The following is a 46,203-nucleotide window of genomic DNA, read 5'->3' on the forward strand; positions in this document are numbered from 1 at the left end:
GAGTTCCTGATGGGTGGCGAAGAGGTAGGCTTCGTCCTCGACCTCGCGTCCCAGATCGCGCAGCACCTCCATCGCGCGCTGGTTGGTGATATGGGCGCGGGGGGTGTTGGCCAGCCAGCGGTAGCGGTTGATCGCCATGTTCTGGATGCCATAGGTCGAAAGCAGTGCCGCGGTCGCCGAGCCCGAAGGTCCGGTGCCGATGATGAGCACCTCGGTCGTGATGTCTGCCATGTTGTCCTCTTCCCTGAATCGAATGTGCCACAGGGTCATGTGGCGGGCGCGTCCTGGGCCGGTCGGGCCTGTCCGTGACGGTTGCAGGGCCAGAGTATCCGCACAAATGCGGGATATTGATCGGATCGCGCTTTGCTAATATTGCTTTGCGTTATGAAGATAGACAGCGAACATCTGGAAATTCTGGCGATGATCGTCGAGCGCGGCGGGCTGACCGAGGGCGCGGAGGCGTTGGGCAAATCGCAACCTTCGGTCTCGCGGACGATGGCGCTGCTGGAGGACCGTGTCGGCGCGCCGTTGTTCGAGGCGGGCAAGCGGCCGCTGCGGCCGACCGAGCTGGGCGAGAACCTTGCCCGGATCGGGGCGCGCATCCATGCGCTGAACGCCGAGGCAAGCAGGCTGGTGCAAAGCTACCGCAAGGGGCATACGGGGCGGCTGCGCATCGCGGGGACGCCGATCTTCATGGACGGGGTGGTTTCGACCTTTATCGCTGATTTCCAGACGCGGCGGCCCGAGGTGCAGATCGCGCAATCCTATGGCTATTTCGACCAGCTGACGGCGAGCCTGCGCAACGGGTCGCTCGATATGGCCATCGTGCCGCTGCATCCGTCGGGGGTGCCTGCGGATATGAGTTTCGTGCCGCTTTTGCCGGGGCGCAATGTCATCGCCGCGCGGGCGGGGCATCCGCTGATGCGGCGCGGGGCGATCACGCTGGCCGATATAGAGCCCTATCCGTGGATCGCGCCGCCCGCCGACAGCCCGCTGTTCCGCGATTTGCAGCGGGCGCTGAAATCCATCGGGAAAGAGGAGTTCCGCGTCAGCTTCTCGGGGGGGACGCTGGCGTCGATCATCTCGATTCTGGCGGGATCGGATGCGCTGACGGTCTTGCCCTATTCGGTGGTGTTCCTGTCGCGCAAGACGGCGGGGCTGGATGCGCTGCGGCTGAAGATCGAGCATCCCGACAGGCAGCTCGGGATGCTGAGCTTAGACGGCGCGACCCCGCCGCCCGCGCTGCGCCAGTTTGCAGGCTTCCTTGCGGACGAGTTCGCCTTGCTTCAGGCGCGCATCCAGCACGAGGGGCAGGTCACGCAGCGGCGCGGCTAGGCGGGGCTATTTCAGCGCGATGTAGGTTGCGGGGTCGAGCGAGGTGACCCGCACGGCGACATGGGTCTTGGTCGCCTCTTCGACCATGCCGCGCAATTTGGCGCAGACCGAGAGGATCAGCTCGCGCGTGCGTTCGGGGCGCGGCAGGATTGCCATTTCGACGTTCACGCGCGGCAGATCGGGCAGGGCTGCGACCGGCATGACCGCGAATTGGCAGGCGGGGATGTCGACCTGAAGGTCGGCGCAGAGCATGTCGCGGATCGGCCCCAGTGCTGCCACCAGCATGGGGCGGCAGGCGGGATAGAGCGTATCATCGACGAAGATCTTGAGGTTCGGCATGGCCCCGCCCTTTCCTTATGCCGGCGTCAGGACGAAATCGAAGGGCGAGCGCCAGAGCGTATCAGCCCCGTCGAGCCGCTCGAAGGGGGCGATGAGGGTTTGCTTCACGCCAAAGACCGCATCGCTTTCGAGGTAGAAGTCGTCGCCGACGAAGGTGTGGGTGACAAGGCGCTGGAAGCCGGGTGCGGTGACAAGGAAGTGCATATGCGCCGGGCGGTAGGGGTGGCGGCCAAGCTGGGCCAGCATCTTGCCCACGGGGCCGTCATCGGGGATGGGGTAGGAGGTGGGCTTGATGCCGCGGAAGGCATAGGCGCCGTCGGCTCCGGTGATGAAGCGGCCGCGGTTGTTCCATTTCGGCTGGATGCCCGGTTGCTGCACGTCGTAGAAGCCGTCGGCATTGTCGGACCAGACATCGACGCAGGCCCCCGCGACGGGGTTGCCGTGAAGGTCGATCACCTTGCCCTCGAACAGGCAGGGGTCGCCCTTGCCGTCGAGGCTGATGTTGTCACCCTTCGCGCGGATCGGCGCGTCCTCGACGTGGAAGGGGCCGAAGACGGTGTTTTCGGTCGCGCCTGCGGGGCGGCGGTTGTTGATGGCGTCGACCAGCATGGAAAAGCCCAGCACGTCCGACAGCAGGATGAATTCCTGACGCTCGCCCGAGCAGATCTGGCCCGTCTTTGTCAGGAATTCGATGCCGGTTTCCCATTCGGCCTGCGTCAGGTGGATTTCCTTGGCAAAGGCGTGGAGGTGCTTGACGAGGGCCGACATCACCTCGGCCATGCGGGGGGTGACGTTTGCGCCCATGCGGGCGTTGACGGTTTCGACCGAGAGGTCTTCGCTGAAATACTGCATCGTCGATCTGTCCTTTGGGGCCGCGTCAGGCGGCGCGGCGGGAAGGTTTGGGCCGGGGAAGGCTGCCTTGCGGCGGGCGGTGGGTGAGAGGCATGAGGTCGATGCCGGTGCGGTCGGTGAACATGTCCCAGAGGCCACGGCGGGCGAAGAGCATGACCACGATGCCAAGGCAGCCCAGAACGATCAGGTAGATCGTGCCATAGTCGGCCAAGGCGCGTTGGAGGATGTAAAAGACGATCACGCCGACGATGGGGCCGGGAAGGGTGCCGATGCCGCCGATCACGGTGATGAAGATGACGAAGGCGGTCCAGTCGATCACCGAGAAGGCGGCGTCGGGGGTGACGCGGGTGATCTGGATGAAGGCGAGCGCGCCGCAAAGGCCGGTGCCGAAGGCCGCAAGCAGGAAAACCAGCGCCTTGAGCTTGACCGGATCGACCCCGACCGAACGGGCCGCGTTCTCGTTGTCGCGGATGGCTTGCAGGCCAAGCCCCATGCGCGAGCGCAGAAAGACGTAGCTGGCGACCAGCATCGCCACGGCCAGCGAGAGCATCAGCCAATAGGTCAGCGCGTCGGCGGCGGCGGCCGAGGAGACGTCGAGCATGTCCTTGATCTGGCCGACGAAGGCCATGTCCTTGGCGGTGCCCTTGGGCAGCGAGGTGCCGGTGCCGCCGCCCAGGGCCTTCCACTGGCTGATGCCGAGGCGGGCGATATCGGCCACGACCCATGTGCCGATGGCGAAATAGGCGCCGTTCAGGCGGAAGGCGAAGAAGGCCATCGGGACGGCGAAGGCGGCGGCGGCAAGACCGCCGATCAGCACACCGACCAGCGGGTCGAGACCCATCAGGATGATGGCGGCGAACATGGCATAGGCGCCGATGCCGACAAAGGCCTGCTGACCGACCGAGACGAGGCCCGCGAAACCGGCAAGCATGTTCCAGTTCATCGCAAGGACGAGCAGCGTCAGGATGCCGAAGAGGTCTTGCACCACGGCGCGGGGGGCGATGGCGGGCAGGGCATAGAGCAGCGCCAGCGCAAGGGCGGCTGCGGCCAGACCGAAGGGGCGGGTAAGGGTCATCGCGGCACCTTTAGTCATTGGCCCGCGGGAACAGCCCGCGCGGACGGATCAGAAGGACGAGAACGAAGGCGATATGGCCCGACAGGATCTGCCATTCGGGATTGACCGAGGCCCCGAGGGCCTGTGCCATGCCGATGACGATGCCGCCCGCCAATGTGCCCCAGAGGCTGCCGAGACCGCCGATGATGACCGCCTCGAAGGCGTAGAGCAGGCGGGCGGGGCCGATGGAGGGGTCGAAGTTCGCGCGCGTGCCGAGAAAGAGCGCGGCGATGGTGGCGACGACGAGGGCAAGCCCCGTGGCGATGGCAAAGATGCTTTGCGGGCGGATGCCCATGAGCTGCGCCGTAACCGCATCGTCCGAGGTGGCACGGAAGGCGCGGCCAAGGGCGGTGCGGTAGAAAAGCTGGTTCAGCGCAAAGACCACCGCCACCGCCGAGGCGAAGGTCAGCACCGGCATGACGCCCAGGGTGACGACGCCGAGGTTGACGGATGCCGCCTCGATCGGGCCTGCGGTGAGCTTCTGGCTGTCGGCGGTGAAACCGGCAAGCAGGCCGTTCTGGATCACCACCGAAAGGCCGAAGGTGACAAGGAGGGGCGGCAGGATATCGGTTCCCAGCACGCGGTTGAGGATGTGGGTCTGCAACAGCCAGCCAAGGCCGAACATCAGGGGGGCGGCAAGCAGCACGGCAAGGAAGGGGTGCAGGCCCGTGACGGTGCTGATGGTCAGGATGAGATAGGCGCCAAGGATGATGAGGTCACCATGCGCGAGGTTCACGAGGCGCATGATCCCGAAGACGAGCGACAGACCCGCCGCGAAGAGCGCGTAGAGGCCGCCGAGAAGGAGGCCTTGCGCAAGGGTGTCGACGAGGATCATGCGTGGGTCACTCCGAAATAGGCGTCGTGGATGGCATCGCGCGAGAGGTCGGCGGGACGGCCCGACAGGGTGATGCGCCCTTCCATCATGCAATGGACATGGTCGGCCACGCGCAGGGCTTGGCCGATGTCCTGTTCCACCACGATGATCGAGGTGCCGCTGGCCTTGATCTGGGGGAAGGCGGCGTAGATTTCCTTGATGACCACCGGGGCGAGGCCGAGCGAAAGCTCGTCGCAGAGAAGGACGCGGGGGTTGGACATCAGGGCGCGCCCGATGGCGACCATCTGCTGCTGCCCGCCCGAGAGGGCCGTGCCGGGGGACTGGCGGCGTTCCCTGAGGATCGGGAACATGGCTTGCACGCGGTCGAGCGTCCAGTAGCCGTTGCCGCTGCGGGCGTGGGCGCCGATGAGCAGGTTTTCCTCGACCGTGAGCGAGGGGAAGAGTTTGCGCCCCTCGGGCACCATCGCGATGCCGCGGGTCAGGATTTGCGGGGCGGGAAGGCGGGTCAGGTTTTCATCGGCAAGGCTGACCGAGCCGGCGGTGACCTTGGCGACGCCGGTGATGGCGCGCATCAGCGTGGTCTTGCCCGCGCCGTTCGCGCCGATGATGGCGACGGTTTCCCCTTCGTTCAGCGTGAGGTCGACGCCGAAGAGGGCTTGGAAGTCGCCGTAATGGGCGGTGAGGCCGGAAATTCGGAGAAGGGCGGTCATGCTTCGATCCCCAGATAGATTTCGCGCACCTCGGGCGAGGCCATGACCTGATCGGGCGCGCCGATCATCAGCATCCGCCCGAAGTTCAGCACCATAAGCCGTTCGACGACCGAGTTCAGCGCGTGCAGCACATGTTCGATCCAGATGATCGCGGTGCCGTTCGCATGGATCGCGCGGATCGTGGCGACGAGTTCGACGCATTCGGCATCGGTCAGGCCGCCCGCGATTTCGTCGAGCAGGATCACGCGGGGTTTGGTTGCCATCGCGCGGGCAAGTTCGAGGCGTTTGCGCTGGAGAAGCGACAGCCCGCCCGAGGGCTTTTCCGCGACGGCGGCAAGGCCGGTGCGCGACAGGATGTCCATGCAGAAGGCGGGGGCCTCGCCCGCGCCGAGTTCGCCGCCGAAACGGGCCGCGACGAGCAGGTTTTCGTAGACCGACAGATTGCCGAAGGGCTGGGGGATCTGGAAGGACCGGCCGATGCCCGCGCGGACGCGCTCCATCGGGGGCAGGCGGGTCACGTCACGCCCGTCGAGGAACACGCGGCCCGCATCGGGGGCGATGTTGCCGGTGATGAGGTTGAAGAGCGTGGACTTGCCCGCCCCGTTCGGCCCGATGATGCCCAAAGCCTCGCCCGCGTTCAACTCGAAGCTGACGTCGTCGGTCACCTTGAGGGCGCCGAAGGATCTGGAAACGGAGTGTAGGGACAGGATCGCCATGTGCCGCGCCTTGTCGGGAGGGGAAGGGGATGCCCCGGCGCCGTGACGCCGGGGCGGGAGGATCAGCCGAGGGTTTCGAGCGTGCCGCCCAGCGGGATTTCGGGCGCGCCTGCATTCTCGACGATCACCAGATCGAAGGTGCCGTCGTCCTTGCGCCGCCACTGGCCACCGACCAGCGGGGTTTTGGAGATGTTCTTGCGGGCGAATTCCGGAACGTTGTCGCGGCCCCACTGGACCTTGCCCACCACGGTATCGAGGTTGGTGGAGCCTATGGCTTCGGCAAGCGCGTCGCCGTCGGTCGGGTCTTCGGTGCGCTTGATCGCGTCGGCGGCGACTTCGAACAGCGCGTGGACGAAGCCCACGGGCATGGTCCACTGCCGCTTGGCCGCCGTCTCGAAGGCGGTCGCAAGCTCGGCTGCGCTTTCGCCGGTGAGCGAGGATTTGAACGGGTGGTTCGGGGACCACCAGACCTCGGCCGTCAGGTTATGGCCAAGCTCGCCCAAGGCGGCGACGCTTTCGGGGAAGAGAAGGGCCTTGGCGACCGAGACCAGCTTGGGGTTGAAGCCCTGCTGCTTGGCCTGGGTCCAGAAGGTGGTGAAATCGGGCGGGATCGGGATGCCGGTCATGATTTCGCAGCCGGCCTGTTTGAAGGCGTTGATCTGGGCCGAGAAATCGTCGGTCAGGTTCTGGTAGCGGCCCGGATCGGTGAGTTCGTAACCTTGGGCGGCAAGGGCGGGCGGCATGCCGACATCGGGCGAGGCCCAGGCGTTGCCGTCACCGTCGTTCGGCCAGAGCGCGCCGACCTTCTTGTTGGTCGAGGCCGTGTTCCACATGTTCATGAAGGTGGCGATGTTGTCTTCGAGACCCCAGAAGAAGTGGTAGACGTAATCGAAGGACTGCCAGCTTGCCGGATCGCCGGGGTTGCCCTGCTGGCCGATGAACCACGGCTGCCACGGGGCGACGGTCGAGATGACGGGGATTTCCTCTTGCTCGGCGATGGAGCAGACGGGGTTCGTGGTTTCCGGCGTCGAGGCGACGAGGATCAGGTTCACCTCGTCACGGCTGATGAGTTCCTTGGCCACTTCGGCGGCGCGGTTCGGGTTGGACTGGCTGTCCTTGACGATCACCTCGACATCGAGACCCATTCCGGGGGCCGCGGCGAGGAATTTCTCGACCATGAAGCTGTCGGCGGCCGAAAAGGCCGACAGCGGGCCGGTCTGCGGGCTGACATAGCCGATTTTCAGCTTTTTGGCTTGGGCATAGGCGGGCAGCGCCAGCCCCGACGATGCGGCCGCGCCGAATGCGGCGCCGGTCTTGAGCAATGTACGACGAGTGATCATTCCAGTCCTCCCTTGGGTTGTTCAGTCTCTTGCCGGCGGGATTGTCCCGTCGGGCCCGCCCCGTCTCCTCTACGGGGCGGACTTTTGGCATGATGCCGGGATGCTACGATGCGATTGCGGCAGGTTTGATCGCATGAACCTGCCGAAATATGCTTTTCGGTTATGTAGCCCGCCGCTTATTCGGCGGCCATAGCAGGCTGTTCGGCAAGGTGCAGGCGGCGCATGACCTTGGCGAAGCGGGTTTGCAGCGCCTCGGGGGTGTCGGCGGTCAAGGCCACGTAGAAATCGGGGCGGATCAGCACGTAGCGTGCGCCGATGCGGGTGAACCAGTCGCCGATGGTGCCTTCGACATCGACAGCGCCGCCTGTCGCCGCTTGGGCCGAGAGTTCGACGCTGACGCCTTCGAGGGCCGCGAGCTGGTGGCGCTGGGCTTCGGTCAGGGCTGCGGCAGGGTCGACCCCGTGGCCGAGCAGGACCCAGCCCTGGCCTACGACCTGATCGAAGCGGCCTTGCTTGCCGGCGGCTTCGACCACGCCCTGCACCGAGAGTTCGCCGGCATGGGCGCTTTCATCGCACCACGCGCCCTTGCCGAGTTGGCAGATGTCGGTCGGAACCGGCTTGCCCGCGCTGGCGGCAAGACCGGCGATCATCTTGGCGTCGCGTTCGGCTGCGGCGGCTTCGTCGGCGATGCAGATGATCTGGCCGAGTTCCTGACTGAAGTTGATGTAATGCTTGGCGTGTTCGATCCGCTCGGAGGTGTAGCTGTCCAGCACGTCGAGGCCGAATTTGCCTTCGAGGATGCCGTTGAGCCGCCATGCCATCGCCACCGCGTCGCGGACACCGGCGCACATGCCCTCGCCTGCAAAGGGCGGCATGAGGTGGGCTGCGTCGCCGCCGATCAGGCAGCGGCCCTTGTTCCATTCCTTGGCCCAGCGGGCCTGGAAGCGGTAGACGGCGCTGCGTTCGAGTTCGGCGTTTTCGGGGGTGAGGCCCCAGGGTTGCAGCAGCTCCCAGGCGCGGTCGGGCTTTTGCAGCTCGTGCGGGTTCTCGCCGGGAAGCACCATGAACTCCCACCGCCGCCGCGCCGGGCCGCCCGCGACGGGGCCGGGACCGCCGGGAACGATGGTGGTGGGGCGCTTGGGGTCGCAGAGTTGCCATTGCGCCGGTTCGTCGCCACGGCTGGCGACATAGTCGAAATGCGGGATCATATCGAGGATGAGCCAGTCGAAGAAATAGCCCTTGTCCTCGTTCTCGATGCCGAGCGCCTCGCGCACGAAGCTGTTGGCGCCATCGGTTCCGGCGACGAATTTCGCGCGCAGGGTCCGCGAGTCGCCGTTGGGGCCGGCCTCTTCGGGGTTGCGCTGGAGCGAGAGGTTGACGCCCTGCGCATCCTGTTCGAGGCCGATGCCCTGCCAGCCGCGCAGAAGGGTGATGTTGGGCAAGGTGGCCGCAATGGCGAGCAGGCGCTTTTCCATCATGGGCTGGTTGAACCAGTAGCGCACGCGCCAGCCGCTGGCCGACTGGCTTTGCCAATCGACGATCTGGAGGTTCTCGCGGTCCTTGTTTTTCCAGTAATACAGCTCGTCATGGTAGCTGATCGCGGGGTCGTTTTCAGAGTCGATCCCGAGGGTTGCGAAGATGCGCGCGATTTCGTGGTCATAGGTGACGGCGCGGGGCAGGGCGTAGTGCTGCGACCAGCGTTCGATCAGGGTCACGCGCTTGCCGCGCTGGCCAAGCAGGATCGCGAGAAGCGTGCCGACGGGTCCGGCGCCGACGATGGCGACATCGGCGTCGAAGCTTTCGGCGCTTGCGGAAAGGGTCATGGTTCTTCCTCCCAAAGCCGGTCCGGTCTGGCCGGTCGGTCACGTTGTGCGGCGGCCCCTCCACAGGCTGACGCTTGATCTGTGGTGACTGTTAGCCATAAATGAATGATCGTCAAGTTTGATGTTGCGCCAGAGTCGGCTTGGGCTAAGCCTCTGAAATGGGGGCATTTCCATAGGGGGGCGCGGGGCGGTGACCATCGGGTTGAGCCTTTGCGCAAAAGTGAATATGATTCGGGAATGACGAATTCGGACCTGCATTTGCCCGCCGAAGGCCGTGTTGCCCGTCGGCAAAGACGCAACCGCGATGCGCTGGTTGCGGCGGCGCGTGACATCATGACGGAAAAGGGCGTCGAGGCGGCGACGATGCTCGAAATCGCCGAGCGCGCCGATGTTGGTGCGGGAACGGTCTATAACTACTTCAAATCAAAGGACGATCTGGCAATCGCGGTGCTTGAGGCGCTGATGTATGATCTGGGATTGCGGATCCAGGAAGTCACCGACACCTTCGACGATCCGGCACAGGTCTATGCCTACGGTATCCGCACGGTGCTTGACACGGCCACGAGCGACGTGCGCTGGGCGCAGATGCTGAACCGTTCGGAAGTGATCGCGGATGCGATGTTCCGCATGATGGGCCCCTTTGCCATCCGTGATTTGCGGCTTGCCTCGCAGGCGGGGCGGTTCGAGGTTTCCAACGCCGAGCTGGTCTGGCGGCTTACGACGCATGCGCTGATCGGGGCGAGCCTTGCGATCACCACGGGGCAACTGCCTGCCAGTGCTTCGGACCAGATCATCGTGCGTTTGCTGTGCATGACGGGGATCGGGGCGAATGCGGCGGTCGAGCTTGCCAGCCGCCCGCGCCCGTCGCTTAAGCCGGAAGGGCGGGGCTGACGCCGCTTTCGGGGTGGCGGCTGATGCAGATCAGGGCTTTCGCCGCAAGTCCGCGCTAAATCTGTGTTAAGCTCAATTTCGGGCATGACGCGAGGAGCGCAGATGAACAAGGACGACGGCAAGGCGGATCGGGCCGAGGCGGTGCCGGATATCGAGCAGCAGATCCGGCAATTGCGCGAGGATGTGGCGGCGCTTGCAAAGTCGCTACAGGGCTATGGCGCGCGGGTGGCCGACGGGGTGAAGGCGCGGGCGCAGGATGCATCGGGCGATGCGGTGGCGGAATCGCTGAAGGCTGTCAGAGAGTTGCGCGGCGAAGTCGAGGCGATGCAGGCGCGGCTGGAAGGCGATGTGCGTGCCCACCCTTTGGCATGGCTGGTCGGGGCGCTGGGGATCGGGGTGCTGCTGGGCCTGATCTTTTCGCACCGCGACCACGGGAGCAACCGGGGCTGATGGAACGGGTCGGTCAGGGACTGGTCCTGTCGCTGCTGATCGTGCTTGCGGTGCTGGGTGGCGGGGGGCTGGCGGTGGCGGCTGCGGTGGCGTGGCTGCAACCCGTCGCAGGCTTGGGCGGTGCGCTGGCGCTGACGGCGGGCGGGCTGTTCGCGGTGGCGCTGGTCCTTGCGCTGGTGTTGCGGTCGGTCCTGCGCAAGGCGCGCAGGCGGCGGAATGCGCTGGCCCCGATGATCGGGATGGTCGAAGTGATCCTTGCGGTGATGCCGCGCAGGCGGGTGATGCAGCTTGAGGCGACGCTTGCCGCCGGCATGGCGATCGGGACGGTCCTGTTGCATCTGCTGAAGGCCGAGGAAAAGACGTGACAGAGCCGAAGGGCGCGGCAGGGCTGCCCGAGGCGTGGTGGTCGGCGGACCTCGACCGGATGTTCGCGGCCACGGGATCGTCGGCGCGGGGCCTTAGCGAGGCCGAGGCGATCCGGCGTCTGGCTTTGGCGGCAAAGCGGCGGGGTCGGCGGCGGGGGCATGGCGTCGCGGCGCTGCTGTGGCGGCAGTATGAAAGCCCGCTTGTCCTGATCCTTGTTCTGGCGGCGGTGGTGTCGGTGATCGTCGGGGAATGGACGGAGGCCGCGATCATCCTTGCCATCGTGGCGGGCAGCACGCTTTTGGGATTTGCGCAGGAATACAAGGCCGCGCGCGCTGTGGCGCAGTTGCAGGAGCGGCTGGCGCTGACCGTTGCGGTCTTGCGCGACGGGGCGGTGGCGACGGTGCCCGCCGAGGCGGTGGTCGCGGGCGACGTGGTGGTGCTGTCGGCCGGAAATCTGGTGCCTGCGGACGGCGTGCTGTGCGAGGCGCGGGACTTTCTGGTCAGTCAGGCGGCGCTGACGGGCGAATCCTTTCCGGTGGAAAAGCGGGTCGGTGTGTCTGCGCCCGATGCGCCATTGGCCGGGCGCGACAATGCGGTGTTTCTGGGAACCTCGGTCCGCAGCGGGACGGCGCGGATGCTGGTGGCGGTGACGGGGGCAGGCACCGCCTATGGCAAGATCGAGGAGCGTATCGGCGAGAGCGATCCCGAGACGGATTTCGAGCGCGGCATCCGGCGGTTCGGCAGCCTGCTGATGCGGGTGATGATGGTGATCGTGACCGTGGTGCTGAGCGCCAACCTGGTGCTGGGGCGGCCCGTGATCGACAGCCTGCTGTTTTCGGTCGCGCTGGCGGTGGGGCTGACGCCGGAACTGCTGCCGGCCATCGTCAGCGTCACCATGGCCGAAGGCGCGCGGCGCATGGCGCGGGGCGGGGTGCTGGTGCGGCGGTCCTCGGCGATCGAGAACCTTGGCACGGTGGATATCCTTTGCACCGACAAGACCGGAACGCTGACGAGCGGGCAGATGGCGTTGCAGGCGGCGACCGATCCTTCGGGTGCCGAGTCGGCCGAGGTTTTCGGCCATGCGCTGGTGAACGCCCATTTCGAGACGGGGATCGAGAACCCGCTGGATATGGCCATCGTCGCCGCTGCGGCGGCGCGGGGGGTTCCGTTGCCCGAGCGCGGGAAGATCGACGAGATTCCCTATGACTTCCAGCGCAAGCGCTTGACCGTGGTGGTCGACCTGCCCGAGAGCGACGACCATCTGGTCGTCACCAAGGGGGCTTTCGATACGGTTCTGTCCTGTTGTGACCGGATCGGCGCGGGTGCCGGGACTTTGCCGCTGGGCGGGGACGAGCGCGCGCGTCTGGCCGATTTCGTCGCCCGCAAGGGGGCCGAGGGAATTCGCGTTCTGGCCGTGGCGACGCGCGTCCTGCCCCCCAGAGCGCGCTATGACGTGGCCGACGAGACGGCGATGACTTTCGCGGGTTTCCTGCTTTTTGCCGATCCTCTCAAAGAGGGGATCGGCGAGACGCTGGATGCCTTGCGCAAGCTGGGGATCGGCGTGAAGATCATCACGGGCGACAACCGGCATGTGGCCGAACATGTCGCCCGCGCGGTCGGGCTGGAGCCGAGGATGATCGCGGGGGCCGATCTGCAACGGGCGGGGGACGAGGCCCTGTGGCATCTGGCCAAGGAATGCAACGTCTTTGCCGAGGCCGATCCGCAGCAGAAGGAGCGGATCGTGCGCGCCCTGCAAAAGCGCGGGCATTCGGTGGCCTATATGGGGGACGGCATCAACGACGCCCCGGCCTTGCAGCATGCCGATGTGGGGATTTCGGTGCAGGAGGCGGTCGATGTCGCACGGGAAAGCGCCGATATCGTGTTGTTGCAGCGCGATCTCGATGTGCTGCGGCAGGGGATCGTGGACGGGCGGCAGACATTCGCCAATACGCTGAAATACATCTCGATCACCACGAGCGCGAATTTCGGCAACATGATCAGCATGGCGGTGGGCACGTTGTTCCTGCCCTTCCTGCCGCTGACGGCGGCGCAGATCCTGCTCAACAACTTCCTGTCGGACATTCCCTCGCTGTCGCTGGCGGGTGACCGCGTCGACCCCGAGGCGGTGGAACATGCCCCGCGCTGGGATATCGCGGCGATCCGGAACTACATGGTCATTTTCGGGATGGTCAGCACGCTGTTCGATCTGCTGACCTTTGCGGTGCTGTTGCGGGTGTTCCATGCCGATGCGGGGATGTTCCAGACCGCGTGGTTCACGATCTCGCTTCTGACCGAGCTTGTGGTGGTCTTTGTGCTGCGCACGCGGCGGGCCTTGTGGAACAGCCGTCCGGCGCGGGTGCTGGTGCTGGCATCGCTTGCGATGTTCGCGGTGGCGCTGGTGCTGCCCTCGCTTGGTCCGGTGGCGCGGGCGGTCGGTCTGTCGCCGCTGCCGCTGCCGGTGCTGGCGTCGGGGATCGGGATCGTGCTGTGCTATGCGCTTGCGACCGAGGCGGTGAAGCGGCGTCTCTTGCGCTGAGCGGGCGGGGCCTAGGGCCGCCGCGCGGCGAGGTGCCGGCCCAGACGCAAGGCCAGTGCCGCGACGGTGAGCGAGGGGTTCACCGCAGCCGAGGTGGGCAGGACCGAGGCATCGGCGATGTAGAGGTTGTCGAGATCATGCGCCTTGAGGTCGCTGTCGACGACCGAGGTCGACGGCTCGGCCCCCATGCGGGCGGTGCCGCACTGGTGGCTTGGCTTCGATTTCGGAAAGCCCTTGGACAGCACGAGGGGCCAGCCCGCACGCCGCATCGCCTGACGCAGGCGGCTGACCAGAAGGTCATGCGCCTCGACGTTGGTGCGCCGCCAGTCGAGGACCACGCCGCCGTTCTTCCACAAGACGCGGCTTTGCGGGTCGGGCAGGTCTTCGGACATGGCCATGATGTGGATAGAGCGTTCGGCCAGATAGGTCGAGAGCCAGAGCGGAAGGCCGCTTTCGCCCGCGAGGATCGGCCCGGTGATGCGGCCGAGCATCTGGATATTGCCCAAGGGTTCGCCCCTTGGCCCGCCTGTCAGGTAGAAGTCGTTGAACTGGATCGTCTTTTCATAGACCGACCGGTTCCGCCGCAAGGGGTTGAAGGCGATCATCGCGGTCAGGTTGTGGTTCATGAAGTTGCGCCCGACCTGATCGGAGCGGTTGGCGAGGCCTGCGGGATGTTCGTCACTCGCCGAGGCGAGCAGCAGCGCCGAGGACATGACGGCCCCCGCGCAAAGGCAGAGGGTCGGCGCGCGCAGGGTGCGCGGGCCTTGGGGGCCGTGGACCTGCACCCCCGTCGCGCGGCGGCCTTCGGCCAGAATGCGGCTGACGCGGGTTCCGGTGACAAGCGTCACGTTGGGGTGCTTCAGCGCCGCTGCCAGACCGCAGCTTTCGGCATCGGATTTGGCGCCTGTGGTGTCGGGGAAGGCGTCCCATGTGGTCGGCGCGCGGGCAAGCCAGCGGTCGATATCGACGCCGAGCGGGAGCGACGAGGGATGCAGGCCCTGTGCCGCGAAGGCGGCGCGCAGGGCTGCGATGTCGGGTTCGTCTGGGATCGCCGGAAAGGGGAAGGGGGCCGAGCGGGGCGGTTCGGTCGGGTCGCCCGCCGTATCGCCGCGCACGCGGTAAAGCTGCTCGGCCTGCGTGTAGAAGGGTTCGAGGTCGTCATAGCCGATGGGCCAGCCCGGTGTTGTGCCGCCCATATGGGCCAGAGGGCGGAAATCCTCGGCGCGGTAGCGCAACAGGACGGCGCCGTAGAATTTGGTATTGCCGCCGACGAAGGCGTAGTTGCCGGGGTTGAACGGCGCGCCCGCCGCGTCGTGCCAGATTTCGGCAGGGCGGAAGTGGCCGCGCTGGAAGATCGCCGCCGGATCGCGGGCTTCGGGGCTGTCGGGCAGGCGTTCGCCGCGCTCGACGATCAGGATGCGCTGGCCCGACGGGGCAAGGGCCGCGGCGAGGGTCGCGCCGCCCATGCCCGAGCCGATGATGATGACATCGGCATCCATCCGGTCGGCCGACCCCTGTTCCGACAGCGGTGCCATGCTCACTTGAGCTTGATGCAGAAATGCTTGCGCACGGCCTGTTCGATCTTCCACGTGCCCTTGAAGCCCGGCTCGACGGTGAAGGCATCGCCCGCCTGCATCGTCACGGGGGCGCCGCCATCGGGGGTGATGGTGATGCGCCCCTCGATCAGGTGGACGAATTCGTAGAATTTGTAGCTGGCGTGCCATGTGCCGGTCGTGGCTTCCCATGTGCCGCTGATCACGCTGCCGTCGATGGCGGTGTGCTGGACCCATGTTTTCATGGTCGGGTTGCCCTCGACCTTGGTCCAGCCTTCGAGATCGGTGAGAAGCGGCTCGGGGCCGGGGGCGGGAAAGCGGAACACCATGTCGGTCATGCGGTCGGTCCTTGATTTCGCTTTGGTCAGGCCCTGTTGGTATGGCCCCACCGCCAAGCTGACAAGGGCAATCGACGCTGATAAGGATCGCGGCAGGGGCAGGACGGCCGCCGTCGGGCCCGCGCCGGGCAGGGAACGGGGCAGGGAACGGGGCAGGGAAGGAGACGGGAATGGGACTGGTGATACGCGAGGCGAGGGCAGCGGATGCAGGACATCTGGCACGCTTCATCAACATGGCGGCGGATGACCTGCCGCTGCATTTCTGGCGCAAGTCGGTGGGCGAAGGCGGGGATCCCTGGGCCTATGGCCGCGAGCGGGCGGCGCGGGACACGGGGAATTTCTCGTATCGCAATGCATGGTTCGCCGAGGAGGGGGGCGCGGTTGCGGCCTGTCTTTTGGGCTATCCCGCCGAGGAGGAGCCGGAGGCCATCGATCCCGATACGCCCGCGATCTTCGTGCCCTTGCTGGAGCTAGAGGCGCTTGCGCCGGGGTCGTGGTATCTGAATGTGCTGGCAACCTATGATGCCTTTCGCGGCAAGGGCTGTGGCAGCGCGCTGCTGGCCCATGCCGAGGGCGTGGCGCGGCAGGCGGGGCGGCGCGTGATCAGCCTGATTGCGGCCGATACGCACGGGGCGGCGCTGCGGCTTTACCGGGCAAAGGGCTATGCCGAGGTGGCGCGCCGTGCGGTGGTCAAAGGCGATTGGCAGGTCGATGCGGCCGAGTGGATCCTGTTCACCAAGGCGCTCTAGGCGCGCGGTGATCGGCAGGGCCTTGCCGCGCCTTGGCACAGGCGTTCAGCGCGGCGCGGCCCTGCGGCCTGACTGTCCCTGTGCGTTCCTGTGCGCGTTCCTGTCCGATTTGGACCGATACTGTCCGCTTCGCCACTCGTATCCGAACCGGTTGGCGGCATTCTGGGTGGGGCGATCAAAGGGCGGATCACGGGGAGGGGCAGATGGAAGATCTTGTCGGCACGGGGACGACGGAAGGCATCGGCCCGCGTCTTTTGCAGCGGGGCGATGCGGGATACGACGCGGCGCGGGTCGTCTGGAACGGGATGATCGACCGCCATCCGGCGGCCATCCTGCGCTGCGGCAGCCTGGCCGACATTGTCGCGGGGGTGCGATGGGCGGCGGGCAAGGGGCTGGCCGTTTCGGTCAAGGCGGGCGGGCATAATGTGGCGGGTCACGCGGTGGGCGAGGGGGCGCTGATGCTGGACCTTGCCGGGCTGCGGGGGGTAAGCGTCGATCCGGTGGCGCGTTTGGCATGGGTCGAGGGCGGGGCGCTTTGGGCGGATGTGGATGCCGCGACGCAGGTGCATGGTCTGGCCGTGCCGGGCGGGCTGATTTCGGAAACGGGCGTGGCGGGCCTTACGCTGTCGGGTGGTGTGGGGTGGTTGCGGTCGCGCTACGGCTTGACCATTGACAGTCTGGTGGCGGCCGATGTGGTCCTTGCTTCGGGGCAGGTGGTGCGGGCAGAGGCGGGGGCGCATGACGACCTGTTCTGGGCGCTGCGCGGGGGTGGCGGGAATTTCGGCGTGGTCGCGCGGTTCTGCTTTGCGCTGCATCCGGCCGGCCCCGAGGTGATGTTCTGCGCGCCGGTCTATCCCGCTTCGGCCGGTGCGGGGCCGATCCGCTTCTGGCGCGATTTCCTTGCCGACAAATGCGACGATGTCGGCTCGCTCGTCGAGTTTTCGACCGTGCCGGAAGGCCCGGACTATGCGCAGGAGTATTGGGGCCAGCGCTGTTATACGCTTGGCGCCGTCTATGCCGGAGATGCCGCCGAGGGCGAGCGCCTGCTTGCGCCTTTGCGCGGGCTAGGGCCGCTGGTGGCGGATTTCTCGGGGATCATGCCCTATGTCGAGGTGCAAAAGCTGTTCGACCCGCTGTTCCCGACCGGAGCATACCGTTGCTACTGGAAGAGCCATCTGCTGGCGGAGTTGACCGATGCGGCCATCGACGAGGGGCTTGCCAATGCCATCGCCTCGCCCTCGGACCGGTCGATCAGTTCGTTCTGGAATTTCGGCGGGGCGACCGCGCGGGTCGCGGCCGATGCGACGGCCTTTGGCGACCGGTCTTTCGGCTGGATGTATTCGCTGGATTCGGTCTGGGAGCGGGCCGACGAGGATGCCACCGTGATCGGCTGGACACGGGCTGCATGGCAGGCGTTTCGGCGGCATGCGCAGCCGGGGCGGGTTTACCTGAACTTCACGGGGCTGGACGAGGACGGGCCTGCGCTGACGCGCGATGCCTTTGGCCGGAATTTCGGCCGACTGGCCGCGATCAAGCGCAGATACGATCCGGACAACATGTTCCGCTTCAACCAGAACATCCGCCCCGACGCGTGACGCCGCGCGCGGCGGCCTAGGCTGCACCCGACGGGGTGGCCGTGCCGAGTGTCTGGCGGGTTTCCGCGGCCTCGGCGCGCAGCCAGTCGGCGAAGCGGGCGAATTGCGGGCGATGCGTTGCATGGGGCGCGATGGTCAGGACATAGGGCAGCGGTGCGGCAAGGTTCTGGTCCACGGGATAGGGCAGGACGATCCGGCCCTGCGCCAGATCATCCGCGACCAGCGACAGGCCGCAGACAAGAAAGCCCACGTTCAGCCGCACGGCTTCGAGTGCGAGGCGGGCGTGGCGGTAATGCACGCCGCGCCCCGTGCCCTGCCGGCGATGGCCGAAGCGGTCGATCCATTCGGGCCATCCGGGGCAGTCGGGGTTGTCGCGCTGGGCTTCGAGATGCAGGAGCGGCATCCCCTCGAGCGGCATCTGCGCGTCCCAGTCGGCCATGCGGCGCAGGTTGTCGGGGCCGGTCACGGGAAGCAGGCGGTCGCGGTAAAGCTCTTCCCCGCTGCCGGTGGCGGGGCCGTAGGTGATGCGGCAGTCGGGCGCACCGAGGCGCATCGGCACATCGCCCGCGCCGTTGATGCAGAAACGGATGTTGGGATGGGCCGCGCGGAAGCGGGCAAGGCGCGGCATGAGCCAAAGCTCGGTCCAGTCGGGGTCGGCCACGATGTGGATTTCGGTGACGCGCTGGAAGTCGAGCGTTTCGGTCACGCGGTCCAGCGCCGCGAAGGCCGAGGCGAGGTCGCCGAGTGCCATGCTGAGTTCCGGCGTCGGTTGCAGGCCCGAGCGGCCGCGCAGCAGAAGATCGGTGCCAAGGTAGAGTTCGAGCGCGCGGACGCGCTGGCCCACGGCGGCGGGCGTGATGCCGAGCCGCCCTGCCGCCGCCGACAGCGAGCCGAGGCGCAGGGCCATTTCGAGCGCCTGAAGCGACTTGAGGTGCGAGGCGGCGTTCATCGCGAAAGATTTTCCTTAAGGTGGGAAAGATTTCACACGATACTAAAGGTTTTCTTTCCAATCATAAAGAACATTGAATTTTGCGCTGCCGACAGTCTGCCGCATGATCGCGGCACGGAGCAACCTATCGGGGGAAAAGCGATGGCCGTCTGGAAGCGTTACATGATCGAGCGGGACATTCCCGGAATCGGCGAATTTTCGGTGACAGAGCTGTGCGGGGCGGCGCGTGCGTCGAATCAGGCGCTTAGCACGATCGGATCGGGGATCCAGTGGCAGCACAGCTATGTCGCCAACGACAAGACGTTCTGCGTCTATCTGGCCGAAAGCGAGGATGCGATCCGCCGCCATTCGGACCTGAGCGGCATTCCCTTTGGCAAGATCACCGAAGTGGCGCAGATCATCGATCCGCTGACGGCCAACAACTGACGCCAACCACCTGACGGACCACATCTTTCGTGCGCAAACGGGGGTGGAAACGCCTTTGGTATGTTGGCGCGGGGCCAGAGGGATGCCGGATGCCGGGAGGTGTTTACGTCCGGCGGGAAACCCTTCAATACCCTTCCACGGCCTTCGGTTAAGCGGTGTCCGATTGTGTGTTCAGGCCGGAACCATAGGGGTCTGCAAGCTGCCGCAGATTCGTGTGACGTATGGGCGGCGGGGATGGTGCGACGTGATCGATGCCGCCCGACGCCCGTGCGAAACCTTTCCCCCGACCAATGGGCTGCATCTGCCAAAGGTCGGGGGATACCCGATGCCCTAGCTGCCGGTCAGGCGCAGGGGAACGAGGAGCTGGTAGCCGAAATTCCGCACCGAGACGATGCAGCGCCCGCCGAGACCGGCAGAGGCCAGTTTCTTGCGGATTCGCACCACCTTGAGTTCGATCGCCACCTTGGACAGGGTTTCGCCGTCGCGCAGGAAGCCGCGGATCTGGTCGAGACTGACGCGGCCTTCGGGCGCCGTGGCGCAATGGGTGAGGAATTCGGCCTCGTCCGCGCCGAGCGAGACGGTGCCGGACGGGCCGGACAGTTCAAGCCTGCGGCGGTTCAGGACGAGGTCGGCGTCGTCGGCCGCGCCCTGCTGGGCCGCGCCGAGCGGAAGGCGGCGCGAAAGGGCGTTCAGCGCGCCGAGGATCTCGTCGACCGAGCTTGGTTTGGTCAGGTAGATGTCGGCCCCGCTGTCATAGCCACGGCGGCGCTGGTCCATCTCGTCACGCGCGGTCAGCATGATGATTCCGCTTTGCGGGCGGTCGGCGCGGAGGCGGCGCGCGAAGCTCAGCCCGTCTTCGCCCGGAAGGTTGAGGTCGAGCAGGAAGATCAGCGGGGCGGGGCCGTCATGGGCCTCGAACCCTTCGACACTGGTGTGGCCCGAGGCGTCGAACCCCGCCGTGCGCAGGGCGTTCACGAGCAGACCGTTGAGATCGGAGTTGTCTTCGATGATGGCGACAGAGGCGCGGGGCAGGTTCATTCGGGTATTCCTGAGGGGGCGGCGACGAGAAGGAGGTCAAGGCGCAGCAGATCGGGTGCGGGGCAGGACAGGGTGAGCGTGCCGCCCATCTGGCGCAGCAGAAGCGTGCCGAGGGCGACTTGGGGCGGCAGGGCCGGATCGTCGGACAGCGGCGCCGCGAGGAGGGTTTCGCAGACCACCTTGCAGGGGGTTTCCTCCCCGCCTTGCGACAGGGTCAGGCGGATGGCGGCATCGGGGCGGGCAAGGGCGGACATGCCGTTCAGCGCCGCCGAAAGGGCGGCGGCCAGCATTTCGGGGTCGGCGATGACCATCGCGTCGGCGTCTTCGCCATCGAGCTGGATGCGGTCGGCGGCATCAAGACCGTCAAGCACGCCGTCGAGGATTTCGACAAGCACAAGCGGGCGGGGCTGGTTCGGCCCGTTTCCTTCGGTCAGCCATGTGCTGTGGCGCGCCTCGGCAAGCGAGCGGTTCAGATCGCGGATCGTTGCGGCCAGCGCCTCGCGTTGCCGGGGATCGGTGATCTCGGGCAGGCTGATCTGGAGGACGGTGAGGTTGTTGCGCAATTCATGCACGAGCATATGGGTGAAGCCATCCTGTTCGGCGGCGTTGCGGGCGCGGGCTTCCTGAACGGCGCGCGCCGAGGCGAGCGAGAGGCGCGTGGCGCGTTCGCGGCGCAGGTGGGCGGTGCGGTCGAAGGCCATGACGCAGAGCGCGATGAACAGGCTGTTCAGGCCGAACACCTCGACATAGGGGCGCGATACGGCGGTGGGGCCGAAGAGGCCGAGGCGCGTGCAAAGCCAGACCGTGGTGACGCCGAACCATGTGCCATAGGCCAGATGCAGCGTGCGGCGGGCCATCGCATCCCCGATGCGCAGCGTCAGCAGCAGCCCCATGACGAGGAACAGGGCCACGACCGAGAGCGCGACACCGGGCAGGCCGATCGCGCCATCGTCGCCCGCGAGCAGCGGCACGAGGAGCAGCGCCTGCGCGCAGATGACCGCATCGGTCGCGCGCAGGATGATCGGGTTCGGGCGGTGCTGGCCGAGGAAGTTGCGATGGAACAGCATCGAGGTGAGCGAGGTCAGCAGCGCCGCCGCATTGGTCAGGCGGCTGTGGGCCGTGGGATCGGCCAGCGGAAACAGGATTTGCGCGTAGCCCAGAGCCTCGGCCGAGTAGAGGAAATAGACGGCCATGAGCGCGAAGAGCGACAGGGACAGAAGGTTCGGCATGAGACGCAGGCGCAATCCGGCCAGCAGCACCCCCATGCCGAGAAGCGGAAAGTAGATCACATGCATCGCTATCCGGCGGGACAGGTTTCCTTGCGCCTCGGCAAGGCTGGTCGCCCAGATCTGGAAGCCCAGCGACGAGGTGCTTTGGACGCGCAGGAAGAGCGTGCGGCCAAGCGCGCTGTCGGGCAGGTGGAACCCGAGCGGCAGCAGTTTCGCCCCGCGTTTTGCGATGGGAACCGTGTCGCCGTTCTCGAGCGCGGTCCAGCCGCGCGAGGCGGGCAGGTAAAGCGTCACATGGTCGAGCTGGTTCAGCGAGAGTTGAAGGACGGTGTCGTCGGCATCCTTGCCCTTGGTCGCGGGCGGGGCGACGGTCAGCCGGAACCATTGCGCCGCGCGGTCGTAGCCGCCCAGAAAATCCGGCCCCGTCGGGGTGAAGCGGCGCTTGGCCACATCGGCGATGCCGAGCGTGGCCGAGCTGTCGCGGAAATAGCCGATCTGGCCGATGCGGTCGCTTGAGGGGGGGGCTGCCAGAAGGGCTTGCAGCATGGATCCGAGCAGCAGCGCGAACCAGAGGGCCAGAATGCCCAAGGCGATGTTGCGGGAGAGTTTCATGGCTTTTCGGGCAGCCAGAGGATCAGCCGCACCGTCGCGCCATGCGGGGCGGGTGCCGTTTCGAGTGTGACCTGCCCCGACAGGGCTGTGACCACCTCGCGCGTGATGAACAGCCCGAGGCCCGTGCCGCTTTGCCCCTGTGCCGAGGGGCCGCGGTAGAATTTCTCGAACACGGCCGCCGGGTCGAAGGGGGCTGCGGGGGCGGCGTTGCTGACCCAGAGCGCAAGGCCGGCGCGGCCCTGCCGTGTTTCGGGGACAAGGCGGATGCGGACGGGATGGCCGGGCAGGCCGTAGCGCAGGGCATTGGACAGAAGGTTCTCGACAGCCAGTTCGAACAGGTCGCGGTCGGTCGTCAGGCGGCGGCCTTCGGCGTCGGCGATGTCGAGGCGAAAGGCGTCGGGCGGGGCCAGCGTCCGGACAAGCGCCCGCAACGCGGGGGCGGGGGCGAAGCTGGCGGGGCGCAGGTTCCACGGGTTTCCCGTCGCCTCGTGCGCGAAGATGCAGCGGTCGACGACACGGCCCAGCGTGGTGACGGCGCGCTGGGCGCGGGCCGGTGCCGCGCCGAAGCCACCCGAGGCGAGGCAATCAAGCGTGATCGCGGAGACGCGGGCGACCTGTGTGTCGATGCGGCGCAAGAGGGCCAGACGTGCGGCGACGAACTGGCGGTCGACCGCGAGATCGACGGAAAGGGATTGCAGGGCGAGTTCGCGGGCGAGAGTCCTTTCCTGCGCGCTGCGGTTTTGCAGCCAGAGCAGGGTCAGCATGAGGGTGGAGGTGACGACGGTGATCGCCTCGATGCTGTGGCGATACAGGACTTCGGCGTCGATCAGGCCGAAGCGGGCGGTGATGTTGAACAGAAGGAAGGCGATGTAGACGGCATAGACGTATCGCACCTGCCTGCGGGTGATCGGCCCATCCTGACGCAGGCTGACAAGCAGGGCGACGAGCAAGGGGACAAGCAGGACATAGGTGACAAGCGAGATCCTGAGCGCGATATCCCCGTTGCCGAGCAGGCGCGCAAGCGGGCCGAGCGCCGAGAAGGCGAGCAGCCCGAGGCTGGCGCGGCCGAGGGCCAGCGAGGGCCGGAAGTCGCGCAGGAACAGGTGGTGGAATGCGGCCAGCGAGGTGACGGTGAAGCAGGCCAGATATTCCTGCGCCGCCTCGGCCCGTATCGGGGTCAGGCCGAAAAGCACCTTGCCGTAGCCGTTGATCATGTAAAGGTAGGCGCTGAAGCTGGTGATCATCACGAGAAAGCCGAAGTTCGGCACCGAGCGCAAAGGGCTGAGCGTGCCGATCAGCACCGCCCCCGCAAGGCAGAGCAGCGCGTGGTTGATGACCAGCCATCCGGCGGTGGTGACGTCTTCGGACAGGGCGAGGTTGGCCGAAACGGCGGTGACGACGATCGCACCCGGAGAGCGGGTCGAGATGCGGACATACCACGGCCCGCGCTCGGCCTGCGGGTGGATGGAAAAGGCATACCAGTTGATCGAGGGCACGGCGTCATTGTCGGGCGACAGGCGTTCGCCGTTCTTGCTGATCCGCCAGCGGCCATCGGGCAAGGGGGTGAAAAGTTCGATCTCGTCGGTCGTGCTGGGGCGGAAGCGCAGCAGCAGGGGGCCGGGGGCGGGGTTTTCGATGCTGACGCGCAGCCAGTAGACCGACGAGGTGAATCCGCCACCGAAGGTCGAGGCGATGGGCGTGAAACGGGCGGATTGCACATCGGTCAGGGACATGGCGCGGGTGGGATCGACCAGAACCGCGTAGGAGATGCGCTGTTCGGCCCGAAGGGGGGCGGCGAACAGGAAAAGGCCAAACACCGCAAGGCAGGCACAGGCAAGCCGCCGCAGCAGCGGGGCAGGCCGGAGCATCCGCGATGAAGGGAAGGGCGTGGTCGTCACCCGCACCGTATAGGCCAATCGGCGGGCTGGCAAAATCCTGCAAAAGGCGGGTCGGCGCCTGTCTTTTGCAGGCTGGCGGCCTAGGGTCGGGTATAGTCGATGCGGTAGATCGCGCCCGACTGGTCGTCCGAGACCAGCAGCGCGCCGTCGGGCATTTGCGCCACATCGACGGGGCGACCGAGGTAGCTGCCATCGGGGGCGAGCCAGCCGGAGGCAAAGGGCCGGTGGTCGGGTTTGCCCGCCGCGTCGAAGGTGGTGACCATGACGCGCGCGCCCACCGGTTCGTCACGGTCCCACGATCCGTGCTGGGCCGAGAAGATCGCGTTGCGGTATGCGGAGGGGAAGCGGTTGCCCGTGTAGAAGGCAAGCCCGAGGTCGGCGGCATGGGCCACGGTTTCCACCACCGGAAAGACGGCATCGGCGGGGGGCGTGTCGGCGGCGTAGTCTTCAGTGCGGATATGGCCGCCGCCGAACCACGGGAAGCCGAAATGCTGCGCGGGCGCGGTCTGGCGGTTGATCTCGCCCGGGGGGATGTCGTTGCCCATGCGGTCCACCTGATTGTCGGTGAACCAGAGCGCGCCCGTTTCGGGGTGGAAGGCGATGCCCACGGAATTGCGCAGGCCGCGCGTGTAGACCTGTCGCCCGCTGCCATCGGGGTTCAGTGCGATGATGCCGCCGATGCCCGTCTTGTCATAGAGCGCCAGCTTTTCGGGGGGCGGCACGTTGTAGGGCTGGCCGAGCGAGACATAGAGGCGGCCATCGGGGCCGAAGGTGCAGACGCGGAACGCGTGGTTGGTGGCTTCCTCGGACGGGGGGATGAGCGTGCCGAGGGCGACGATCTCGTCGGCGGCGGGCGAGGGGTTTTCGACGGCGGCTTCGGCATCGGGGTAGAGGGTGATGCGGTTCTGTTCGACCGAGAAAAGCCCGCCCTTGCCGTCGAAGCAGACGCCGTTGGGCATGGTTTTCGCAAGGCCGGGGGCAAAGGTGGTGACGCGGTCGGCGCGGTTGTCGCCGTTCGTGTCGGTGACGGCCCAGAGATCGGCGTCGCGGGTGCCGACAAAGACGGTGCCCTTGGGGCCGACGGCCATCTGCCGCGCGCCGGGGACGATGGCGTAAAGGCTGATCGAAAAGCCCTGCGGCAGGGTGATGCCGCCGAGCGTGGCGCGGATCGCCGCAGCCTCGGGGCCGGATTGCGGGGCCGAAAGAACGGGGGCCTGCCCCGTATCGAGCGGGGCGGCTTGCAGCGGGCGGGCTGCCGGTTGCATGGCGAGCAGCAACAGGGCAGCGAGGGCGGGGCGCGGGATCGTTCGGGTCTGCATCTTGAAAAGATAGCGCGCCGCGCGCAGTTCCAAGAGGGGAACGCGGCTTTGTTCGATGCGTTGCGCCCCTGAACGAAGGGAAGTGCCGCCGAATGCCGATTGATCCAGCGACGATCTGTGTGATGGCCAATGCGGCCTCGGGCGGGAATGCCCGCGATGCGATGGCGCTGGGGCGGGTGATGCAGGTTTTCGGGCCTGCCGCCACCTTGCGCTATTGGGACAAGGGCGAGGCGCTGGGCGATGCCGTGGCGCGCGCCCTGACAGAGGGGTTTACCACCATCGTCGCCGCAGGGGGCGACGGCACGGTGAATGGCGTGGCGCAGGCGCTGCTGGGAAAGGATGCGGCCCTGGCCGTGTTGCCGCTGGGCACGTTCAACTTCTTTGCGCGCGGTCTTGGTTTGCCCGACGATCCCGAGGCGGCGGCGCGCGCCATTCTGGGCGGGTATCCGCGCAACATCGCCATCGGCACGGTGAACGGGCGGGTGTTCCTGAACAATGCGAGCCTTGGCGTCTATCCGCTGATCCTGCAGGCGCGGGAACGGGTTTACGCGCGGTTCGGGCGGTCGCGGCTTTTGGCCTATTGGACGGTGTTCCTGACGCTGGTGCGGGTGCAGGCGACCAAGCGGATGGTGATCCGCGCGGACGGGCAGAGCCATGACCTGCGCTCGCCCTTGATGTTCGTGGCGCGATCGGCGTTCCAGCTGGACCATTACGGCTTGCAGGGGGCCGATGCGATCAGCGCCGACCGTTTTGCCGTCTTTCTTCTGCGCGAGGGGAGCCGCTGGCACATGCTGAAAGCCGTGGCCAAGCTGGGCCTGCGGCGGGCGAGGGCCGGAGCCGAGATCGACATGCTTTATGCGGGGGACATGACGGTCTTTCCGGCGAGCCGCCGCCCCTTGGTGGCGCTGGACGGAGAGCGGCTGCATCTGCGCGCACCGCTTGAATTCCGGGTGGTCGAGGGGCTGACCGTGGTGCTGCCCGGGGCGAAGGTCGCGGACATCGCCACCGGAGGCATCGGGGCATGAGCGTGATCGTGCATCTGTCGGACCCGCATTTCGGGGCCGAGCGGCCCGATCTGGTCGAGCCCTTGCTGGCGGCGGTCGCGCGGTTGGCGCCCGATCTGGTGGTGCTGTCGGGTGATCTGACGCAGCGGGCGCGGTCCGGGCAATATGCGGCGGCGATGCGGCTGCTGGCGGGATGCCGCGCGCCCGTTCTGGTGGTGCCGGGAAACCATGACGTGCCGCTGTGGAACATCGGCCTGCGGCTGGTCGATCCGTGGCGGCGCTGGCGGCGGGCGGTCGGGCCGGAGCTTGGACCGCTGTTCGTGAATGACGCGATGCTGGTGCTGGGGCTGAACACGGCGGACCCGATGGCGTGGAAGAACGGGCGGATCGGGGCGGTGCAGTTGCAGCGGGTGGCCGAGGTCTGCGCGACGGCGGGTGCGCGGCGGCGGGTGCTGGTGTTGCACCACCCCTTGCAAGGCCCGCCCTCGGAGCCGCCCGCGTTGCGCGGGGCGGCGGCGGCGATCCCTGCGCTGGTCGATGCGGGGGTGGACATGGTGCTTTCGGGGCATCTGCATTCGACCTATGCCACACCGCTTGCGGCGGCGCCGGGTATCCTGTCGGTGCAGGCGGGGACCTGCCTGTCGCATCGCGTGCGGGGGGATGGCAATGCGTTCAACAGCCTGCGCCTTGTGCCCGGAGGGGTGGTGCTGACGCATTACCGCGCGCAGGCGGACAGGACCTTTCGCGCCGATGCCGATCTTGTCCTGATGCGGGGGGCTGCGGGATGGGAGGAAGGGCGGGGTGCCGCCGCATCACCGGATGGTGTTTAGGGCAAAGGGCCGCAATGGCGTAGGCTTCCCGCTTCCCTTGGAATGCGAGGCGCATCGAATGACACCCCCGACAGAACCCGAGCCTTCGGTGCCCGCGACGACCGAGGCGGAACGGCAAGAGCGGTCGGACCGCGTCTATGCCCAATACAGTTCCGCCATGCGGTTCTTTGGCGAGGTTCCGGCCCCGCAGGCGCCCGTCATCAAGGATGGGAACGCCAAGGATCAGGTCTGACAGGATCAGGCAGGATCGGCGAAAGCGCGGGTCAGGGCCGGATAGTCGGGTTTTCCTGACGCGAGCATCGGCAGTTTGTGCATCACCTCGAGCCGTGCGGGAAGCATGATCTCGGCCAGTCCTTCGGTTCTGGCCTGTGCTTTCAGCTGCGCCATTTCGGGGGTCTTGCCGCTGTTTCCGGTCGCGAGGGCCAGAAGGATGCGGTTGCCCTTGCGCGGATCGGGCAGGGCGATGGCCGCGGCAGAGAGGTCGGGCCAAGTGCGTTCGGCCAAGGCCTCGACCGCGGCGAGCGAGACCATTTCGCCGCCGATCTTGGCAAAGCGTTTGATGCGGCCCTTGATCGTCAGGAAACCTTCGGCGTCGAGGGTCACGGCATCGCCCGTGTCATACCAGCCGCCTTCGGGCGGTTCGATCACGCCGGGGGCGGTGGCGCGGATGTAGCCTTGCATGATGTTCGGGCCACGGACCGAGAGGCGGAAGGCCTCGACCCCCGGGATCGGGTCGAGGTGGGCTTCGATGGCGGGAAGCAGGCGGCCGACGCTGCCGTTGCGCGAGGAAATCGGTGTGTTCAGCGCAAGGACGGGGGCGGTTTCGGTGGCGCCGTAGCCTTCGAGGATGCGCACGCCGAAACGGCGCGACCAGAGTTCGCGCGTGCTGTCCCGGATCGGCTCGGCCCCGGCGATGGCGGCGCGGAGGCTGGCGAAATCGTAGTCATGCGCGCGGCGGCCCCAGCCCGACAGGAAGCTGTCGGTGCCGAAGATGATGGTCGGCATGTGGTAATAGGCGGTTTCGGGGATGATGCGGTAATGCAGCGGCGAGGGATAGGCGACCACGGGTGCGCCCACCACGAGCGGCAGCAGGATGCCCGCCGTCAGGCCGAAGGAGTGGAACACCGGCAGGGCGGTGAAGATGCTGTCGCCCGCGTTGATGTCGGTCCGGGCGCGCAACTGGGCGATATTGGCGAGGATGTTGCCATGCGACAGGACAACGCCTTTGGGTGCGCCCTCGGTCCCCGAGGTGAAGAGGATCACGGCGGGGGTGTCGCGGGTCAGCGGCGCGCCGAAGGGCGTGCCGTGCCGCGCCGGACCGAAGCGGGACGAGAGCAGGGCGCGGAGTTTCATCTCGCGCGTCACGCCGGCGCGGATGTCCTCGGTGCGCAGGACGCGGGTGCCTGCGGCTTCGAGGTCGGCGATCACGGGGTGCAGCTTGATCTGGTCGATCATGGCCGTGCTGGTCAGCACCGTGGTCGCCCCTGCGGTGGCGAGGCAGGTCTTCATCGGGCCGGGGCCGAGCGTGGGGTTCAGCATGGCAGGCGTCACGCCAAGCCGCCAGAGCGCCAGCAGCACGGCCGGCACGCCGGCGGCGGTGGGCAGCAGAACGCCCACGGTCTTTTGCCCCGCGAGCAGCGGTTGCAGCCTGCGGGCCAGCACATCGGCGGCAAGGTGCAGGCGGCCGAGCGTCAGGCTTGCCCCCGTGGGGTCGGTCAGCGCGAGGCGCGAGGCGCCATAGGTCGCAAGCGTGTCGGCCAGCGCCTGCGGCAGGGTGTCGTAGCGGTTCAGCGCCACGAACCGCTGGGTTTCGAGAATGTCGCCCACCATTTGCGCCGCCCTTTCGCGGCGGAGCTTGCCCTTGAGCGACCCGTCCAGAACCAGCCGCTGCGGCGCGCCGACATGGACGCGCAGGCGGGGGAACCAGCGGCGGGGATAGCCGCGCTTGAGCCGGCTTTGGCGCGAGAATTCCAGCCCTTCGAAATGGATCGGGATGACGGGCACATCGGCCTGATCCACCAGCCATGCGGTGCCGGGATAGACCTTCATCAGCGCGCCCGTGGCGGTGATGCGGCCTTCGGGGAAGATCACGCAGGATTGGCCTGCGGTGATGCGGCGGGCCAGCGTCTTGACGGTCATCGGCTTGGTCGGGTCGATGGCAAGGATCGGCACGAGGCGCGCGACGCGGCGCATGAAGGGGCGGTCGGCCCATTGGCTTGTCATCGCGAAGGCGGCGGTGGGGCCGAGAATGGAGAACAGCAGCGGGCCGTCGAGCAGGCTTTGATGGTTGGCGGCAAAGATCACCGGGCCGGGGGTGCGCAGGTTTTCAAGCCCCGTGATGCGCGGGCGCAGGAGCGTGGCGAAGATCAGGCGCAGGGTGCCTTGCAGCAGACGGGCGGCAAGAGAGGGGCGGGGCTGCTGGGTCATGCGGGGCCTTCGGGTTCGGTTTCGGGGCCGGGTCTGGGGCTGGGTCTGGAACTGGGTCTGGAACTGGGGCGGGGCTGACGGATCGGAGCGGCAGTCACAAGGTGCGCCGCGCCGCCGCCACCCGCAAGGGCGGGTGTCGCAACGTCATGCCGTGGCAAGGGGCGGGCGGCGGGCAGCCCAGGGCATGGCCTGTTCGAGATCGCGCGCAAGGCGGAGGAGCAGGGCCTCGCCCGCGAAGGGGCCGACGATCTGGATGCCGATGGGCATGCCCGCCGCGCTTTGCCCCAAGGGCAGGCTGACCGAGGGTTGGCCCGTGACGTTGAAGGGGCCGAGATAGGTGAAAAGGCTGGTGTCGCCCTGTCCGTAACCAGCGGCCGTAAGGTCGGGGCGGGTGGTGGCAAACAGGCCGTGTTCGGGGGCGGTGACAGGCAGGGTCGGTGTAAGGAGAACGTCGTAACCTGCTGTTCGGGTTGCAATTTCCAGACGGACGCGGCGCAGGGTTTCAAAGACCTGCATGATGTCGGCGGGTGTCATCGCAAGGGTCTGCTCCAAAAGGCGCAGCGTGACGGGTTCGAGCGTGCTGTCGTCGAGCGGGCGGCCCAGTTTGCGCGCCAGCGCGGGCAGGGTGGCAAGGCCGAGGTTGAAGGCGCCCATGACGCCGGTCGCGATGTCTTCGGGGTCGACGGGCGAGGCGATTTCCTCGATGCCGTGACCGAGGGCGGACAGGGTGGCGGCGGTGGCGTCAAGGGTGGCAAGCACTTCGGGGTCCAGCGCAATCGCCCCCCATGCGCTGCGGGCGATGCCGATGCGCAGGCGCGGCGCGGGTTGGGCGAGTTCGGCAAGGAAGGGGCGGGCCGGAGGCGGGATCAGGAAGGGGTCGCCCGCTTCGGGGCCGGAAAACACGTCGAGCGCCAAGGCCATGTCGCGCACCGTCCGGCACAGGACGAAGGCGCGGGCAAGGCCGAAAAGCGCGTCTTGCCCGTCAGGCCCGCCCGAGACGCGCCCGCGCGAGGGGTTCAGCCCGACAAGACCGCAGCAGGCGGCGGGAATGCGGATCGAGCCGCCGCCGTCGGAGGCATGGGCGATGGGCACGATGCCTGCCGCCACGGCAGAGGCCGCTCCGCCCGACGATCCGCCCGCCGTGCGGTCGGGCGCCCACGGGTTGCGGGTGATGCCGTGCAGCAGGGTTTCGGTGAAGCCGGAAAAGGCGAATTCCGGCACGGCGCTGCGGCCCACGATCTTTAGCCCGGCGCTGCGGGCGCGGGTGATGAAATGGCCGTCATGGTCGGACCGGTTGCCGCGCAGAAGGCGGCTGCCGCATTCCTGAAGGCGTCCGGCCTCGGTCGCGCCGATGTCCTTGCGCAGGAAGGGCACAGCGCCGAAGGGGCCGGTGCCATCGGGCAGGGTTTCGGCGTCGTCGTAGAATTCGATCACCGCGTTGAGGGCGGGATTGACCGCGTCATGCCGCGCCCTTGCGGCGGCGGTCAGCTCGTGCGGTGCGATCTCGCCCTTGCGGACGAGGGCGGCGAGGCCGGTTGCATCGTGGGAAAGGTAGTCGCTCTGGTCCATCATCGTCCCCCTGATCCTGCCGCAGGCTAGGGGGGCGGGGCGGCGCTGCCAAGCGGCAATGCCGCCCCCCGCACCGGTTCCGGCCAAGGGGGCGGTATTGCGCCTAGGCGTGAAGCAGCGGTTGGCCGAGCGAGACGACCTCGGGCGGGTTTTCGATGCCCTTGAGGTTTTCGAGCTGTCGCGTCTGCGCGGGAACGGGGCGGCCCGCGCCCTGATAGGTGGCGGCCGAAACCAGCACCTCGCCCGGGCGGGCGGCGCCTGCCATGCGGGCCAGAAGGTTGACGTCATAGCCAAAGGCGCTGATGCCCGACATGTTGCCTGCCACATCGGCAACCGTGCCGATGTAGACGGTGCCGGTATGGACGGCCATGCCCACGTCGGCCATCTGGTGGCTGCGTCTGGCCGTCATGCGCGCGGCGAGTTCGGCGGCCTGGATCGCCTTTTCGCAATGCTTGCCGTTGACGAAGCCGGGGGGCCAGACGGCAAAGACGCTGTCGCCCTGATATTCGAGGACGAAGCCGTCCGTCTTGTCGAGCAGTTCGTGAACATCCGAGCGCATCGCCATGACAAGGCGGGCAAAATCCTTGGGGCTGGTCTTGGCGGACAGTTCCACCGAATTGCGGATGTCGATCATCATCATGGCCATCGGCACCTCGGCCCCGCCGGGGAAGGCGCCAAGGAACCCGTCGCATTTGTTGCAGTAATGCGGGTTCCGGTTCGACTGGTGCAGCCCCGTCATCCGCATCACGAAACCGCCCGCGCCGCCGAAGGGCGCCTCGCACAGTTTGCAGCGCGGCGCGCCGGGAAGCATGGAATAGCGGCGCTGTTTCGAGGCGAGGACGGGGTGGCCTTGGGCAAAGACGGTGTACCAGAGTTCGGTGTTGCCATCCTGTTTTGCGAGTTCGGTCATGTGGTCCTCGTTACGGTTTCTTCAAAAGGGAGTCGGGGGTGACCGAAACATCCAGCGCCGACTGGTCGGGGCGCAGGGTTTCGGGGCTGGAGGAGACGGCGGTGCCGAAGAGGTAGCTTTCGCCCGCGATCACGGTGAAGGCGGGAAGCATGCCGCGATAGAGCATGGTCAGATGCGCGCCGGGCTTGAAGGGCCAGTGGCCGGGCACGCAGTTTTCGGGGCCGATGCGTTCCACCCCGTCATGCGAGGCGGGGCGGAGACGGAGTGCCGGAAGCGAGGCGACGATGCCCGCCTCGATCTGCGATTCCGAAAAGCCCTTGGGGCGCTCGCGCAAGCTCAGCACATGGTCGTAGTCGGGGCCGAAGGCGGGGGCGTCGAAGCGGGTTCCGGCAAGGCGTCCGGTTTGCAGGTTGGTCATATGCGCCTCGTCGCCCTTGCCGAAGATCAGGTAGGTGGCGTGGTCGGGCTGGATGGCGTTATGGGCAAAGGGGCGGAACATCACCACGCGCTTCACCACGGCGTCGAAATTCTCGATCAGCGGGATGCAGCGGTCGCTGCTCCACGGGTAGAAATGGGGGTTGTCCTCGTCGCGTTCGGTAAAGGGGGGCAGTCCCTGAAAGATCTGCCCGCGATAGGTGGGTTTGCGGCCCGAGGCGATGTCGGGGATGGCGAATTCGTCGCTTTCCTCGTTCGAGAGGATGAACCAGTCCTTCGGGTTCTGGCGGCGGGCCTTGCGCAGGCGGGTCAGGACATCGTCGGGCAGGCCCAGTTCGAAGACGAGCTGATACTTGTGCTCTTCCATATAATACTGGGTCATGTGGACGGCGAAGATCGTCTCGTGGCCCACAAGGGTAAAGGCATGCTGGTGCGGCATGTTGTGGATGCGCGGCTCGAGCATGTCCTCTTTGGTCATGGAGTGGCCATGATGGCCGTGGTGGCCTTCGCCCTTGGGGTTGCAATGGTCGCAGGCGCAGTCTTTGGGGTGGTTCATGGGGCGTGCCTTATGCGTCTGGAGGGGTCAGGCCGTGGCGGGCCATGACGAATTGCGCGGCTTCGGTCGCGGTGTCGAAAAGCGCGTTCATCAGCGTGGTCAGGTGGCCGCCGTCGGCCTCGCCGAGCCAGGGGTTCTGCACGGTCGAGATCAGGAAGCTGATGGGCAGGCCCGCTGCCGGGGTGACGCCTGCGCGGGTTGCGAAGGTGTCGACGAAGCCCTGACCGTAGCCCGAGGGCGTGAACTGGCTTGAGGTCACGAACATCGGCGCGGTGGGGATGGTGCCGCCGTTGAAGGATTGCAGCGACAGCTTGCGATAGATGCGGTCGTTCATCTCGTTCATCAGCGCGAGGTCACGGTTGGGACCGTTCGCGGTGACGAGGTTGAAGGCATAGGTGGTGATGGTGAGGTCCGGCCCGATATCGCGGAACAGCGCGAAAAGGTTGGGGTCGTCCAGCATCGCCCCGGCCAGATCGGCGCTGGTCAGGGGGGCGATGTGGTTGGCGATATAGGCGCGCTGTTCGGCGACGTCGGCAGGGGTGCAGCCTGCGGTCTTTTCGACCGGAAGGCGCTGGAAGGGTGTCACGGTGAAGCAGGGGCCGGACAGGCCGACGAGCGAGGCGTAGAAGCGTTTCGAGTTGAAGATGCAGCGCGAGAGCAGGTCGCCATAGCCCGAACGGTCGGGCCGGATCACGAGATGAGACATGTAGACGGCGGCGGCGGCGGCACCGGGTTTGGAGCCTTCGATGCCGTAGACGCCGACGGTCGGGTCGATGCCGCCGTGGTAGACGACGGGGGCGGTGAAGGCCACGACATCGCGCATCGCGCCGTTGCGGTAGCACAGGGCCCCCGCCGGATAGGGGATGAAGCCCGCCTTGTGGGGATCGACGGTGATCGTATCGGCCTGCGGCAGGGCGAGGAACTGGCGCAGCACGTATTCCGACATCATCATGCCCGGCGATTTCGGGTCGGGTCCGGCGAGAAGAACGCTCCACGGATCGGACTCGAGCGCCGAGGCGTCGGTGGGGGTGGCGGCAAGGGGTTTGTGCCTGTCGCCCGCGGCGGCGGCCGAGGCCGAGGCCGAGGCGGCGGCTGCGGCTTCGGCGGCGGGGGCCGTGATGGCGTTGGGTGTCACCTCGGTCTCGCGCAGGAGCGATGCGAAGTAGCCGCCCCATGCGCAATCGGCGTGGACCGAGAATTCGAGGCCCTGAGCGCGGTATTCCTCGCGCAGGGCGATGATGTCGGCGAGGGGATCGACGGCGCTTTCCTCGGTCGTGCCCATGACGGCGGTGACCTGCATGACGGGAACCTGATCGTCGAGGCAGCGGTCGAGGATCGCCCGCAGGGCCACGGTGTCCATGCGGCCGTCAAGGTCGACAGGCACGGGGTGGAGCTGTTCACGGCCAAGGCCGACAAGCGCCATGCCCTTGGGAAAGGAGTAATGCGCGGTGGCGGGGGTGATCAGAAGCGGTGGCGATGTGTCGGGCAGGTAGCGGCGGTGGAAGGTGACGAGGCCGAGGCTTTGCACCGAATGCAGGGCAAGGGCGGCTTCGACATCGGCGGGGCTGATGCCGCCCACCTTGGAGATGCGGGGGGCGAGGGCGATCACCTCGTCGATGGGCAGGTTGAGCAGTTGCCACGGGCCGAGTTCGAGCAGGCGGTGGCGCTGGCCGTTCAGGGTGCGGACGGTGATGTTCTTCGCGGCGGCAAGGGGCGCTTCCTGCCGGATCGCCTGTGCGAGGGCGAGGGCGAGGTATTTCAGGTTGCGCGCGGCCCAGATGCTTTCGGCATTGGCGACCGATCCGCCGCAGGTGATATGGCCCCAGGGCTTTACCGCGCCGCCCGTGATCTGGTCGTTCGATGGCAGGCTGTAGCCGAGCATCCGGCACAGGTCGTTGCCGACCTCGATTTCAAAGAGCGTCGTCGTGGGCGAGGCTTCGGCGGCGACGTTGTTCTGGTTGTAGAGCAGCCCCGCGATATAGCCCGTGATCGCGGGAAGGGACTGGTCCCAATACATATGCGACAGGTTGCGATGGCTTGACAGCGGCACCGAGCCGCGCAGGTAAAGCAGCACATCGTCGAGGCGCTTGGTGATGAATTCCTCGGAGAAGCGCAGGCCCGGGCGGCGGCTTTCGGGGTAGATCGGCGGGTCATGCGGCATGTATTGCTTGCGCGAGTCGATCGCATGGTCGATGGCGCGGGCGACGAGGGATTTCAGGAAATCGCCATTCTCGCCCTTGGGGCCGAGGAACCATGTTTCCGGCGTGCCGTCGCCGGGGCGGCGGTCGAGCGCCAGCCTGCGTTCCTGTTGGGTGTAGGTCAGCGCGCTGAGCAGACGCCGGTGGTGACCGTGCGTGCCGGTCAGTGCGGTTGCCATCGGCGCAACAGATTTCGGGGCAGTGCTGCCCGCAGTATCATCGCTTTGCAAATTCAGTGTCCCCGAAGCCGATCACACGCCCGCGCACCTGTACGAAGGGGTGTATGGTAAAACCCACTTTGGTATGGTTGCGCGAGACTTTGCCGCAAAGCAAGAAAATTTGACCGGATGGCAAATTGCGCTAGCGGCCCGTTGCCGCGCCTGTCTCGGCGCGAGGCCGGATCAGAGCCAGTCGTGCGGCAGGCGGGCCATCAGCCCCGATGCGATGCGCCGGAAAAGCGAGGCTTCGGGTTCGGCCTTTTCGCGGCCCGGCCGGCCGTCCTTGGCGATGTTCCAGTGCAGGCGGTTGTTTTCCAGCGTGACCGAAAAGGCGTTGATCGGGCCTGTCTGGTGTTCGAACAGCGCGCGCAGTTCGGCGACGAGGACCGGTTCGCGAAAGAGCAGGCCGAGTTCGATGTTGATATAGGCCGAGCGCAGGTCGAAGTTGTGCGACCCGACGAGGGCCTGTTCGCCATCGACCACGAAGATCTTGGAGTGCAGGAGCGCGCGTTTGCGTCTGGCCCCGCGTGGCGGCGCGAATTCGTAGAGCGCGGCCCCCGAGGCCAGCAGCGGCACGCGGTAACTGCGATAGGCGGCGTGGACGGTGAAAAGATCGGTCGCGGCAAGGGAATTGGTCAGCACCCGCACCGCGACGCCGCGCGCGGCAAGGTCGGTCAGGATGGCAAGGCCGGGGCGTCCGGGCACGAAATAGGGCGTGGTCAGAAGGACTTCGGACTTTGCCGTCGACAGCAGGGTTTCGATGCTGTCGAGAAGCCACGGCCCCTTGCGGCGGCCAAAGGCCTTTTCGGGCGGGTCGGCCAGAAGCGTGACATCGGGCGTGAAGCGCAGCGGCGTGACCAGAAGGCTTTCGGCCGTATGACCCGAAAGCGCCTCGGTCCGGTATTGCTGCGAGAGGGGCGCGTTCACGTGCCGCGCCACGCGGCGGCGGTAGCGGGCCATGCTGATGCGGAACGAGCGCCAGAGCGTCAGGATGGGCAGGGAAAGACCCATGTTCCAGTAGGTGTCGAAGACCTGTTCCACCGATTGCACCAAGGGGCCTGCCAGCACCATGTCGGCGTCATGCGACAGGCGCGCGTCCGAACCCGGCGCGCCGAAGTAGGTGTCGCCGATGTTGCGCCCGCCGAGAAGGGCGAGGCGGCCGTCGGTGATCCAGACCTTGCCGTGCATCCGGCGGTTGAAGCGCGAGAGGCCGAGGCCGAATTCGACCGAACGCCGCAGCCAGTGGCCGCGGTTCAGCACGGGGTTGAACAGCCGCACCTCGACGTTGGGGTGCTGGTTGAGGCCGAGGAAGGCGAGGTCGAAGCCTTGCACGTTCACATCGTCGAGCAGCAGGCGCACGCGCACGCCGCGGTCGGCGGCGTCGAGCAATTCGCCCAGCAGCAGCCAGCCCGAGGTATCGGTTGCCCAGATGTAATAGATGAGGTCGAGGCTGCGCCCCGCGATGCGGGCGGCGTGAACGCGGGCGGCAAAGGCCTGCCGGTGCCCGAGGATGTTGGCAAGGCCGTTCTGCCCTGCCCGTGCTGCAAGAAGCGGATCGAGCATGTCGTCGAGCGGCAGCTTTGGCCCCGTGCGTGGCAGCGCCTTGCTGACAGGGCCGCGCGCCTTTTTGGCAAAGCGCGTGTAGGAGCGCAGGGCCAGAAGCGAGGCGACGAAGAGGCCAAGCGCCAGAAGCCCGAAGCCAAGCGCGACCTGTGTCAGCATTGCGGGTCGGGCAAGGTGAGCGTGGCGGTGATCGGCAGATGGTCGGAGGCGCGGCGGGCGAGCGGCGTGTCATGGACGCGCGCTTCGGTCAGATAGGCGTCGTGGCTTACCATGATGCGGTCGAGCGGCAGGACGGGCAGGCGGGCGGGAAAGCTGCGGACGGGGGATGGCGCGTGGAAGTGCGGCGACAGGGCCGCGATCGAGGCGTTGGGGCCGGTGCGCCATTCGTTCATGTCGCCCATCAGCAGCGTCGGGCGCGGGGGCAGGCGCGACAGATGGTCGAGCAGCGCATGGGCCTGCGCGCGGCGCGAGGCGGGCAGAAGGCCGAGGTGGACGCCGATCACCCTGAGCGCGATGCCCCCGACGGTCAGGTCGGCAAAGAGCGCCCCGCGCGGTTCGAGGCCGGGCAGGTTCAGCGGGTGGATCCGCTCGATCCGGCCTTCGCGCAGGAAGAGCAGGTTGCCATGCCAGCCGTGCGACGGTCCCGGGGTCTCGGGCAGGACGGGGACAAGGCCGCATTGGCTGCGGACATGTTCGAGGTCGAGAAGCCCCGCGCGGTCTCCGAAGCGGCGGTCGGCCTCTTGCAGGGCGAGGATGTCGGGGCAGAGTTCCTGCATCACCTCGGCCGTGCGGAAAATATCGCGGCGGCGGTCCGCGCCTACGCCTTTGTGGATGTTCCATGAGGCGACGCGAAGGGGCGGGGGCATGACGGGTCCGGTTGCGGTCGGGAAATCGGGCTAAGGGCTTCAGCCTAGTGCGGGTCGCGCACGGGGCCAAGGCCGGATGGTGCGGGGCGCCTGCCTGCCTCTATGCCGCATTCGGTAACGACAAGGTCGAGCGCGCGGTCATGGGGCAGGGGGTGGATCGTCGACAGCCGCGCCGATTGAAGGCCGAAGCCGATGGCATAGACCTGCGGACTTCGGGCAAGGGTGCGGTCGACATAGCCGGTGCCGAAGCCGAGGCGGTGGCCGTCGCCGTCCCAGCCGAGGAGAGGAACGAGCACGAGGTTCGGGCGTATCTCGCCTGACGGGGCGGGGGGAACCGGCAGGTTCCAGAGGCCGGGCTCCAAAGGGGTGCCAGCGGTCCAGAGGCGGTAGCGCATCGCTTCGGGCGGGTCGACGCAGACCGAAAGGCCAAGGGTCGCGCCTTGGCTGCGCAGATGGGCCAGCAGGGGCAGCGGATCGGGTTCGCCCCTGACGGGCCAGGACGCGCCGATGGTCAGGGTTGCGGGATCGAAGGGGGCGAGAAGGTCTTGCAGTGTTGCGATGATGCGTTCGGAGATGTTTTGCAGCATCGAAGGGGTCAGTCCGGCGCGTTCCTGCCGCAGGCGGCGCCTTTCGGCCTGTCGCCATGCGCTTACGTCGGCGGCGGATGTCGCATCGCCTGCGAAGGGGCGTTCGCCGATGTGGTCGGCCTGGCACGGGTCGGAGGAGAGGGTCATGGCACTGTCCGTTCGGGGGACGGGAAAGGGTTTGCCCTGCGGTCCGGTTCGGGCCTGCGGGCGGTATCGGGGCGCGGGGGCGTCGGGGTCTGTGTTGCAGGCTATGGCCGATGGCGGCTTTCGGCAAGGTTGTCGGCGTGCCTGTGCCGGTGCCGGTGCCGGTGCGGGCGGGGCAGGGGTGTTCGGGGGGTGGCGGTTCACCGTCCTTGGTCTGCCGACCTGACCACGGGACGCAGACCACGGGACCGGGGGCCAGCCCCCGGACCCCCGGAGTATTTGGCCAAGGCTGAAAGACCAAGCGCGCGCGGGCGATGCCGTCTTGGCGCAGGGCGGGGGGGCTTGTATGGGTTCAGCCTGCTTCGAGTCGCAAGAGGTGCCCCAGATGTCCGCAGACAGCCTTCGCCGTATTCCCCATGTCATCGCCGCCGAGATCGGGGCGCAGCCGGGGCAGGTGGTGGCCGCGATCGGGCTGCTGGACGAGGGGGCGACGGTGCCCTTCATCTCGCGCTATCGCAAGGAGGTGACGGGGGGGCTGGACGACACGCAACTGCGCACCTTGGCCGAACGTCTGGCCTATCTGCGCGAGCTCGAGGCGCGGCGGGCGGCGATCCTGTCGTCGATCCGCGAACAGGGCAAGCTGACCGAGGCGCTGGAAGGGCAGATCGTCAAGGCCGGAACCAAGGCCGAGCTGGAGGACATCTACCTGCCCTACAAGCCCAAGCGGCGGACCAAGGCGATGATTGCGCGGGAGAACGGCTTGCAGCCGCTGGTCGATGCGATTCTGGCCGACCGGATGGCCGAGCCTGCGGTGCTTGCGGCAGGATATCTTTGCGACGCCGTGCCGGATGCGAAGGCGGCGCTTGAAGGTGCGCGGGATATCGTGGCCGAGGGTCTGGCCGAGGATGCGAACCTGCTGGGGCGCTTGCGTGCGCATATGAAGCAGGTGGCAAAGCTGGTGTCCAAGGGGATCGAGGGGAAAGAGACCGAGGGGGCGAAGTTCTCGGATTACTTTGCACATTCCGAGGCCTGGGCGACGGCGCCGTCGCACCGCGTTCTGGCCATGCTGCGGGGTCGGAACGAGGGGTTCCTGTCGCTTGATCTTGACGTCGAGCCCGAGGCCGCGCGGGGCGAGAGCGTGGCGGAACGGGCCTGCGGGGCGGCGCTGGCGGCGGGCGGGCGCGGGGCAGGGGATGTCTGGTTGCGCGATGCGGCGGCATGGGCGTGGCGGGTGAAGATACGCACCTCGCTGACGCTGGACCTGATGGCCGAGATGCGCGAGCGGTCGGAGGAAGAGGCGATCCGCGTCTTTGCGATGAACCTGAAGGCGTTGCTTTTGGCCGCGCCGGCGGGGGGCAAGGCCACGATGGGGCTGGACCCCGGCATCCGCACGGGGGTGAAGGTCGCGGTGGTGGATGGCACCGGAAAGGTGCTGGCGACCGATACGGTCTATCCGTTCCAGCCCAAGAACGATCTGCGCGGGGCGCAGGTCGCGCTGGCGCAGCTGATCGCCAAGCACGGGGTGAAACTGATCGCCATCGGCAATGGCACGGCGAGCCGCGAGACCGAGAAGATGGTGGCGGACCTGCTGGCGGTGCTGCCGGGGGCGGAGAAGCCGGTGAAGGTGATCGTAAGCGAGGCGGGCGCGTCGGTCTATTCGGCCTCGGAGCTTGCGGCGAAGGAGTTTCCAGACCTTGACGTGTCGATCCGCGGGGCGGTGAGCATCGCGCGGCGCTTGCAGGACCCGCTGGCGGAACTGGTGAAGATCGAGCCGAAGTCGATCGGCGTGGGGCAATACCAGCATGACGTGGATCAGGGCCGGCTCGGGCGGTCGCTGGAGGCGGTGGTGGAAGATGCGGTGAACGCCGTGGGGGTGGATCTGAACACGGCCTCGGCGCCGCTTCTGGCGCGGGTGTCCGGGGTGGGCCCGTCGCTGGCCGAGGCCATCGTGGGGCACCGCGACGCGAACGGGCCGTTCAGGACGCGGAAGGATCTTCTCAAGGTGGCGCGGCTGGGGCCGAAGGCATTCGAGCAGGCGGCGGGTTTCCTGCGCATCGCGGGCGGGGCGGAGCCGCTCGATGCCTCGTCGGTGCATCCCGAGGCCTATGATGTGGCGCGCAAGATCGTGGCCGCTTGCGGGCGGGATATCCGCAGCCTCATGGGCGATGCGGCAGCGTTGAAGGCGGTCGACCCGCGGGCCTTTGTCGATGTGCGTTTCGGCCTGCCGACGGTGCGGGACATTCTGGCCGAACTGGAAAAGCCCGGCCGCGACCCGCGACCCACGTTCAAGACCGCGACCTTTACCGAAGGGGTGAACGAGATCCGCGATCTGAAACCGGGGATGCTGCTGGAAGGCACGGTGACCAACGTGGCGGCCTTTGGTGCCTTTGTCGATATCGGGGTGCATCAGGACGGGCTGGTGCATGTGAGCCAGTTGGCCGACAGCTTCGTCAAGGACCCCCATGCCGTGGTGAAGGCCGGGGATGTGGTCAAGGTGCGCGTGGTCGAGGTGGATGCCGCGCGCAAGCGCATCGGTCTGACCATGAAAAGCGACAGCGGCGCTGCCCGCGAGGCGGTGCGCGAACGCGGGCCGGTGCAGAAGGCGCAACCCGTCAAGGCGGGGAGCGGGTCGGTCGGGCCAAAGGGGGGCGCGGCGGGGGGCAATGCCTTTGCCGATGCGCTGAAGGGCAAGTTCGGGAAGTAAAGCGAAGTCTGGCGCAGACTTCGCGACGGAATTTGACGCAAATTCCGGCGGCTGGCGGCAGCGCCGGAAAATGCGTCATTTTCCGTTGCGGAATGTGCGTCACATTCCGCTTACGCCCAGTCGGGTTTGCGTTTTTCGAGGAAGGCCGCGATCCCTTCGGCGGTGTCGCGGTAGAGCGTGTTTTCCACCATAGCGGCCCCCGCCTGCGCATAGGCCTGATCAAGCGGCAGGCCAATCTGGTCGTAGAAGGTGCGCTTGCCGATCTTGACCGCCGCGGTCAGCTTGCCCGCGATCTGGAGGGCGAGGGCGCGGGTCTCTGCGTCCAGCGTTTCGGGGGGGAAGACGCGGTTGACAAGACCTGCGTCGCGCGCCCGTTCGGCTGTCAGGAAATCGCCTGTCGTCAGCATCTCGAAGGCCACGGCGGGGGGAACCTTGCGGGTGAGGGCGACCATCGGGGTCGAGCAGAAAAGGCCGATGTTGACCCCGTTCACGCCGAAGCGCGTGCCGGTGGCTGCGGTGACAAGATCGCAGGAGGCGGCAAGCTGGCAGCCTGCCGCGGTGGCGATGCCGTGGGTCTGGGCGATGACGGGCTGTGGCAGGGCGGGGATCATCTGCATCATGGCCGCGCAGCGGTCGAAGAGCGATTTGAAATGGGCGGCTCCCTTGTCGGGGGCGGCGCGGGCGGCCTGCATCTCTTTCAGGTCGTGGCCCGCGCAGAAGGCCCGCCCTTCGCCGCGCAGGATGACGACGCGGGTCCGGCGGTCGCTGGCGAGGGCGGTGAATTGCGCGGTGAGGGCCGCGATCATCGCGTCGGACAGCGCGTTGAGGCTGGCCGGGGTGTTCAGCGTCAGGATGGCGACGCCGTCCTCGTCTTGGCGGGTCAGGATCGGATCGGTCATTGCGCTCTCCTTCGGCTTTGGCGAAGCATAGGCGGGCGGGCCGAGGGAGGAAAGATTGGCGTTGGTGATGGACAAGGCGGCGTTGGCGGCATTCCTGCGCCGCGATTTCGCGCAGGTGGCAGACGATTTCCGTGTCGAACGGGCAGACGAGACGGGTGTTTGCCTGCGGCTTGTCGCGCAGGAGCGGCATCTGCGGCCCGGTGGCACGGTGTCGGGGCCTGCGCTCTTTGCCCTTGCGGATGTGGCGATGTATCTGGCGATTCTGTCGCGCCTTGGGCCGGTGGCGCTTGCGGTGACCACGAATTGCAGCATCGACTTCATGCGCAAGCCCGAGGCGGGGCGCGATGTTCTGGCCGAGGCGCGGCTGCTGAAACTGGGCCGCACGCTCGCCGTCGGGGATGTGCTGGTCTATTCGGAGGGCAAGCCCGAGCCCGTGGCGCGGGCCGGACTGACCTATTCCATCCCGCCGCGCTGAGCCGCGCCGCGCGGGTCAGGCCTTTTTGGCCAGGGTGAAACGGCCCTGGATGACGGCGCCGCTTTCGATGCTGGTCGCGGCATAGGTGATGTCTGCCTGCACCACGGCCGAGGCGCGCAGCGTGAGGTTTTCGGTCGAGACACGACCGTCGAGCTTGCCCTTGACCTCGAGTGTTTCGGCACTGACCGTGCCGTTGACGACACCTTCGTTCCCGATGACGAGGCCGCGGGCGTTGAGATTGCCGTCAAGCTGGCCGTGGATTTCCACCGAACCGGTCGAGGTCACGTCTCCGGTGATGACGAGGTCCGAGCCGAGCACCGATTTCGCCGCGTTCGGGCTGGTCGGGCGCGGGGTGGGGGCGGGGGTATCGGTCTTGCTGAACATGGAACTGCCTTTCGCGTTGCGCCCGATAAGGCGGCAAGGGGGGCGACGGGTCAAGGGGCGGGTGGGCCGCAGGCGGCCGTCTGCCCGAGAATTGCGGCAGGCCTGTCGCGGGATGCCCGCCGCCGCGGGTCGTTTCTGGGCCTGACAAGGGGGGGCGGGCAGGGTTTGATGGCGCCGAGAATCAGCGCAAGGCAGGGACGACGCATGACAGGTGGTTTGGGGAACGACTTTTTCCGTCCGGTATCGGGGTTCGACCTGCCGCGATTCGCGGGCATACCCACCTTTATGCGGCTGCCCCATGTCGGTCTGAATGATCCGCGGCTGGCCGAGGTGCAGATCGGGCTGATCGGCGCGCCCTGGGATGGCGGCACGACCAACCGTCCCGGCCCGCGCCACGGGCCACGGCAATTGCGCGACCTGTCGACCATGATCCGTGCGCAGAACGGGGCGACATGGGTGGCCCCCTTCGAATTGGCGCGCTGCGCCGATCTGGGGGATGTCTCGCCCAACCCCGGCGACCTGATGGACAGCATGGCGCGGATGACCGCGTTTTACGACCGCGTGGTGGCGGCGGGCATCCTGCCGCTGACGGGGGGCGGGGACCATCTTTGCAGCCTGCCGATCCTGCGGTCGGTCGCCAAGGCGCGCCCCGTGGGTATGATCCAGTTCGACAGCCATACCGACCTGAACGACATCTATTTCGGAACCAGCCGCTACAACCACGGCACGCCCTTCCGCCGCGCGGTCGAGGAGGGGCTGATCGACCCGAGGCGCTATGTGCTGATCGGCATCCGTGGCACGGCCTACGGGCGCGAGGATTGGGATTTCGCCGCTGCGAACGGCATCACCATCATTCCCATCGGCGATTTCCATCGCCGCGGGGTCGAGGATGTGATGGCCGAGGCGCGCGCCATCGTCGGCAGCGGGCCGACCTATGTCACCTATGACATCGATTTCGTCGACCCGACCTTTGCCCCCGGCACCGGCACGCCCGAGGTGGGCGGCCCGAATTCGTGGCAGGCGCTGGAAGTGGTGCGGGCCTTGCGCGGGCTTGATATCGTCGGGGCCGATCTGGTCGAGGTCTCGCCCCCGTTCGACGCCTCGGGGGGGACGGCATGGCTGGGGGTGTCCATCATGTTCGAGCTTTTGTGCGTGATGGCCGAGCGGTTGGCGGCGGGGCGATAGGGGGGCTGGCCCCCCTGCGCCTTGCGGCGCACCCCCCAGAGTATTTGGACAAAGATGAACACGGGTGCAGGAATGGATGTCGATCTGGTGATAACGAATGCGCGGGTGCTGACGATGGACGCGGGGCGGCCCAGAGCCGAGGCCGTGGCCCTGCGTGGCGGGCGCATCGCGGCGGTCGGCGGGGCCGAGGTTGCGGCACTTGCGGGGCCGAAGACGCGGGTGATCGATGCCGGAGGGCGGACGCTGCTTCCCGGTTTCGTCGAAAGCCATCTGCATCTGGTGCTGGGCGGGGCCGAGCTGGTGCAGTTGCAGATCGGTGGCGTGACGGGGTTCGCGGCGCTGAAGGCGGCCTTTCTGGACTATGCCGCCCGGAACCCGCAGCGCAGGCTGCTGATGGCGCAGGGGGCCGCCTATGACATTCTGGGTGCAGCCGTCACGCGGCATGACCTTGACCGCGTCATCGCGGACAAGCCCATCGCCATGATGTCGCCCGACCACCATACGGTCTGGGCCAATACGATGGCGCTGGAACAGGCGGGCATCCTGCGGGGGGCGCAGATGCCGGCAGGGCACGAGGTGGTGATGGGGCCGGACGGCACCGCCACGGGCGAGTTGCGCGAGTTCGAGGCCTTTGGCCCCGTGCTGGCCCTCGGGGGCGAGTCGCATCTGCAGCTTGGCATCGCCACAGGTGGCGAGCCCGACCCCTGGCCGGATGCCGCGACCTTTGCCGCCGATCTCGACAAGGTGGCCGCAGGGCTTGCGCATTGCGCGGCGCATGGCATCACCAGCATGGTGAACATGGACGGCAACCGCTACACCTGCGCGCTTCTGGCGGCGCTCGAGGCGCAGGGGCGGCTGACGGCGCGGGTCAAGGTGCCCTTCCACATGAAGCCGCATATGGACCTGTCGGAACTGGAGCGCGCCAGTGCCATGCATGCCGAATTCAACGGCGACTGGGTGCGTTCGGGGTTCGTGAAGATGTTCATGGACGGCGTGGTGGACAGCCGCACCGCCTATATGCTGCACGACTATCCCGGGGTTCCGGGGCATCGCGCCGCGCCGCTGTTCCCGCCCGGGCGGTTCGACGCCATCTGTGCCGAGATCGACCGCAGGGGATTGCAGATCGCCGTCCATGCCATCGGCGACGGCGCGGTGCGCCAGACCATCGACGGGTACGAGGCCGCCGCAAGGGCCAACGGGCTGCACGACATGCGCCACCGGATCGAACATATCGAGCTGATCGACCGCGCCGATATTCCGCGCCTCGGGGCCTTGGGGATCACGGCGAGCATCCAGCCGCCGCATCCGCCCGGCGTGATGGATTTTCCGCTGAATACGATGGAGACGGTCTATCACCGCGACCGCTGGCGCGATGCCTATCTGTGGAAAAGCCTCAAGGATGCGGGCGCGCCGGTCGCCTATGCCAGCGACTGGCCCGTGACCGACGTGTCGGTGATGCGCGGCATTCAGGCCGGGCTGACGCGCGTGCCCTTCGAAGGGACGACGGACGAGCGGCTTTCGCTGATGGAAACCCTGCACGCCTATACCGCAGGCGGGGCATGGGCTGCGCATTTCGACGATATCACCGGCACCTTGCGGACGGGGATGGCGGCCGATCTGGTGCTGATCGACGGCGACATCGAGGCGATCCCGCCCCATGCCATCGGCGCGACGCCGGTCGCCCTGACGATCGCAGGCGGGCGCATCACCTATGCGGCCGAAACCTTCGCCTGACGGCGGGCAGGGGAAGGGGCAGGGGCAGGGGGCGAGTCGCCGGAACGGTGCGCGGGGGCAGGGATTCGCCCCGCGCGCCGCCGGAAGGACGCAATCTTTGCGACGATCCGCGAAACGGCCAAGCGAAATCCGGCCCGCCTGACCCTTTCAGCCCCAGTTTTTCTTGAGTTGCCGAAAAAATCGTCATGTCGCTGTCACTTTCCCTCTTGCGGCTTTCCGCACCCTTCCGTAAATACCGCCTCACCGAAGACGACGGGACGCTGGAAAGCGGAAGGTCGGGTTCGGAAGCGGTGGCGAAAGCCAGCGCGACATACGATCTGGATGTGAGGCGGGACGGCGCTGGAGTTACAGCGTTCGGCTTGTTTTTTGTCTGGTGCTCTTTGACAATTGAATTGATGAAGGGATATGCGGGCGGTTTGGGCGCATCGGCGTCTGATCGCAGCATATCGGCTCACTAGGGGCTTTCGAGTTCCGATGATGTGAGTGTCAGCTTCACGGTTTG

The 46,203-nt window shown here is 67.2% G+C and carries 42 protein-coding genes (1 of these 42 only partly in view); 16 read left to right on the forward strand and 26 right to left on the reverse strand.

The annotated features are described in order from the left end of the window. Nucleotides 1-231: the beginning of an FAD-dependent oxidoreductase gene (locus tag H7F16_RS15305; RefSeq protein ID WP_185798484.1), read on the reverse strand. 1,527 nt of this gene lie to the left of the window's left edge; 231 of the gene's 1,758 nt are visible here — the first part of the coding sequence; its start codon is at nucleotides 229-231; the stop codon falls past the left edge of the window. Nucleotides 232-384: 153 nt separating this feature from the next. Here H7F16_RS15305 and H7F16_RS15310 point away from each other — a divergent pair, with 153 nt between their 5' ends. Further along, a complete protein-coding gene (locus tag H7F16_RS15310) occupies nucleotides 385-1,335 on the forward strand; it encodes a LysR family transcriptional regulator (RefSeq protein WP_185798485.1) in 951 nt (316 codons plus the stop codon). A gap of 6 nt (nucleotides 1,336-1,341) precedes the next feature. Here H7F16_RS15310 and H7F16_RS15315 read toward each other — a convergent pair whose 3' ends face one another. The 8 genes from H7F16_RS15315 to mhpA form a co-directional block, all read right to left on the reverse strand. Continuing rightward, nucleotides 1,342-1,674, reverse strand: a complete 333-nt coding sequence (locus H7F16_RS15315) for a hypothetical protein (RefSeq protein WP_185798486.1) — start codon at nucleotides 1,672-1,674, stop codon at nucleotides 1,342-1,344. Between the two features lie 15 nt (nucleotides 1,675-1,689). Beyond that, a complete protein-coding gene (locus tag H7F16_RS15320) occupies nucleotides 1,690-2,526 on the reverse strand; it encodes an intradiol ring-cleavage dioxygenase (RefSeq protein ID WP_185798487.1) in 837 nt (278 codons plus the stop codon). 25 nt (nucleotides 2,527-2,551) lie between these two features. Then, nucleotides 2,552-3,601 (reverse strand): branched-chain amino acid ABC transporter permease, encoded by a 1,050-nt coding sequence (locus H7F16_RS15325; protein WP_241741464.1) that lies wholly within the window; start codon nucleotides 3,599-3,601, stop codon nucleotides 2,552-2,554. A gap of 10 nt (nucleotides 3,602-3,611) precedes the next feature. After that, nucleotides 3,612-4,475, reverse strand: a complete 864-nt coding sequence (locus tag H7F16_RS15330; protein ID WP_185798489.1) for a branched-chain amino acid ABC transporter permease — start codon at nucleotides 4,473-4,475, stop codon at nucleotides 3,612-3,614. Then, a complete protein-coding gene (locus H7F16_RS15335; protein ID WP_185798490.1) occupies nucleotides 4,472-5,185 on the reverse strand; it encodes an ABC transporter ATP-binding protein in 714 nt (237 codons plus the stop codon). Before H7F16_RS15335 ends, H7F16_RS15330 begins: the two co-directional genes overlap by 4 nt. After that, nucleotides 5,182-5,901: an ABC transporter ATP-binding protein gene (locus H7F16_RS15340; RefSeq protein WP_185798491.1), complete on the reverse strand. Its 720-nt coding sequence runs from the start codon at nucleotides 5,899-5,901 to the stop codon at nucleotides 5,182-5,184. The genes H7F16_RS15335 and H7F16_RS15340 overlap by 4 nt, the downstream gene beginning before the upstream one ends. 62 nt (nucleotides 5,902-5,963) lie before the next feature. Then, on the reverse strand, nucleotides 5,964-7,241 hold the full coding sequence (locus tag H7F16_RS15345; RefSeq protein ID WP_185798492.1) for an ABC transporter substrate-binding protein: 1,278 nt from the start codon (nucleotides 7,239-7,241) through the stop codon (nucleotides 5,964-5,966). Between the two features lie 176 nt (nucleotides 7,242-7,417). After that, the gene (mhpA, locus tag H7F16_RS15350) at nucleotides 7,418-9,064 is read right to left on the reverse strand and encodes a bifunctional 3-(3-hydroxy-phenyl)propionate/3-hydroxycinnamic acid hydroxylase MhpA (protein ID WP_185798493.1); all 1,647 of its coding nucleotides are present in this window, start codon (nucleotides 9,062-9,064) and stop codon (nucleotides 7,418-7,420) included. A 237-nt stretch (nucleotides 9,065-9,301) separates the two neighbouring features. Here mhpA and H7F16_RS15355 point away from each other — a divergent pair, with 237 nt between their 5' ends. The 4 genes from H7F16_RS15355 to mgtA all read left to right on the forward strand — a co-directional run bounded on the left by H7F16_RS15355 (nucleotide 9,302) and on the right by mgtA (nucleotide 13,307). Then, the gene (locus H7F16_RS15355) at nucleotides 9,302-9,955 is read left to right on the forward strand and encodes a TetR/AcrR family transcriptional regulator (protein ID WP_185798494.1); all 654 of its coding nucleotides are present in this window, start codon (nucleotides 9,302-9,304) and stop codon (nucleotides 9,953-9,955) included. A gap of 102 nt (nucleotides 9,956-10,057) precedes the next feature. Beyond that, nucleotides 10,058-10,405, forward strand: a complete 348-nt coding sequence (locus H7F16_RS15360) for an ElaB/YgaM/YqjD family protein (protein WP_185798495.1) — start codon at nucleotides 10,058-10,060, stop codon at nucleotides 10,403-10,405. Then, nucleotides 10,405-10,770: a hypothetical protein gene (locus H7F16_RS15365; RefSeq protein WP_185798496.1), complete on the forward strand. Its 366-nt coding sequence runs from the start codon at nucleotides 10,405-10,407 to the stop codon at nucleotides 10,768-10,770. Before H7F16_RS15360 ends, H7F16_RS15365 begins: the two co-directional genes overlap by 1 nt. Next, nucleotides 10,767-13,307, forward strand: coding sequence for a magnesium-translocating P-type ATPase (gene mgtA, locus H7F16_RS15370; RefSeq protein ID WP_206682607.1), 2,541 nt, complete (start codon nucleotides 10,767-10,769; stop codon nucleotides 13,305-13,307). Before H7F16_RS15365 ends, mgtA begins: the two co-directional genes overlap by 4 nt. Before the next feature lie 11 nt (nucleotides 13,308-13,318). Here mgtA and H7F16_RS15375 read toward each other — a convergent pair whose 3' ends face one another. After that, a complete protein-coding gene (locus tag H7F16_RS15375) occupies nucleotides 13,319-14,842 on the reverse strand; it encodes an FAD-dependent oxidoreductase (RefSeq protein ID WP_241741485.1) in 1,524 nt (507 codons plus the stop codon). Nucleotides 14,843-14,844: 2 nt separating this feature from the next. Beyond that, nucleotides 14,845-15,198 (reverse strand): cupin domain-containing protein, encoded by a 354-nt coding sequence (locus H7F16_RS15380; RefSeq protein ID WP_185798497.1) that lies wholly within the window; start codon nucleotides 15,196-15,198, stop codon nucleotides 14,845-14,847. Nucleotides 15,199-15,368: 170 nt separating this feature from the next. On the opposite strand from H7F16_RS15380, the gene H7F16_RS15385 reads away from it, so the two are divergent. Beyond that, the gene (locus H7F16_RS15385) at nucleotides 15,369-15,947 is read left to right on the forward strand and encodes a GNAT family N-acetyltransferase (RefSeq protein ID WP_185798498.1); all 579 of its coding nucleotides are present in this window, start codon (nucleotides 15,369-15,371) and stop codon (nucleotides 15,945-15,947) included. 203 nt (nucleotides 15,948-16,150) lie between these two features. Beyond that, nucleotides 16,151-17,542, forward strand: a complete 1,392-nt coding sequence (locus tag H7F16_RS15390; RefSeq protein WP_185798499.1) for an FAD-binding oxidoreductase — start codon at nucleotides 16,151-16,153, stop codon at nucleotides 17,540-17,542. A 16-nt stretch (nucleotides 17,543-17,558) separates the two neighbouring features. On the opposite strand, the gene H7F16_RS15395 is transcribed toward H7F16_RS15390, so the two are convergent. Further along, nucleotides 17,559-18,491: a LysR substrate-binding domain-containing protein gene (locus H7F16_RS15395; protein WP_185798500.1), complete on the reverse strand. Its 933-nt coding sequence runs from the start codon at nucleotides 18,489-18,491 to the stop codon at nucleotides 17,559-17,561. 141 nt (nucleotides 18,492-18,632) lie between these two features. Between H7F16_RS15395 and H7F16_RS15400 the strand changes: the two genes are divergently transcribed. Beyond that, nucleotides 18,633-18,917 carry a DUF4242 domain-containing protein gene (locus H7F16_RS15400; RefSeq protein ID WP_185798501.1) on the forward strand — a complete coding sequence of 95 codons (285 nt, stop codon included), beginning with the start codon at nucleotides 18,633-18,635 and terminating at the stop codon, nucleotides 18,915-18,917. Nucleotides 18,918-19,247: 330 nt separating this feature from the next. Here the strand turns inward: H7F16_RS15400 and H7F16_RS15405 are convergent, their stop codons facing one another. The 4 genes from H7F16_RS15405 to H7F16_RS15420 form a co-directional block, all read right to left on the reverse strand. Next, nucleotides 19,248-19,955: a response regulator transcription factor gene (locus H7F16_RS15405; RefSeq protein WP_185798502.1), complete on the reverse strand. Its 708-nt coding sequence runs from the start codon at nucleotides 19,953-19,955 to the stop codon at nucleotides 19,248-19,250. Beyond that, nucleotides 19,952-21,796, reverse strand: coding sequence for a 7TM-DISM domain-containing protein (locus H7F16_RS15410; RefSeq protein ID WP_185798503.1), 1,845 nt, complete (start codon nucleotides 21,794-21,796; stop codon nucleotides 19,952-19,954). The genes H7F16_RS15405 and H7F16_RS15410 overlap by 4 nt, the downstream gene beginning before the upstream one ends. Then, nucleotides 21,793-23,664 carry a 7TM-DISM domain-containing protein gene (locus H7F16_RS15415; protein WP_185798504.1) on the reverse strand — a complete coding sequence of 624 codons (1,872 nt, stop codon included), beginning with the start codon at nucleotides 23,662-23,664 and terminating at the stop codon, nucleotides 21,793-21,795. The genes H7F16_RS15410 and H7F16_RS15415 overlap by 4 nt, the downstream gene beginning before the upstream one ends. A gap of 110 nt (nucleotides 23,665-23,774) precedes the next feature. Next, entirely contained in the window at nucleotides 23,775-24,959 is a 1,185-nt protein-coding gene (locus tag H7F16_RS15420; RefSeq protein ID WP_422121128.1) for a PQQ-dependent sugar dehydrogenase, read from the reverse strand. Nucleotides 24,960-25,105: 146 nt separating this feature from the next. Here H7F16_RS15420 and H7F16_RS15425 point away from each other — a divergent pair, with 146 nt between their 5' ends. From H7F16_RS15425 to H7F16_RS15435, 3 genes are read left to right on the forward strand one after another with little or no spacing between them, the layout of a single operon-like run. Then, nucleotides 25,106-26,038, forward strand: a complete 933-nt coding sequence (locus tag H7F16_RS15425) for a diacylglycerol/lipid kinase family protein (protein WP_185798506.1) — start codon at nucleotides 25,106-25,108, stop codon at nucleotides 26,036-26,038. After that, complete coding sequence (locus H7F16_RS15430) at nucleotides 26,035-26,847, forward strand: metallophosphoesterase family protein (protein WP_185798507.1); 813 nt, start codon at nucleotides 26,035-26,037, stop codon at nucleotides 26,845-26,847. The genes H7F16_RS15425 and H7F16_RS15430 overlap by 4 nt, the downstream gene beginning before the upstream one ends. 58 nt (nucleotides 26,848-26,905) lie before the next feature. Beyond that, nucleotides 26,906-27,079, forward strand: a complete 174-nt coding sequence (locus H7F16_RS15435) for a hypothetical protein (RefSeq protein ID WP_185798508.1) — start codon at nucleotides 26,906-26,908, stop codon at nucleotides 27,077-27,079. Nucleotides 27,080-27,084: 5 nt separating this feature from the next. Here H7F16_RS15435 and H7F16_RS15440 read toward each other — a convergent pair whose 3' ends face one another. The 8 genes from H7F16_RS15440 to H7F16_RS15475 all read right to left on the reverse strand — a co-directional run bounded on the left by H7F16_RS15440 (nucleotide 27,085) and on the right by H7F16_RS15475 (nucleotide 38,323). Then, entirely contained in the window at nucleotides 27,085-29,274 is a 2,190-nt protein-coding gene (locus H7F16_RS15440; protein ID WP_185798509.1) for an AMP-binding protein, read from the reverse strand. 144 nt (nucleotides 29,275-29,418) lie between these two features. After that, a complete protein-coding gene (locus H7F16_RS15445; RefSeq protein WP_206682608.1) occupies nucleotides 29,419-30,846 on the reverse strand; it encodes an amidase in 1,428 nt (475 codons plus the stop codon). Between the two features lie 100 nt (nucleotides 30,847-30,946). Next, nucleotides 30,947-31,753: an adenylate/guanylate cyclase domain-containing protein gene (locus H7F16_RS15450; protein ID WP_185798510.1), complete on the reverse strand. Its 807-nt coding sequence runs from the start codon at nucleotides 31,751-31,753 to the stop codon at nucleotides 30,947-30,949. A gap of 10 nt (nucleotides 31,754-31,763) precedes the next feature. Beyond that, nucleotides 31,764-32,744 carry a hypothetical protein gene (locus H7F16_RS15455; protein ID WP_185798511.1) on the reverse strand — a complete coding sequence of 327 codons (981 nt, stop codon included), beginning with the start codon at nucleotides 32,742-32,744 and terminating at the stop codon, nucleotides 31,764-31,766. A 10-nt stretch (nucleotides 32,745-32,754) separates the two neighbouring features. Further along, a complete protein-coding gene (locus tag H7F16_RS15460) occupies nucleotides 32,755-35,121 on the reverse strand; it encodes a pyridoxal phosphate-dependent decarboxylase family protein (RefSeq protein WP_185798512.1) in 2,367 nt (788 codons plus the stop codon). A gap of 222 nt (nucleotides 35,122-35,343) precedes the next feature. Beyond that, nucleotides 35,344-36,882 carry a phospholipase D-like domain-containing protein gene (locus H7F16_RS15465; RefSeq protein WP_185798513.1) on the reverse strand — a complete coding sequence of 513 codons (1,539 nt, stop codon included), beginning with the start codon at nucleotides 36,880-36,882 and terminating at the stop codon, nucleotides 35,344-35,346. Beyond that, entirely contained in the window at nucleotides 36,876-37,589 is a 714-nt protein-coding gene (locus H7F16_RS15470) for an endonuclease/exonuclease/phosphatase family protein (RefSeq protein WP_185798514.1), read from the reverse strand. The genes H7F16_RS15465 and H7F16_RS15470 overlap by 7 nt, the downstream gene beginning before the upstream one ends. 44 nt (nucleotides 37,590-37,633) lie before the next feature. Continuing rightward, nucleotides 37,634-38,323 (reverse strand): 5-formyltetrahydrofolate cyclo-ligase, encoded by a 690-nt coding sequence (locus H7F16_RS15475; RefSeq protein ID WP_185798515.1) that lies wholly within the window; start codon nucleotides 38,321-38,323, stop codon nucleotides 37,634-37,636. Nucleotides 38,324-38,705: 382 nt separating this feature from the next. Here H7F16_RS15475 and H7F16_RS15480 point away from each other — a divergent pair, with 382 nt between their 5' ends. Further along, nucleotides 38,706-41,024: a Tex family protein gene (locus tag H7F16_RS15480; RefSeq protein WP_185798516.1), complete on the forward strand. Its 2,319-nt coding sequence runs from the start codon at nucleotides 38,706-38,708 to the stop codon at nucleotides 41,022-41,024. A 110-nt stretch (nucleotides 41,025-41,134) separates the two neighbouring features. Here the strand turns inward: H7F16_RS15480 and H7F16_RS15485 are convergent, their stop codons facing one another. Beyond that, entirely contained in the window at nucleotides 41,135-41,923 is a 789-nt protein-coding gene (locus tag H7F16_RS15485) for an enoyl-CoA hydratase (RefSeq protein ID WP_185798517.1), read from the reverse strand. A 55-nt stretch (nucleotides 41,924-41,978) separates the two neighbouring features. Between H7F16_RS15485 and H7F16_RS15490 the strand changes: the two genes are divergently transcribed. Next, nucleotides 41,979-42,398 (forward strand): PaaI family thioesterase, encoded by a 420-nt coding sequence (locus H7F16_RS15490; RefSeq protein WP_241741465.1) that lies wholly within the window; start codon nucleotides 41,979-41,981, stop codon nucleotides 42,396-42,398. A gap of 15 nt (nucleotides 42,399-42,413) precedes the next feature. Here the strand turns inward: H7F16_RS15490 and H7F16_RS15495 are convergent, their stop codons facing one another. Then, on the reverse strand, nucleotides 42,414-42,782 hold the full coding sequence (locus H7F16_RS15495) for a bactofilin family protein (RefSeq protein ID WP_185798518.1): 369 nt from the start codon (nucleotides 42,780-42,782) through the stop codon (nucleotides 42,414-42,416). A gap of 204 nt (nucleotides 42,783-42,986) precedes the next feature. Here H7F16_RS15495 and H7F16_RS15500 point away from each other — a divergent pair, with 204 nt between their 5' ends. The 3 genes from H7F16_RS15500 (at nucleotide 42,987) to H7F16_RS15510 (ending at nucleotide 46,159) form a co-directional block, all read left to right on the forward strand. Then, nucleotides 42,987-43,967, forward strand: a complete 981-nt coding sequence (locus tag H7F16_RS15500) for an agmatinase (RefSeq protein WP_185798519.1) — start codon at nucleotides 42,987-42,989, stop codon at nucleotides 43,965-43,967. Between the two features lie 54 nt (nucleotides 43,968-44,021). After that, the gene (locus H7F16_RS15505; protein WP_241741466.1) at nucleotides 44,022-45,701 is read left to right on the forward strand and encodes an amidohydrolase; all 1,680 of its coding nucleotides are present in this window, start codon (nucleotides 44,022-44,024) and stop codon (nucleotides 45,699-45,701) included. Between the two features lie 185 nt (nucleotides 45,702-45,886). Next, a complete protein-coding gene (locus tag H7F16_RS15510) occupies nucleotides 45,887-46,159 on the forward strand; it encodes a hypothetical protein (RefSeq protein ID WP_185798520.1) in 273 nt (90 codons plus the stop codon). The last annotated feature ends 44 nt before the right edge of the window (nucleotides 46,160-46,203 follow it).

It is taken from the genome of Paragemmobacter straminiformis, from assembly GCF_014243445.1.
Classification (GTDB): Bacteria; Pseudomonadota; Alphaproteobacteria; order Rhodobacterales; family Rhodobacteraceae; genus Paragemmobacter; species Paragemmobacter straminiformis.

Excerpts from the sequence above, each read along its gene's own strand:
- H7F16_RS15310 (WP_185798485.1), top strand. The coding sequence starts at position 385 with ATGAAGATAGACAGCGAACATCTGGAAATTCTGGCGATGATCGTCGAG.
- H7F16_RS15315 (WP_185798486.1), bottom strand. The coding sequence starts at position 1,674 with ATGCCGAACCTCAAGATCTTCGTCGATGATACGCTCTATCCCGCCTGC.
- H7F16_RS15320 (WP_185798487.1), bottom strand. The coding sequence starts at position 2,526 with ATGCAGTATTTCAGCGAAGACCTCTCGGTCGAAACCGTCAACGCCCGC.
- H7F16_RS15325 (WP_241741464.1), bottom strand. The coding sequence starts at position 3,601 with ATGACCCTTACCCGCCCCTTCGGTCTGGCCGCAGCCGCCCTTGCGCTG.
- H7F16_RS15330 (WP_185798489.1), bottom strand. The coding sequence starts at position 4,475 with ATGATCCTCGTCGACACCCTTGCGCAAGGCCTCCTTCTCGGCGGCCTC.
- H7F16_RS15335 (WP_185798490.1), bottom strand. The coding sequence starts at position 5,185 with ATGACCGCCCTTCTCCGAATTTCCGGCCTCACCGCCCATTACGGCGAC.
- H7F16_RS15340 (WP_185798491.1), bottom strand. The coding sequence starts at position 5,901 with ATGGCGATCCTGTCCCTACACTCCGTTTCCAGATCCTTCGGCGCCCTC.
- H7F16_RS15345 (WP_185798492.1), bottom strand. The coding sequence starts at position 7,241 with ATGATCACTCGTCGTACATTGCTCAAGACCGGCGCCGCATTCGGCGCG.
- mhpA (WP_185798493.1), bottom strand. The coding sequence starts at position 9,064 with ATGACCCTTTCCGCAAGCGCCGAAAGCTTCGACGCCGATGTCGCCATC.
- H7F16_RS15355 (WP_185798494.1), top strand. The coding sequence starts at position 9,302 with ATGACGAATTCGGACCTGCATTTGCCCGCCGAAGGCCGTGTTGCCCGT.
- H7F16_RS15360 (WP_185798495.1), top strand. The coding sequence starts at position 10,058 with ATGAACAAGGACGACGGCAAGGCGGATCGGGCCGAGGCGGTGCCGGAT.
- H7F16_RS15365 (WP_185798496.1), top strand. The coding sequence starts at position 10,405 with ATGGAACGGGTCGGTCAGGGACTGGTCCTGTCGCTGCTGATCGTGCTT.
- H7F16_RS15375 (WP_241741485.1), bottom strand. The coding sequence starts at position 14,842 with ATGGCACCGCTGTCGGAACAGGGGTCGGCCGACCGGATGGATGCCGAT.
- H7F16_RS15380 (WP_185798497.1), bottom strand. The coding sequence starts at position 15,198 with ATGACCGACATGGTGTTCCGCTTTCCCGCCCCCGGCCCCGAGCCGCTT.
- H7F16_RS15385 (WP_185798498.1), top strand. The coding sequence starts at position 15,369 with ATGGGACTGGTGATACGCGAGGCGAGGGCAGCGGATGCAGGACATCTG.
- H7F16_RS15390 (WP_185798499.1), top strand. The coding sequence starts at position 16,151 with ATGGAAGATCTTGTCGGCACGGGGACGACGGAAGGCATCGGCCCGCGT.
- H7F16_RS15395 (WP_185798500.1), bottom strand. The coding sequence starts at position 18,491 with ATGAACGCCGCCTCGCACCTCAAGTCGCTTCAGGCGCTCGAAATGGCC.
- H7F16_RS15400 (WP_185798501.1), top strand. The coding sequence starts at position 18,633 with ATGGCCGTCTGGAAGCGTTACATGATCGAGCGGGACATTCCCGGAATC.
- H7F16_RS15405 (WP_185798502.1), bottom strand. The coding sequence starts at position 19,955 with ATGAACCTGCCCCGCGCCTCTGTCGCCATCATCGAAGACAACTCCGAT.
- H7F16_RS15410 (WP_185798503.1), bottom strand. The coding sequence starts at position 21,796 with ATGAAACTCTCCCGCAACATCGCCTTGGGCATTCTGGCCCTCTGGTTC.
- H7F16_RS15415 (WP_185798504.1), bottom strand. The coding sequence starts at position 23,664 with ATGCTCCGGCCTGCCCCGCTGCTGCGGCGGCTTGCCTGTGCCTGCCTT.
- H7F16_RS15420 (WP_422121128.1), bottom strand. The coding sequence starts at position 24,959 with ATGCAACCGGCAGCCCGCCCGCTGCAAGCCGCCCCGCTCGATACGGGG.
- H7F16_RS15425 (WP_185798506.1), top strand. The coding sequence starts at position 25,106 with ATGCCGATTGATCCAGCGACGATCTGTGTGATGGCCAATGCGGCCTCG.
- H7F16_RS15430 (WP_185798507.1), top strand. The coding sequence starts at position 26,035 with ATGAGCGTGATCGTGCATCTGTCGGACCCGCATTTCGGGGCCGAGCGG.
- H7F16_RS15435 (WP_185798508.1), top strand. The coding sequence starts at position 26,906 with ATGACACCCCCGACAGAACCCGAGCCTTCGGTGCCCGCGACGACCGAG.
- H7F16_RS15440 (WP_185798509.1), bottom strand. The coding sequence starts at position 29,274 with ATGACCCAGCAGCCCCGCCCCTCTCTTGCCGCCCGTCTGCTGCAAGGC.
- H7F16_RS15445 (WP_206682608.1), bottom strand. The coding sequence starts at position 30,846 with ATGATGGACCAGAGCGACTACCTTTCCCACGATGCAACCGGCCTCGCC.
- H7F16_RS15450 (WP_185798510.1), bottom strand. The coding sequence starts at position 31,753 with ATGACCGAACTCGCAAAACAGGATGGCAACACCGAACTCTGGTACACC.
- H7F16_RS15455 (WP_185798511.1), bottom strand. The coding sequence starts at position 32,744 with ATGAACCACCCCAAAGACTGCGCCTGCGACCATTGCAACCCCAAGGGC.
- H7F16_RS15460 (WP_185798512.1), bottom strand. The coding sequence starts at position 35,121 with ATGGCAACCGCACTGACCGGCACGCACGGTCACCACCGGCGTCTGCTC.
- H7F16_RS15465 (WP_185798513.1), bottom strand. The coding sequence starts at position 36,882 with ATGCTGACACAGGTCGCGCTTGGCTTCGGGCTTCTGGCGCTTGGCCTC.
- H7F16_RS15470 (WP_185798514.1), bottom strand. The coding sequence starts at position 37,589 with ATGCCCCCGCCCCTTCGCGTCGCCTCATGGAACATCCACAAAGGCGTA.
- H7F16_RS15475 (WP_185798515.1), bottom strand. The coding sequence starts at position 38,323 with ATGACCCTCTCCTCCGACCCGTGCCAGGCCGACCACATCGGCGAACGC.
- H7F16_RS15480 (WP_185798516.1), top strand. The coding sequence starts at position 38,706 with ATGTCCGCAGACAGCCTTCGCCGTATTCCCCATGTCATCGCCGCCGAG.
- H7F16_RS15485 (WP_185798517.1), bottom strand. The coding sequence starts at position 41,923 with ATGACCGATCCGATCCTGACCCGCCAAGACGAGGACGGCGTCGCCATC.
- H7F16_RS15495 (WP_185798518.1), bottom strand. The coding sequence starts at position 42,782 with ATGTTCAGCAAGACCGATACCCCCGCCCCCACCCCGCGCCCGACCAGC.
- H7F16_RS15500 (WP_185798519.1), top strand. The coding sequence starts at position 42,987 with ATGACAGGTGGTTTGGGGAACGACTTTTTCCGTCCGGTATCGGGGTTC.
- H7F16_RS15505 (WP_241741466.1), top strand. The coding sequence starts at position 44,022 with ATGAACACGGGTGCAGGAATGGATGTCGATCTGGTGATAACGAATGCG.
- H7F16_RS15510 (WP_185798520.1), top strand. The coding sequence starts at position 45,887 with ATGTCGCTGTCACTTTCCCTCTTGCGGCTTTCCGCACCCTTCCGTAAA.